The sequence below is a fragment of the Fodinicola feengrottensis genome, from assembly GCF_039530045.1.
In the GTDB taxonomy this organism is placed as follows: Bacteria; Actinomycetota; Actinomycetes; order Mycobacteriales; family HKI-0501; genus Fodinicola; species Fodinicola feengrottensis.
The window spans coordinates 12,040-65,205 of the sequence record NZ_BAAANY010000029.1 but is presented as its reverse complement, the minus strand read 5'-3'; the positions used below and the strand labels follow the sequence as shown (position 1 = coordinate 65,205).

The window sequence follows — 53,166 nt, the reverse complement described above, 5'->3', positions numbered from 1 at the left end:
GTCCCACCCAGGGTGGGAGATCACGTTGGGTGAGTGGGCCAAAGAGCGGCGCGGTGGAGTGGGCGGCAAATGGGTGCCGGCGGGTCGGCGCCCCGGGACAGCCGGTGCCAACAAGGTCGGATAGTCTTCGGTTTGCTCGTTCTACGGCGTGTAGACCACGCCGGTTGGGTGATGGCTGAGCGGGAAGGGCCTGTCGGGTGGCAAGTCAGAAGCGGGATCGGGCCGGAGTGCCGGTTCGCCGTGGTCGTGCGGTCCTGAGCCTTGCCGGGCTGGGGTTGCTGGCGCTGGCGTTGGCTGGCTGCGATCAGGGCCAGGCGATGCGGTTCGGGTGGCCGGCGGGCGTCACCGTGCAGTCGCAGTGGATGCTGCGGCTCTGGGTCGACTCGACCATCGCGGCGCTGGCCGTCGGTGTTCTCGTGTGGGGCCTGATGTTCTGGGCGATCATCGCTTACCGGCGGCGTGCTGGTGACCCAGAGATCCCCGTCCAGACCAAGCTCAACCTGCCGATCGAGATCCTCTACACGATCGCGCCGCTGCTGATCGTGGTCGTTCTCTTCTACTACACGGCGGTCGTCGAGACTGACGTGAACAAGGAAGACGCGAACCCGGACGTGACCATCTCGGTGGTGGCGTTCAAGTGGAACTGGCGGTTCGGTTACAACGACCAGCGCGGCCAGGACGGCCACGACGTGGAGACCGTCGGCTCGTCCGACCAGATCCCGGTGCTGGTGCTCCCGACCGGCAAGACGGTCAAGTTCATCGAGACCTCCGAGGATGTCATCCACTCGTTCTGGGTGCCGGACTTCCTGTTCAAGCGGGACGTGATCCCGGGCCACCCGAACTCGTTCCAGGTGACCATCACCCAGACCGGCAACTTCGTCGGCCGCTGCGCCGAGCTGTGCGGCACCTACCACTCGAACATGAACTTCGAGGTCCGGGCGGTCAGCCCGACCATGTACCAGCAATACCTGACGCTGCGCGAGCAGGGCCTGTCCAACCCGGACGCCCTGGAGAAGCTGCAGGGCAAGGCGATGCGGTACGCGGTCACCACCCACCCGTTCAACACCGACCGCCGCGACACGTCTGCCAGCTAGCCAGGCGAGTTGGTCCCTGCCCTATTCTGTGATCCACAGCAGTACCCGACAGGAGGATCGGTAGCGATGCGCACCGAGTCGAAAGTCTTCAACGGCTTGGCGCTGTTCGTGTTCGTGGCAGCAACCGTGTACGGGATCTGGACGAAGAACACCGTCGAGCACACCGAGTGGGTCGGTGTCGTCGGGCTGATCCTGACTGGCTGCCTCTGCGGCATGATCGGCCAGTACTTCTCCTTCGTGGCCCGCCGGATCGACGCTCGCCCGGAGGACCGCGAGAACGCCGACATCAGCGAGGGCGCCGGCGACCTGGGCTTCTTCTCACCCGGCAGCTACTGGCCGTTCATCCTGGCCGCCGCGGCCGCGATTGCCGGCATCGGGATCGTCTTCTGGGCCATCTGGCTGCTGGTCCTGGGCGGCGTCGCGCTGATCCTGTCCACCGGCGGACTGCTCTTCGAGTATTACGTCGGCAGCCGCGGCGAAGAGAGCTAATCCGTTCGTACGCACCGATTGTCGGCCCGTCGACGCCTGTCAGGCGTAGGCGGGCCGTTGTCGTACCAGCGAACTGCTGGCTGTCCCGACGAGGTTCCACCGGAGGTACGCGATGGCCAAGCTGCTCTACTCGGTCACCATGTCGCTCGACGGTTTCATCGCGGGCCTGGGCGGGGACATGTCCTGGCTCACCGAACACATCGCGCCCAACCCGGTCGTCAAGGACGTCGTCAGCAAGATCGGCGCGTTGTTGGTTGGCAGCCGCACGTTCGGCGGCGACGATCCGCATCGGGGGACCGCCAAGGAGGGTAAGGCGTTCGGCGGGGGCTGGGACGGCCCGCAGTTCGTCCTCACCCATCACCCACCGGCGCGGCCAGTGCCCGGGGTGACTTTCGTCGGCGATCTCGGCAGCGCGATCGAGGCGGCGAAGACCGCGGCGGGGGAGCGGTACGTCAACGTGATGGGCGCCAGTGTCGCCCGACAATGCCTCGCGGCGGGTGAACTCGACGAGCTCCTGGTGATCATCGCGCCGGTGCTGCTCGGCGACGGCGTCCGGCTCTTGGACTGGCCGGGTGGTACGAACGTGAAGCTGGAACGTGTCGGCCTGACCAGCGCCGAGCTGGCAACCAATCTGTGGATGCGAGTAGTCAAATAAAAAGCGCCCACCGAGGTCGGTGGCCCGCGGTCACAAGGGCGTATTGACCGCGAACACCGACCTCGGCGTGGCGTGATGATCGCGCCCGACGACCGTCGCCACCACCGGCTGGCCCCATTCCTCATAGCCGCAGGTGGGCAGGTCGTACGTCGGCGAGGCTCTTCATACCCCCTTACGTGAGCCGCTCGGTTCATAAATCAGCTCGCCGATGGTGCGGACGCTCCAGATCGCTCCCGCCGACCACGTCGTCGTGGACCGGGGCGGTGTGGACGAGTCAACCCGGAGGGTGTGCCGGTGCCCGCTGACTCGTCCGGTGCCGTGCCGTCACGAACATCGGGTCTTCTTCGTGCCCAGTCTCCGTAACAATTCGGAGATTACCGGACATTCCTCCGGATTCCTAGAGTTAAATGCGAAGAAATTGTCCGTTCGTATGATATGTACGCTGGCCGTACGCGTGGCAGCGCAAAAGAAAGCCGCCCCACTCCGACAGGAATGGGGCGGCTTTCTGGGTCGTACGAGGGCTGAGAAGCTCTCAGTCGTCGCTGCGGGTCAGCTCTCGCTGATCTACCGGCGCCGGCGAGACGGGAGCCTCACCGGGCTTCTCCAGCGGCACGAAGAAGCCCTTGGCAGCGTTGCCTAGGGCACCGAGCCGGTTCATCTTCTTCGGCACCGCCCAGCCGCTGTATTCCAGCTCGCTGTGGCCGTGCGAGTCCGCCGGGCCCAGCGGCTGGTGGATCTCGATGAACTCACCGTTCGGAAGCCGCCGGATGATGCCGGTCTCGACACCGTGCGCCAGCGTGATCCGGTCGCCCTGCTGGGCGCCCAGGCACAGCCGGTAGGTGATGTAGTACGCGATGGGTGGCGCCAGCAGCAGCCCGATCCGACCGATCCACGTCATCGCGTTCAGCGAGATGTCGAACTTCTCGGCGATGATGTCGTTTCCGGCGGACATCAGCAGCACGATGATGAAGGCGATCGCCATCGCGCCCAGCGCCGTCCGCGCGGGTGCGTCCCGGGGCCGCTGAAGCAGGTTGTGGTGGGCGGAGTCCTTGGTGAGTCTGGCTTCCAGGAACGGATACCCGATCAGCATCGAGAAGACGGCGCCCATCAGGAACGCGGAAGGCCAGAACATCGCCGGGATCGTGTACGGACCGATGTAGATCTCCCAGTCCGGGAAGAGTCTCAGCGCCCCGTCGCTCCAGGCCACGTACCAGTCAGGCGTGGTGCCAGCGGAGACCACCGCGGCTGTGTACGGGCCGAAGATCCACACCGGGTTGATCTGGAAGACGCCACCCAGGAAGGCGATCATGCCGAAGACGACCATGAAGAACCCGCCGGCCTTGGCCGAGAAGTTCGGCACCATCCGTACGCCGACAACGTTCTTCTCGGTCCGGCCTGGCCCGGGATACTGGGTGTGTTTCTGCTTGACCAGCAGGCCCATATGGACAGCGATCAACCCCAGGATCAGACCGGGTAACAACAGCACGTGTGCGATGTAGAGCCGCGGCAGGATCTCCGTGCCCGGATATTCGCCGCCGAACACCGAGAAGGTGAACCACGTCCCGATCACCGGCGTGGACTGCATGATCGCGCTCATCACTCGAAGGCCGGTGCCGGAGATCGCGTCGTCTGGCAGCGAGTAACCCGCGAAGCCCTCGAAGAAGCCCATGATGAACAGCAGCGCGCCGACCACCCAGTTGATCTCCCGCGGCCGCCGGAAGGCGCCGGTGAAGAAGACCCGCAGCATGTGCACGACCATCGCGGCCATGAACAGCAGCGCCGCCCAGTGGTGGATCTGCCGCATGATCAAGCCGCCGCGCACGTCGAACGACAGGTTCAGGGTCGTCTCGTACGCACGGGACATCTCGATGCCGTAAAGCGGCGTGTACGAGCCGGCGTACTTGACTTCCAGCGCCGACGGCTCGAAATACAGGGCCAGGAAGGTGCCGGACAGCAGCAGCACGATGAACGAGTAGAGCGCGATCTCACCGAGCATGAACGACCAGTGGTCCGGGAAGACCTTGTTCATCAGCTTGCGGACCGGGCTGGCCGCGGCGAACCGGTCATCGGCCCAACTGGCCGCCTGCTCGGGGATTTCGGCCGGGTTGATTTTCGGCAGCGAGATCATGATGGATGCTCCCAATACGTGGGGCGGACGGTCGTCATCTCAGACAGCGCTGTCTCGGTCTCTCTCAGGTTACTTGTCATTGTCGGGGTGCTCCCACAATGCGGGACCGATCGGCACCCGATAGTCGCTCTGTGCCACGAAATATCCCGCCGAGTCCAACTTGATCGGCAGCTGCGGCAGCCGCCGGCTCGCCGGGCCGAAGACCGGCTTGCAGGACTCCAGCAGGTCGAACTGGCTCTGGTGGCACGGGCACAGCAGCCGCTGGGTCTGCTGCTCGTACAGGCTGGCCGGGCAGCCCGCGTGCGTGCAGATCTTCGAGTACGCGAAGTAGTCGCCGTAGTGCGCTGTCTCGTACCCGGGCTGCACCTTGACCTTCGCCGCGTCCTCCGGCCGCATGTGGATCAGCAGCGTGGGGGAGTCGGCGTATTTGTTGGTGTTGCCGTCCGGGATGCCCGGGAAGACGGTCTCGATGCTGCCCGTGTGCATGTCACCAGGCTGGATCGGCGTGCCATCGTCGCGGACCAGCCGGATGCCTTCCTTCCAGGCGGTGGTGATCGGGTCCTTGCCCGGGTTCGTGATCAGCGCGCCGACCAGCGGCGCGGCGATCGCGAGACCGAGCGGCGCGGCGCCGATCGCGATGGCCGCCTTCAGCATCGGGCGGCGCTTGATGCCGGTGTCGTCGAAGGTCTGCAACAGCGTGGCGCCGGTCAGCCGGCGCTCGTCGTCCGGAGACGCACCGTCGTGCCGATCCTGGACCGCGACCTCTTCGGGCAGCAGCTTCTTCGCGAAGGTGATGACCGCGGCGCCGACGAAGAACAGCGCGAAGCCGAGCGTGATGCCCAGCATCGGCGTGTAGAGCTTCGCGATGTTGACGCCCAGCTGGTAGTCGTATGGCCACCAGATGTAGACGACCAGGAAAGCCAGCCCGAACAGGCCGGACAGGCCGAACATGAACGCGATGGTCCGCTCGACCCGCTTCTCCCGCTTGGTGCCCGGGACCGGGAAACGTGGCGCGTAATGCACCAGCTCCACGCCGTCCCGGCGGGCACCCTCGCGGACCAGGTCGAACTGGTCCGCCTCCGGGTCGTTGGCGTCGACATACGGGTCTTTGCCCGGCATCGGGTACGCCGGGGTCACCCCGTTGGCGGTGGCCGGCTCGTGGGCAGTGCTGTGGTCTTGTGTGGTCACGACTTTCCTGCAATCCAGAGCGTCACGAACAGCAGAGCGATAATGCCGATGACGAAGATCACCAGGCCCTCGGGCACCGGGCCGGACCGGCCGATCCCGAAGCCGCCCTGGTCCATGTCGGCCTTCTGGGCCTGCACGTACGACAGGATGGCCTTCTTCTCATCCGGGGTGAGCTGGTTGTTCGCGAACACCGGCATGTTCTCCGGGCCGGTCAGCATCGCCTCGTAAATCTGTTTGTCGGTCGCGTCGTTGAGGTTCGGCGCGGTCTTGCCGGACGACAGCGCGCCACCCTTGGTGCTGAAGGCGTGGCAGGCGGCGCAGTTCAGCCGGAACAGGCGGCCACCTTCGGCGATGGTGTCCTTGTCGGTGCTGGACAGCTGCCCGGTCGGCACTTCCGGTCCGCCGTACGACTGCACGTAGGCGACCAGCTGGGTGATCTGGTCGTCGGTGAACTTCGGGGGCTTGCGGGCCGCCTGCGCGGCCTGGCCGGCCAGTGGCATCCGGCCCGAGGAGACCTGGAAGTCGACCGCGGCGCCACCCACCCCGACCAGGCTCGGTCCGCGGCCGGGGACGCCCTGCAGCGTACGGCCGTGGCAGCTGATGCAGCTGTCGTTGAACAGTCGCTGACCCTGCTGCGCCGCCGCCGACGATTGGTCGTTCGGGGCCGCCGAGGTGCTCGGCGTGAACGCCGCGTAGCCAGCGCCGATCACGGCGAGCGCCGCTATCAGCAGCAGCACGCCCGACCGGCGCTTGGCCAGGTCCGCCGCCCGGCGGGAGGCCCGGCCTGCGAAGGAGGAAATCATCGCCTCACCTTGCGGTTGTCTACAGAACTAATGACGGGTTAGCTGCCGCGAACGTGACAGCGAGCTAGCGGAGCAGGTAGATCATCGCGAACAGGGCGATCCAGACCACGTCGACGAAGTGCCAGTAGTACGACACGACGATGGCCGAGGTCGCCTGCGCCGGGGTGAAGCGGCCCATCGTCGACCGGATCATCAGGAAGACGAAGGCGAGCAGGCCGCCGATCACGTGCAGGCCGTGGAAACCGGTGGTCAGGAAGAACATCGACCCGTACCCGTTGGCCGAGATGGTGATGCCGTCGTGAACCAGCTTGTAGTACTCACCGGCCTGGCCGCCGACGAAGATCGCGCCCATCACCAGGGTCAGCAGATACCAGCGACGCAGGCCGTACACGTCCCCGCGCTCGGCGCAGAAGACGCCCATCTGACAGGTCACCGAGGACAGCACGAGGATCACCGTGAACGGGGTGGAATACCAGAGCTCGAGGTTCTTCGTCATCTCCGGCCACAGGGCCGGCTGAGCGGCCCGGATGGAGAAATACATCGCGAACAGGGCCGCGAAGAACATCAGCTCGCTGGAGAGCCAGATGATCGTCCCGACGCTGACCATGTTCGGCCGGGTCAGCGAGTGAACCTGAGACTTCTCGAAAACGGCGGCGGAGGTCGTCACACAGGGCATTATGGCCCGCCGCCCCAGGCTCCCGCGCGCCGGGTACTACTGCGTGTCGAAGATGACCCTTGACCAGTGACATGACCGCTGTCGGTGGTGCCGGTGCGGGCGCCCGTACGTACGCGCGCGCGACCGTTGGCGAGATGCGATGAGTGTTCCGGGCCCAAAACCACGGGCGGACCGGCCGGTGGTTTACGCTTCGCAGCATGAGTGCAGTTCGCCGTCCTGCCGACAAGACGATCCTGGTGTTCAGCGACGACCCCGCGGTGCGTGAGCGGGTCCGGATGGCGATCGGTCGCCGTCCCGCGCCGGACGTGGGCAAGATCGTCTGGCTGGAGGCGTCCACCGGTGACGAGGTGGTGGACGCGGCGGACGCGGGCAAGGCCGACGTGCTGATCCTGGACGCGGAGGCGCAGCCAACCGGTGGGATGGGCATCAGCCGGCAGTTGCGCAACGAGCTCGACCACTGCCCGCCGGTCTGCCTGCTGCTGGCCCGGGACGCGGACCGATGGCTGGCGAAATGGTCGCAGGCCGAGGCGACCATCACGCATCCGATTGATCCGGTACGCGCCGCCGCGGTAGTCGCCGACCTGTTGCGTCGCGCGCCCGTGCCGGCGCGGAGCTGAGTCATGGCCGCGAGTGGGTCCGCAGAACGGGCCCCCGCGGTGCAGGCGTACAGCTGGCCCAAGCTCCTGACCACGCTGCTTGAGGGACAGTCGCTGTCTTCGGACGCGACCGCCTGGGCCATGCGCGAGATCATGGCCGGTGACGCCACGAACGCTCAGGTCGCCGGGTTCGCGACCGCTCTGCGGGCGAAGGGCGAGACCGCCGAAGAGGTGTCCGGCCTCGCGAAGGTGATGCTGGCCAACACCGCCAGGCTCGACCTCGGACCAGCGCCACTGGACGCCGTCGACGTGGTCGGCACCGGCGGGGATCGGGCCAACACCGTCAACATCTCCACCATGGCCGCCGTCGTGGTGGCGGCCGCGGGCGTAAGAGTGGTGAAGCACGGCAACCGCGCGGCTTCTTCCGCGTGTGGTGCGGCCGATTTGCTCGAAGCGCTCGGGGTGGCGATCGAGCTGTCGCCGGCCCAGGTCTCCCGCTGCGTGACCGACGCCGGCATCGGCTTCTGTTTCGCCGCGTACTTCCACCAGGGCCTGCGGCACACCGGCGCGACCCGGCGCGAGCTGGGCATCCCGACGGTGTTCAACTTCCTTGGCCCGCTGACCAACCCGGGCCAGCCACGGGCCGCCACCATCGGCTGCTTCTCCGAGACGATGGCGCCGGTGATGGCCGGAGTCGTCGCTGGCCGCGGCCACTCCGCCCTGGTCGTGCGGGGCGAGGACGGCCTGGACGAGGTCACCACCACAGCTCCCACCCGGTTCTGGATCGTCGAGGGCGGAACGGTCACCGAGACGCTCTTCGACGTCGCCGACTGCGGCCTGCCCCGGGCAGTGCCCGCTGACCTGCGCGGCGGCGACGCCTCGGTCAACTCCGCGGTAGCGCGCGCGGTGTTCAGTGGCGAACGCGGTCCCGTACGGGACGCTGTCCTTGTCAACGCCGCCGCCGCGCTCGCCGCGTACGACGGAGTGGGTGGGTCGTTGAAAGATTCGCTGGACGCTGGTCTGAAGCGGGTCGCGAAGGCAGTGGATTCCGGGGAAGCGGTGGCTGTGTTGGACCGCTGGGCTGCGGTTTCCCGGCTTTAGGCTGGCCGACTTCGGTGCCCTGTTGGAGTTGTTGATCTTGGTTAGTTAGCCCGTACATAACGGACATCGGTCCGGAATATCCTTTTCGTACGGGCCAACTAACCAAGATCAACAACGCAAGCTGAGCGGCAGGAGACAGTGCCCGAACGCTTACCCGGATGATCATCGGCGAGGTTGGCGTTTTCGAGCGATAATGGGCGGACTGGGGTCAAAGGATGGGGGACGGGTGTCCGACCGCACCAAGGGGACCCGCCACGCTGACCGTGACTCGGCGGCGCAGCAGGCCGCGTCCAGGTCGCAGTCGCAGTCTCGGTTGCCGGGGTGGGCTGAGTCGGTGCTGGCGCTGCAGCGGTCCGCGGGCAACGCGGCGGTGAGTGGGCTGATGGTGCAGCGACAGCATCTGGACACCAAATCCGGGCACTCGGTGGGCGACGCCACCGGGCCGATGGACAACACGCGCGAGGACGTTCTGGCGGTGCTCGCGCAGCTCAACGTGTTGCAGACGATGAGCAAGGGCGACTTCGCGGCGCAGCAGGCGTTGGCGTCGGCCGCGCCGAAGGGCACCAAGCTGTCGGCCGGGGATTTGGCGCCGACCATCGCGGCCATCGCAGCGAACGAGAAGCCGTACGTGTCGGCGAGCGTTGCGCAGAAGGTGCTGCACGCCAAGGTTTCCGCGGACGTCGGTACGGGCGGCGCCAACAAGAAGACGGATGTCACGGCCGTCGTCGAGGCGATGCACCACGCTGGGCACCTGTCCAATGACGACTACGCGACGGCTTTGCAGGAGCTGAGTGCCGCGACGGGTGCGACGGTGGCCGAGTCGTCGATGCCGACCGTGCTCAAGGGGCTCGCGCATGCCCGCTGGCAGGCGGCGATCATGACTACCCCGCAGACTCTCGATCCGATCGTCGCGACCAGCGACGCCGGTGCGGTGGGTACGGCCGGGGAGCGCGGAACGTCGACCGCCGCGGTGGGATCGGCGCCAAAGGGCAAGTCGCAGGACGCGTTCGACGCCAAGGCCCGCCAGTTGGGCGCGAAGGATTACCAGGACTACGGCCAGAACATGCTGGTGTCCGGCGGGTCGGTGGCCGGTCGTTCGGTCGACAGCAGCGCGCCGGTGCACCCCCTGTTCCTCACCAAGCTCGAGCAGGCGTCGGCGCACGCGAAAGAACTGCTCGGGGACCAGGATTTCGGGATCAAGTCGGTCGGTGGCTTCCGGCCGTACCAAGGCCCGCACGCCTGGGGACTCGCGGTCGACCTGGACGTCATCGAGAATCCGTACGTCGCCGGAGAGAGCGGCGAGAAGGCGCTCGACGCCGTCACAGGCGTTGTCTACCAGCGCATCGCCAGCACCCTGCTCGGGCGTGACTCAGTGGTCGCGAAGGGTCTCGGTGGCGCGAAATACCAGGCGATCGCCGAGGAAAGCGACGCGATGGTGGCGTATTTCAGTGTCCTGGGCGGCGGTCCGAAGCGTGACGTGATGAGCCACCACGGTGCCTTCGACCCAGCCGTGCTGGCCGGGTTGGACCGTACCCAGGTCAAGTCCGACTACGACACGCTGATCGGCGCCGGCGTGCCGGCCGGCGGGCTACGGGGCGACTTCCCGTTCCGACCGAACTCGATGGGCGGCGGCAAGATCAGTGACCCCAAGGGCGGCTTCCTGACCATCCGCGAGGAGATCGTGACGGCCTTTCGGGCGGCCGGGTTCCGCTGGGGCGGCTCCGACTTCGGCGCCGATTCCGGCGACATCCAGCACTTCGACGAGTCGACCAGAAGTGGCGCGGTCAAGCAGGAATACTTCGACTACGGCAGCCAGCACGCAAGCGGGTCCTGACCAGTCAGGTCGCGTCCGGGAAGCCGATCGAGAACGTCTCCTCGAGGTCGTGCTTGGAGTACGCGCGGAAAGCGATGTGCGTGTCCGTGTGCACGACTCCGGGGACCTTGGCGATGCCGCCGGCGATGACCTTCTCCACGTCGTCGAACGCTCGCACCCGCACCATCGCGATCAGGTCCACGATGCCGGTGGTGGAGTAGACCTCGCTGACACCGGGAAGCTCCGCGATCTGGTACGCCACCTCCGAGATCGAGTCCGAATCGCAGGAGATCATGACGATCGAGGTGATCACGGCTGGTTCCTTTCGCTCTGACGCCCCCTTCAGTATGACGCCTTCACCGTTGGCCGATGAACCGACATTCGGGTAGGAGTCGCTCACCGACGGTCAGACATCCCAGTTCGTCAGACCGCTGCGGTCAGTGTGGCGCACTGCAACACAGGGCCGCGTGCTTCACGAAGTCCTCGGTATGCCACCAAAAAGCGGCCTGTGACGGATGTGCTGGCACCGCCGTGGGGGCGGCCGCGGTGGTCGGCGGGGTGGGCGGCACGTACGAGACGAGGTCGTCGACCGAGTGAGGAACCCCACCCAGCATGATCAGCCGTACGTTCGCGGCGTCCTCGATCCGGTCCAGCGGGTTCCCGTCCAGCACGGTCAGGTCGGCGAGCGCGCCGGGCGTGATTCGGCCGAGGTCCGGTACGGCAAGGTAGTCGGCGGCCTGACTGGTCGCGGTCCGTAGTGCCTCGGCCGGGGTGAGCCCGCCGGGATGGACCATCGCGCGCAGGTTCGTGTGCAGGCTGACACCGAAGTTGTCGATGGGCGAGTCAGTGCCGGCCACGATCCGGCCGCCGCCGCGCAGGATCGCGGTCACGGTGGCGGTCCAGCCGCGCAGCGCGGCGGTCGCGCCGTCCGCGTCGGCGGTCTTGGCCAGCGCGACCGCGGCGGCGAGTTTCGCGTACTCCCAAGGGGGATAGAGCGCGCGTACGCGACGGTCGGTGAACAGCGAGCTGTCGGTGGCGTAGAGCGCGTACGAATAGAAGAGCGTCGGCGTCATTGGCATCCCGGCCGCGGTGAACAGCGAGATCACGTCCTGATAGCTGATCCCGTTGCGGGACACCGTCTGGGAGTAGCCGAGCCGGTTGGTGGCGCCGACGTGCTCCATCCCGTCCACGCCGAGCGTGATGGCGGGGTGCAGGTAGTGCGAGCTGGCCCGGATGCCGCGCCGGTGAGCCCATTCGATGGTTTGCCGCTGGGACGCGACCGGCAGTCGTACGTAGTTCTTGATGAGGTCGTAGTCGAGCAGACGGGCGCGTTCAAGCTCGCGAAGCACGCCGGCGGTGTCTCGGGTCGGGCGCATGAAGTTGTAGTAGATCCGCCGGCCGTCGATCGCCTCGCCGGTGCCGACATACCGCGGCGCGAGCCGCCGGCCGGCGGTGGTGGCCTCACGTTCCTCGACCATGTCGTAGGCGGGGTCGCCAGGAGAGCGGGTGGTGGTGACGCCCAGCGACAGCCACAGCGGGCCCTGCCGAGAGCCGAGCAGCCGGCCGCCCAGATGCCGGTGGTTGTGCATGTCGATCAGTCCGGGCGCGACCGTGGCGTTCGAGGCGTCGATCCGGCGCTGCGCCGGTCGTCCCGGCTGGTGTGGTGCGACCGCGACGATCCGGTCGCCATCCACCACGACGTCGACGTTTTCCCGTACTGAGTCGGAAAGTCCGTCCCACATCCGACCGGCGTGGATGACCGTACGCCCGGAGGGCTTGCCGGCCCGCCAGCGCAACGGTACGACGTACGACCGTCCACTGTGTCCGTCCACTGTGGTCAGTCGCAGCTCGCCGCCGACCAGGTACGAAATTGTCCTGGAGTCGCCGGCGAAACTCGGCGCGTCGGTGGGTTCATCGGTCAGCTGCCGGGCTGGTCCGGTCGGCGCGCCGGTCGCGTCGACCTGGCGTATCCAGAGCAATCCATCAACGACGAACGCGAAGAGTTTTCCGTCCGGCGACCACACCGGCCCGTCCACTCCGCGGGTAGCCAGCGATCGGTCCGGCATGATTTCCCGATAGGTGGTGGCCCCGGTGACCAGGTCGATGGTCAGCACCTGGCTGGCGCCCTCCCGGAACCGCTTCGCGTTTGGCCTGAGAGCGGCGATCGCGAGCGTACGACCGTCTTTCGAGAAAGCCGGCCGGCCCGGTGCGAACAGTGGTCCGAAGACTCTGGTGACCGCGCCCGTACGCGCGTCGGCGAGGTTGACCGTGCCGGTCTCATCGACGAAGGCCAACCGGCTGGCGTCGGGTGCCCAGGCGGGCAGGATGGCCGCGCCCGGCGCCTTGGTCAACTGCCGATGTTGCCCGTTTCCAGTGTCGTAGAGCCAAAGTTCTGGTTTTCCGGTTCGATCGCTGGCGTAGGCGATGGTTTTGCCGTCCGGCGACCAGGCCGGATCGGTGGTGAAGAAACGGTCGTTGGTGATGTTCTTGGGCTGGCCACCCCAGGGCGCGACCCAGATGTCATTGAGCGCCCGGAAAGCCACCTGTTTCCCGTTCGGCGACAGCACGGGGCCGACGATCCCCTTGACCTGACGGGGAAATCCGTCGTCGCGCAGGGGGCGCCGGGCGTGATAGCTGGGTTTGGTGGCGTAAGCGGTCGCGGTGAAAGCGATCGTGTCGACGCCTGGGCCGGACAGTTTCCGGGTTTTGATGCTCCCGTCGGCGGTGTACGCGACTCGGCCGTCCGGGAAGAATCCTGGTCGCAGCGGGAAAACATCCTCGCCTGACGCGGAGACATCGGTGGGCGTCCCGCCGGCGGTCGGGATGGACCGCAGAGTGGTTTTCCCGGGAAGTGCCGACACGTAGACCAGAGTTTTGCCGTCTGGGCTGAAAGCCGGCGCGAACAGGACTTCGCCGGTCCCGCCGGTCACCACGGTGTGCCGGCCGCTGCCGTCGGCTGACACCACGTCGATTTTGGTTGCAGCGCTGACAAAGGCGATCAGGCTGCCGTCCGGCGCGATCGTCGGGTGGTATTCGTCCTGGTCGGCGGAGTTCACCACGACGGTGACCGCGCCGGTCGCGGGGGACAGGGAATAGATGCCGTACGTGCTGCCGTCCCGGTCCGAGGCCACCACCATCCGGCCGTCCGGACCGAAAACCGGTTCTCGGTGATCGTAGCGGCCGCTGGTCAGCTGCCGCGGTTGGCCGCCGGCCACCGGCACCACCCAGATCTGGAAACCGCCGTCCGCGTACGACTGAAACGCGAGCGTACGACCGTCCGGGGCGAAGGCCGGCCAGGTCGCGTCGGCGTCCGCGGGCAGGACGCGGGTGGCCGGGCCGCCGGCCGCGCCGAGCGTCCACAGGGTGGCCAACAGGTCGACCGCGACCGTCCGGCCGTCAGGGGAGACCGCCAGCGCCATGTCGGTGCCTTGGCGAACGGTGACCGGAAAGGTCGCCGGCTGGCCAACCGCGGTTGCCGGCGCCGGCAACAGGGCCGGCGCGACCGCCGCGGTGCCGGCGGCGGCCAGGAACCCGCGCCGGTCGAGCCGGAAGCGCCCGGGGTTTTCGGTGCTCATGCCATTTCCTCCCGTGGACAGTTCTGCCTACAGCCAACTCACCCGGCGGCGGCTGGGGCAAACCTTTTGCGGTGACCTGTCCGGAAGTGGCCGATACGCGAGCGCTGGCCGATCGGACCGTAAGCGGACAGAAAGCGTGCTTTTTTGCTGGCCAGCGGCTTACTTTGTGGTCGAAACTATCTCCGCCCGGCCGTTGGAGGACCCCCGTGTCGCGCAAACTCCACCTCGTCACGCTTGGCCGGATCGCCGCGATCGGCGTTCTGCTGGTTGGCGCGGCCGTTTCCGGGTCACCGGCGGTCGCCGCTGACCGGCCGTGGCTGGACGCCCGTCAGCCGATCGAGCAGCGCGTCGACAGCCTGATGACGCAGCTGACGATCGACGAGGAGGCGACCCTGCTGCAGGGCGTCGACGCGCCGGCCGGCACGCACGCGGTCGGATATGTGAACGGCATCCCGCGCCTGGGTATCCCGCCGCAGCTGCTTTCGGACGGGCCCGCCGGCGTACGGGACGGCACACCGGCCACCTCGCTGCCGGCGCCGGTGTCGCTCGCGGCGAGTTTCGACCAGAACCTCGCCCACCAGTACGGCGCGGTGATGGGCGACGAGGCGGCCCGGCGCGGCTACGAGGCGCTCTATTCGCCGATGGTCAATATTGTCCGGATCCCGAACGGCGGGCGGAATTTCGAGACCCTGGGCGAGGATCCGGCGCTGGCCGGCAGCATCGGGACCGGCGAGGTGGCCGGCATTCAGTCCCAGCAAGTGGCCGCGCAGGTCAAGCACTTCGCGGCGAACAACCAGGAGGACGGCCGGACGACCACCTCGTCCGATGTGGACGAACGTACGTTGCACGAGATCTACCTGCCGGCTTTCGAGGACACCGTGAAAAACGGCAAGGCCTGGTCGTTGATGTGCGCGTACAACAAAGTCAACGGCACGTACGCGTGTGAGAACTACCCACTGCTGCACGACGTTCTCAAGGACGACTGGAATTTTGACGGAGTGGTGGGTTCGGACTACCCAGCGACCCACAGCACGGTCGCGAGCGCACAGGCCGGTCTTGACCAGGAATTCGGCGGATCCACTTACTATTCGCAGCTGGCCGCGGCCGTACGAGCCGGTCAGCTGGCGAAATCGGTGCTCGACGACCACGCTCGCCGGGTGGTGCGGATGATGTTCCGGGCCGGCCTTTTCGACAACACCCGGCCGACCGGCGCGCCGGACGTGAACGCGCATGCCGCCTTCGCTCGGCAAGCGGCGACCGATGGCAGTGTGTTGCTCAAAAACAACGGCGCATTACCTTTCTCGGCGGCGGCAACGAAATCCGTCGCGGTGATCGGTCCGTACGGCAACACCGTCCCGGCCGGCGGCGGCAGCTCGAGAGTGACGCCGTATCACACGGTCACCCCGGTTCAAGGCATCACGGATCGCCTCGGAGCCGGCGCGAAAGTCTCGTACACGCTGGGATCCAGCGGGTCGTCCGCCGCACCGCCCATTCCCGCATCGGCTTTCACCCACCTGTCTGGTGCCTATTTCGCCAACCAGACCTTGTCCGGCGATCCGGTGGTGACCCGCGACGATCCGCAGGTCGACTTCGACTGGGGCCAGGGCGCACCCGCCGATGGCCTGCCGGTCGACCATTTTTCGGCGCGCTGGACCGGAACCCTGACGGCGCCGAGCACTGGCGCGTACACGGTCGGCCTGACCAGCGATGACGGCAGTCGGCTGTATGTCGACGGCAAGCTGGTCATCGACAACTGGCGAGACCAGGCCGCCAACACCGAAACCGCGGTGCTGAATCTGACCGCGGGCGAAGCCCATCAGGTGAAGGTGGAGTATTACGAAAATGGCGGCGACGCCAGCGTTTCGCTCGGCTGGACGCTGCCCGGCGCGCAGGACCCGGAGATTCTCGCAGCCGTCGCGGCAGCGAAAGCCGCCGATGTGGCGGTCGTCGTGGTGGGCGAGATCTCGTCCGAGGGCAGCGACCGTACGACCCTTTCCTTGCCTGGCACGCAAGACGCGCTGGTGGACGCGGTGACCAAGGCGAACCCACGGACCGTGGTGGTGCTGAACAACGGCGGTCCGGTGCTGATGCCGTGGCTGACGTCCGCGCCCGCGGTGCTGGAAATGTGGTATCCGGGCGAGGAAGACGGCAACGCGCTGGCCGCCATGCTGTTCGGCGATCGCGAGCCAGGTGGCCGGCTGCCGGTGACTTTTCCCACCGATGCGGCACACACTCCGATCGCGGGCCCGCCGCAGTATCCGGCGCAGGATGGTCACTATGTCTACAGCGAGAAACTGAACGTCGGCTACCGCTGGTACGACGCGACCGGCACCGCGCCGTTGTTCCCGTTCGGGTTTGGGCTCGGCTACACGACTTTTGCCTACTCGGGCCTGCAAGTCAGTCCGGTGCTGCTGCCCGGCGGCTCGGCGCAGGTGAGCGTACGGGTGCGCAACACCGGGAAACGGGCCGGCACGGAGACTGTCCAGCTCTACCTCGGATCGCCGGCGGCCGCGGGTGAGCCGCCGCACGCGCTCAAGAAGTTCCAGAAGGTGACGGTGGCCGCCGGCGCCAGCCAGGTCGTACGTTTTACCTTGAAAGCCAGCGATCTGGCGGTCTGGGACACCGTCACGCATCAATCGTCCACAGTGGACGGCGTTTATCAGGTCTCGGTCGGATCGTCGTCGCGGGATATTCGGGCGACCGCGCCGCTGCGCGTACCACTGACGCTTGGCGCGCAGTCCATTGACGTGAGCGCGCCCGTGTTGGCCGCGGCCGGCACGACCGTGACCGTCACCGGAACCCTGCGCAACACCGGCGATCTGCCCTTGCTGGCCGCGACGGTCGCGCTGACCACGCCGGCTGGCTGGCCGTCGGTCGGGGCGCAGCGGGTGAATTCGGTAGCACCACACGGAACCGCGACCGTCACCTGGCACGCACGGGTGCCCGCGGGCGCGCCGGCCGGGGCGTCGCGGCTCACCGCGACGGCACGGTGGGTCGGCGGCGCCCGCCAGTCGGCGACTGGCACGGCGACCGTGGGCATTCCGTACGCCTCCTTGGCGGCGGCGTACAACGGCACCGGCATCAGCGACGACACGAATCCGGCGGCTGGCAACTTCGACGGCTCCGGCTACAGTTTTTCCGCGCAGTCGCTGGCAAGTGTCGGAGTGAGCCCGGGTGTTTCAATCGCCTATGGCGGTTTGGCGTACTCATGGCCGACCGCCGCCGCCGGTACGCCGGACATGGTCACCGCGCACGGGCAGGCGATCGCGTTGAGCGGCACCGGTACGACCCTGGGCCTGCTTGGATCTGCCAACAACGGCACCGATTCCGGGCCGGTCACCGTGACGTACACCGACGGCACCACCAACAGCGGCACGGTCACTTTCGCTGACTGGTACGCCAATGCCGCTGTGCCGGGCTGCGCTTTGGCCGTCACCACCCCGAACTGGAACCAGCCGCCGAACGGCATCGGCCCGCACGCCGTGTCGCTCTACACCAGCACGGTCGCGCTCACCCCGGGCAAAACGGTCGCCGCCGTCACCCTCCCGGACGAGAGCCGCCTGCACGTCTTCGCCGCCACCATCGGCTAGGGCGTGTCGCCTTGGCGCAGGGGGAGTGGGAGGCTGGTGGGCATGGCGCAGTTTGTGGCGGAGACCTCCAAGGCCGGCGCGTTCGTCCGGCAGCCCAACCACTTCACCGACCGGGTGACGGCGGACGGTTCGTCCGGTTATCCGGTCGAGTCCGGCTGTTACCGGCTTTTCGTCAGCCTGGCGTGCCCGTGGGCGCATCGGGCGATCATCGTGCGGCGGCTGCTCGGCCTCGACGAGCACATCTCGCTGGGCATCGTCGACCCGATCCGGGACGAGAAGGGCTGGCGGTTCACCCTCGACGAGGGCGGTCGCGATCCGGTGACTGGCGCGGCCTACCTTTCCGAGCTCTACTTGGCATCCGACCCGTCGTTCAGTGGCCGCTGGACCGTACCCACCTTCTACGACACCAAAACTCAGCGGATCGTCACCAACGACTACCCGCAGATCACGCTTGACTTCTCGACTCAGTGGCGGTCGCTGCACAAATCCGGCGCGCCGGACCTTTACCCGGCAACGCTGCGGGCCGACATCGACGCGGTCAACGCCGACGTGTACGCGGACGTCAACAACGGTGTTTACCGGTGCGGGTTCGCGGACAGCCAACAGGCGTACGAAGAGGCGTACGAACGACTTTTCCACCGCCTGGACGTGCCGTCCGAGCGGCTTTCTCATCAGCGCTATCTGGTGGGCGACCAGCTCACCGAGGCCGACATCCGGTTTTTCACCACACTTGTACGCTTCGACGCAGTCTACCACGGCCATTTCAAGGCCAATCGGCAAAAACTCGCGGAGTTTCCGGTTTTGTGGGCGTACGCGAGAGATTTGTTCCAGACACCGGGCGTCGGGGAGACAGTCGATTTCGACCAGATCAAACGGCACTACTACGCGACGCACCTGAATATCAACCCGACCGGGATCGTGCCGGTTGGCCCCGACGTATCCGGTTGGCAGACTCCTCATGGACGTGTCTGATGGATCGACTCGTACGCATCGACAGGGGAACCGTCCGCGGCGATGAGGTGGACGGTGTCGTCGCCTTCAAAAGCATCCCGTACGCGGCAGCGCCGGTCGGGGCCGGTCGTTTCGCGCTCCCGCAGCCGCCGACCTGGTCAGGGGAGTGGGACGCTCGACAGTCAGGGCCCACCGCGCCGCAAGCCAGTGGGAGACTGCCGGGCCTGAACTTGACCAGCCTGCTCGATGTGGGCTGGGTAGCCGGGCCGGACTACCTCAGTGCGAGCGTGTGGACGCCGGGTGGCGGTGGGTTGCCGGTGCTGGTTTTCGTCCACGGCGGCGCTTTCGTCGGCGGTTCTGGCACGGCTTCGGGATATGGCGGAACGGCGTTCGCACGTGACGGTGTGGTGCTGGTCAGTATCAACTATCGACTCGGCGTGCCCGGCTTCGCGGCGATTCCGGGTGCACCGAACAATCGCGGACTCTACGACCAGATAGCCGCTTTGCAATGGGTACGGGAGAACATCGCGGCTTTCGGTGGCGATCCCGACAATGTCACGATTTTCGGCGAGTCGGCCGGCGGGATCTCGGTGGCGACCCTGGTGGCAGGTGCTCCGGAAGGGCTGTTTCGGCGAGCCATCTGCGAAAGCGGCGGCGGATCGCATGCACTGACTGAGCCGCAGGCTGCCGCGGTCACCGCGGCTTTGGTCGGACATTTGGGCGTACCAGCGGAAGATTTCGCCGAAGTGTCCGATGTGGACCTGGTGGCGGCGGTGGCCTGGTTGGGCACTCAACGGCTGGACCTGCGGGTGGACGGCGTCGCCGATCCGTTGATGGGCCTCGCGAAGTTCGGGCCGGTGATCGACGGGGACCTGCTGGACGGCCAGCCGGTTGGTGCTCTCGCGCCGGGCGTCGAGGTGATGGTGGGTAACAACGCCGACGAGATAAACCTCTATGCCGTCGCGCTGCCCGCGCCGCCGCTGGACGCGGACGCGCTGCGGCTTGCGGTTTCCCGGCTGCACCCCGATCCGGACGCCGTGGTCGAGGCGTACCGATCGGCAGGGCGAGGCGGCACGCTGGCCGAGCTGCTGGCCGCGATCGGCACCGACTACGTGTTCGGCATCCCGGCCCTGCGGATGGCCGACGCGCACGCCGCGCAGCCGGCCGGCACCTGGCGATACGAGTTCACCTGGCGGTCACCGGCGTACGAGGGCCGGCTCGGCGCCTGCCATGGGCTGGAGCTGCCATTCGTGTTCGACACCGTCAGCACTGTCGACCACGGCTCGTTGGGCGTCCCGGACAACGACGAAACCCGTGCGCTGGCAACGGAAATCCACGCCGCCTGGGTGGCTTTCGCGCTTACCGGAGACCCCGGCTGGCCGCGGTACACCCCGGCCGACCCTGTCGTGCGGCGCCTCGGTCCGGACCCGGGCACCGCGGTCGACGGCCCCGAACGCTCCCTCTGGTCCGGCATCCGCTAACCCAGCGAATGTGACGGCACGGTTCGCAAAATCGAGCCGTTACATTCGATGGGGCTACGACGTGATGCCGTAGTGGCCCAGGAGGTTGGCGGTGGGGCGGCTCAGCGGCGGGAGCTGGCCGATCCGATACCAGCCGGCCTCGATCACCTCGACCGGGTCCGGATCGACCTGGACGCTGCTGGACACCGTCGCGGTGAAGACGCAGTCGACCTGCTGGGTGCGCGGGTTCACCATCGCCGACGGCACCGCCTGGGTGAGCTGGTCGGGGCGCAGCCTCACGCCGGTCTCCTCCCGGAGCTCGCGGGCCGCCGCGTCCACCGGCGTCTCCCGTTTGTTGATCAGCCCGCCGGGCAGCGACCAGCCGCGGTTCGGCGGCTGCCGGAGCATCAGCAACCGGTCGTTTTCGTCCCGGAGCAACACCACCGAGCCGACCGTGTAGTTCGGGGTCACCGCCCGAACCAGGTGTTTCTTCATTTTCTTCGGCAGCTTGCCGAAAAGTGTGTACGCGTGGTGTTTGACTCGCTGCATCAGGCTTCCCGGCACCCGTCCAGGTTATTCCGCCGGCCGGATCACCAGACAGGGCGCAGGGGCGGAACCGCGTCGCCGGCCAGCTCACGGACCAGCCTGGCCAACTCGACCCGGAGAACGGCCAGGTCCGCGTCGCCGCCGGCCAGTTGCGCCTCCAGGCGATGCAGCACCTCGCCGGCGACGGCCAGGTGTTCGCGCGCCGTGTCGGTCAGTACGACCAAGCGGCGTCGGCCGCCTTCGGGATGCGGCTGCCGGCGTACGTAACCGCGGCTCTCCAGGTCGTCGACGATCTGCCCGGCGGCCTGCTTGGTCACCCCGAGCTGCTCGGCAAGCTCGGTCGAGGTCGACCCGTTTGTCTTCAACGCCTGGAAAACCATGCCGTGGACGGGCCGCAGGTCCGGATATCCGGCGGCAGCTGTACGGCTGACAAACTCCTGCAGCACGACCTGGAAAGCCAGCCCGAGCAGGATCGTCAGCTCGGTGTGCGCCAACGGGTCATCTGTTCTCACCCGGCCATCTTGACACAGTCGAGTCAAGCGACTTTAATTCGATTCGAGTAAAGACACTTTACATAGGAGATTCGATGCGCGTGATCAGCGAGACCGAGGATCGTACGGTCACCACCCCGAACGCCGTGATGGCATCCCTGGCCGGCCCGAGCCAGGGCAGCGCGGCCCTGTCGACCTGGTCCGTACGGATGGCCGCGGGTGCCAGTGGGCCGGTGCACATCATCGACCGGGAGCAGGTGTGGATGCTGCTGTCGGGCGCGCTCGCCTTCACCGCGGACGGCGAAACCGGCACCGCGACAGCCGGGCAGGCGGTGGTCGTACCAGCCGGCGTGACCCGGCAGATCCGGGCCGGCGACACCCCGGCCGAGGCGCTGGTGTGCATGCCGGTCGGCGGCCAGGTCACCGTGCCGGGCGACGATTCGTGGCGCCCGTTGCCCTGGGGGCAATGAGGGAAATCCCGTTGGCTAGCCGAAAATCTTCCGGGTGGGGGACGGCCACGCGGTCTCGGCGGTGGCCGTCACCCGGACCCGGCCGCGGGTGTGTTCGGCGATCGCGGTCGCCGTCGCTTCGGTACGGGATGACAGGCACGGCACCAGCAGGTCCGCGCCGGCTATTTCCCGGAGCTCACGCAGGATTTTCCGCTGTTCCAAGGGAAGCGCTCGTACGTCCGCATCGGTCAGGCTGACGGTGAGCTTCAGGCACCGGAACGGCCAGCGAGTCAACGGCCCAGCTGGGCAGACGCCGAGCTGGGCGGCCTGCACGTACCCCCACGGCACCAACACGGTCGATATCGACGCGCCGACACCGATGTCCAGGCCGTACTGGCTGATGCCGGCGAGCCGCGGCATCAGACCGATGGCGTATCGAGGCGCCAGGAAGCCGAGCAGTACAGCCAGGGCCAGCAACGGCCCGGGCAAGGCCAGGTAGGTGAGCGTCCAGAGCGGCACCGCGCCGGTCCTGGCCGAGGTGTCTCCGAGCAGCACGGCCAGGAAGGTGGCCGCCAAAGCCAGCCACACGGCCATCACCCGGAGCCGCAGGGCCAGCGGGGCGATGACCGGCATCACGGCGCCGGCCTTGAACAGCACGGCCAACGGTGGCCCGGTGGTGCCGGCGGGCAAGGCGGTGACCAATCCGAGCCGACCGCCGGTGAACTGGTGCAGCGCCTGGTCAATCTGCTTCGGCCCCGCCGGTTTCATCCGCACCGAGACGTACGTGCCGCCCTCATCGGCGCCGACGCTGACGATCGGGCCACGCCGTGGCGGGGTGCTCTCCAGTCCTGCGATGCGAAAACAGACCACGTGCCGGGTGGGTTTGCGGCGGCGACCCAACCAGGCCTCGGTCACCGTGTCCCAGCCGAAAACTCGCGGCCGCTGGCCGGGCAGTCGCACCCAAAGGCCGGCTTCGGACATCCGCAGCGCGGTCGGCGCCAGCAGTACCGGGGCCGTACGGACCAGCAACAGCACCAAAAACGCCAGTGTCACGGCCGGTCCGACGGCGGTGGCCAGCACGTACGGCAGCGGCCAGCGCTGACTCGCGGTGGTGGCGAAAGGGCCCAAACACCACAACCCGTACAAGACAAGCAGGACCGGCCCGAGCAGGAAACCGATCGGCTGGTGACGCAGGGTGTACGTGTTCGTGGTGTCCTCTTTTCCGCGCTGGCCGGCTGATCCTAGTGGTCTGTCTTTGATTTGGCACGGCGGTTCCGGCGCCCAGAAGCCGGCTGGGCACACCGGTGAACCGCCCCCATACGACCAGGTATGAGGGCGATCCCCCGGCGCACCCAGACCGACTTCTGGATCACCGGACCCGCCATCCAAATCAAATACAGACCACTAGCCAGCGTTAAGCGGACGCGCGGGCGGGGCGGTGTAGCGGGCGCAGGCCGCGGCGATCGGCGAAGGGATCGGCGCTGTCGCTGGCGGAGTCGACTCGGTCCAGCAGGCCGCGCCAGCGCTCGGCGGCGTGGCTGGGCATCGCCCAGGTGCCGTCGATCGCCACCACCTTGACATCGGAAAGCAGTAACCAGGCCAAAATTCGCTCGGTCTCCTCGCCCGACGCGGACGGCGTCGGGCCGATGCCGGGCAGCACTGTCTCCGCGGTGGCGCGCAGCATGTCGACCACCGGCCAGGGCGGCGCCCCGCGGCCGGCCACCCCGGCGGCGGCCAGCCGGCCGTGTCGTACCAGCGAGATTTCCCAGCCACCGTTGCCATCCGGGCGGGCCGCCACCAGCTCCGGCACCGCCGTGATGGCCCGCAGCCGTTGGGTCCGCAGAACGGCCCTCAGGAAGGCGGCCAGCCGGTCGCGGGCCGCGGCGGCGTCCTCGTACCGAAGGGCACCGCGCAGCGTTTCGATGCGTTTTAGTAGCCGGTGCACGATAATCCCGGGATCGTCGAGCACCGCCTGCCGGAAGATGTCCGCGTGAAATGCGTACGCCTCCACGGACTCGCGGTGCTCACAGGGCGCTCCGCAGCGGCCGATTTCGGCCAGTGCGCAGGCCGACGACGGCTTGCGGACGGACAGTTTTTTCGTACATTGCCGCAACGGGACGGCATCGTGGATGGCCGTCATGGCCGACTCGACCTGTCGGCGGGACGAGAACGGGCCGAGGCAGTCGGTGTCTCGCGGACTGCGCACAATGGACAGTCGCGGATACGCCTCATCGGTCAGAACCAGCCAAAAAGTGCGCTCGGGATATTTCGACCGGCGATTGTAGGGTGGCTTGTGGGCCGCGATGATCCGCAGCTCGCGCACCTCGGCTTCCAGCGAATGCGCACATTCCAACGCTTCCACGCGGTCGGCGGCCGCGATCATCTCGGCCATCCGGCTGCGTTGCTCGCTGGACACGAAATACTGCCGGACGCGGGCCCGCATGTGTTTGCTCGTACCAACATAGAGCGCGCGGTCGTTCGCGTCGCGGAACACATAAACCCCGGGGCCGTCCGGCACCCCGTCGGCCAGGTGCCGTTTTCGTCGCTGTGCCTCGGAAACCTGCTGGGTGAAGGTCTGCAGCTCGTCGAGCGTCTGGACGCCGACGTTGCCGATCCGCTCCAGCAGCCCGTGCAACACGTCGACGGTCGCCTGCGCGTCGGCCAACGCGCGGTGGCACGGCTCCACTTTGGTACGGAAAAACCGGGAAAGTGTGGAGAGTTTGCAGTTCGGCGTCTCGTCCCTGGTCAGCACCCGGCGGGCCAGCACGGCCGTGTCGACCTTGCGAAAACCCGGCCAGCGGATGCCGTGTGCGGCGCAGGCGGCCTGCAGGAAGCCGAGGTCGAACGGTGCGTTGTGGGCCACCAGCACGCTGCCGGCGGCGAACTCCAGGAACGCCGGCAGCACCGTGTCGATGGTCGGCGCGGGCACCACCATCGCGTTGGTGATCCCGGTCAGCACGGTGATGAAGGGCGGAATCTCGTATCCAGGGTTGACCAGTGTCTGGAACTCGCCCAGCACCTCGCCGCCGCGGACTTTCACCGCGCCGATCTCGGTGATCTGACTGTCCACAGGGGACCCACCGGTGGTTTCCAGGTCGACGACCACAAAAGTGATGTCCCGCAGCGGCTCGCCGAGCGAGTCGAAGGTGTCCTGGACATATCGCGGTGCGGAACCGGCGCCAGGACGAGACATACCCAGACCGTAGGAGTCGGGTCCGACAAAACCGGTGGACCGACACGCGACAATCCGTAGCCGGATGCGACACTCGCTGGCATGTCGATGCCCACCGAGCACACCCGCTGGCGCTGCGGTCAGTGCGGAAACCTGACCCGATTCGACGTCACCAGGACGGTGCGGAGCAGGGAATACGTGCATGTCGACCTGGCCGGCGAGGGGTCCGTGCAAGAGCGCGAGGTGCTCGCCGAGACGGTCGAGCGAGTGGTCTGCCGGTGGTGCCAGGGAACGGACACGGTCGTCGTGGTGCCGCGTCCGGATGCCGAAGAGGCACCGTCTCAGTGACCGACCGGGCGCCCGTCGTCCTCCCGGAGGAGATCCGCCGCCGGGTCGTGTCGTACGCGTCGGACGCCCTCGGCCACCTGCCGCTCGACCAGATTCCCGGCCCGTTGCGGGCGATCGCCCGGTTCACCCCGAGCCGGCGGGTCCGGCATGCGGCCGCCGAGATTGTGTCGCTGCTGGCCACCGATGACGACTTCCGTGAGCGGATCGGTGAACTGATCGCGCAGGCCTCCGGCGAGCTGGGCAAGGCCGTGTCGGCCGGCGCCGTTCCGGCCGCGGCGGACCCGGTGGAAGTCGCCGCGCTGACCTACCTCGTACGCCCGGAGGGCTGGCACGACCAGCTGGAGGCGTTGCTCGCGGACGTGAGAGGGCGCCAGGGCGAGGTCGCGCACGCCGGCCAGGCCGACGAGGTGAGTCGGCTCCGCGAACAGCTGGAGACGGCCCGTACGCAGCATCGCGCCGAGGTCGAGAAGCTCCGCGAGCAGGCCAGGTCGGCTCGCAAGGAGGCCGAGGAGGCGCAGTCCCGGATCCGGGAGCTGACCCGGGCAGCTCGGGCCGCGCAGACCGAGGCGGACAAGGCGAACGCGGCCGCTTCCACCGAGCGCGGCCGGCTGGCCGCCGCCCGCAGCGAGGGGGACGCGGAGGTGCGCCGGCTGCGGGCCCGGGTGGCCGAGGTGGAGGACGCGCTCCGGTCCGCCCGGCAGGCCACTCGGGAGGAGCGGTCCGTCGACGAGGCACGTCTCTGGCTGCTGTTGGAGACCATCAACCAAGCCTCCCGTGGCCTGCAGCGCGAGCTCGCCATCAACCGCCCCGACACGATGCCGGCCGACGCGGTCGCCAGCGAACAGCAGCTGGCCAGCGGCGGCGCGGTGGGGGAGCCGGCCGTCCGTGGCCTCAACGCCGACGATCCCGCCTGGCTGGACCAGCTGCTGGCGCTGCCGACCGCGCACCTGATCGTGGACGGCTACAACGTCACCAAGACCGGCTTCGCGCAGCTCTCGCTGGAACGCCAGCGCGGCCGGCTGATTTCCGCGATGGGCGTGCTGGCGGCCCGTACCGGCGCGGAGACCACCATCGTCTTCGACGGCAACGGCGTGGCCGCTCCCACCGGTCCGCTGCCACGCCGCGTACGAGTCCTGTTCAGCCCCGCCGGCGTCACCGCCGACGAGGTGATCCGCCGACTGGCCCGAGCCGAACCCGCTGGCCGCCCAGTGATCGTCGTGTCGTCTGACCGCGAAGTCGCCGAGGGCGTACGCCGCGCCGGTGGGTACGTGGTGACGTCCGCGCTGCTCGTACGGCGAATGTCCCGCTCCTGAACAGTGTTGACGCAATCGGAATCCGATTGCGTCAACGGTGTTCAGGAGGCGGTTGGCCGAATGTGGCGGGACCTTCGCGAGGGTGACGCTCTGAGGTGACAATGTCGGCCCTGTTGCCAGTGGGGCTGGTGTGACGCCCGTCAATCAGCGTGACGATGGGGCGTACGAGAGAGAGCGGCCGGAATTGTCGTACCCCACCCCTAGCGTGGGTGTTGTCAAGGAACGACGCCAGTGCGGAGGGTGACATGCTGATCGACTGCGACACGTGCGTGGGCCGGGGGCGCAGCTGCGGAGAGTGCGTCGTGAGCATTCTGCTGGAGCAGGCGCCGATGGCTGGTCCGGGCCTGGCCCGGCGTCCGAGTGGGTTCCGCTCCGCCGAGCAGCGGCTGGACCCGGCGGCGATCGTCGAGGCGCCGGCCGGCGGGTTCGACGGGCAGATGCGGTTGGCGATCTCGGTGCTGTTGGATGCCGGCCTAGTTGCCGAAACAGTGGCTGAAAGAGAGCCGGCGCCGGTCGCGTACGAGGTGGCCCCGGTGACCCTGTTCGGCATCGAGTCGGACCGCCGGGCGAGCTGAAACGGAATTGTCATCTGCGTCACGCATGCTGTTCGGACAGTAAAAAGCCGCCCGATTTTGCCCGTTAAACCAGGGCAATAAGGGTTCGCGAGTCAGCCGGAACAGGCATTTCGGCGCACCCCTCGCCAGGTTGGCACCTGGGTTTCGTAACATTGGCGGTCGCGACACCGAAAACCCCAACGAGAAGTGTCCAATCGGGGGATCCGGCGACACGATCGAGGAGTGAGATCGCGACGGTGAGAATTCCACCGAAGAGCGTGCGTCGACCCCTTCTGACGCGATCACTGATGGTTCTGTTGGCCACGCTGGCCCTGCTGGCGAGTCTCCTCTCGCCGCTCCCGGCCGCCGCCGACCCGTCCGATGACTCCGGCGAGGCGAGTACGGCCGGACTGCAGGCCAAGCTCGACGAGGCTGGCCGGGCGTACAACGCGGCAGCCAAAGCCCTGCAGACCGCGCAGGCCCAGCAGACCGCCGGCGCCGCGCAGATCAAGACGTTGCAGGCGCAGCTCGCCACTCTCACCAAGCAGCTCGACACGATCGCCGTGAACCTTTATGTCAACGGCCGCACCGGCGGCCTCGGCGCGGTGATGAACAGTGGTTCCCCGGAGGCTTACCTCGCGCAGGCCTCCATCCTGAACCGGCTGTCGTATCAGAACGACACCGCGATCGACCGCTTCCTGAGCACCAAGGCCGCGCTGACCCGCCAGCAGAGCGCGCTCAACCAGGCCATCGCGGCCCAGCAGGCCCAGCTGGCGATCATGGCCAAGCGCAAGACCGACGCGGTGAACGCGCTGGTCGCGGCCGGTGGTGGCGCGGCCGTTGACGGGCTCTCGGCGACCGGCCTGCCGCGCGCGGCTCGGTCTGGCCCACGCGGTGACGGCTGCAGCGAGAAGGACCCGACCAACCCCAGCGGCTGCCTGACGCCGGCCGGGCTGCACATGTATCAGGAAGTGCGGGCCGCCGGCTTCAGCCACTACGCGCACTGCTTCCGGCAGGCGTCCTTCGGTGAGCATCCCAAGGGCCGGGCCTGCGACTTCGCGGCCGCGGTGAGCGACTTCGGTGGGGAAGCGACCGGTGCCGAGAAGGACTACGGCAACCGGCTCGCGGCCTGGGCGATCGCCAACGCCGGCCCGCTCGACGTGCTCTACGTCATCTGGTTCAAGCGGATTTGGATGCCCAGCACCGGCTGGCGCTCGTACAGCGGCGACGGTACGCCCAGCGGCGACCACCGCAACCACGTCCACATCTCCGTCAACTGACGTTCCGAGGCGCTGTCCGTCCACCGCATCACTCCGTGGTGGGTCGAGTTCTTCGCATGCCTTCGCCGCCGTACCAAAGGAACCCGGAGCGGCCCGAGGTGGTTCGCCGAGATCGATTTCACCGATGCGGCCGCGGCTGGTCCGGGAGTTCGACGGTTGGGCGCCGGAGCTCACCGCGCTGATCACCGACAGCGACACCGTTCCGCTCATTCGCCCCCTCTTCGCGCAGCCTCGTCACCGCCTTGATCAACGACGCGCCGACTCGGTCATCCGCGGCCCTTTTGGTTCCGGCCAGTGGGAAAGGGCCGTGTCGGCTTTGCCGCGGTTGGCCGGTTCGGGCATACTTTCAGGCGCCTTCCCCAAGAGGTGAAGAAGGAGCAACGGCGCTCATGAGTCCTCTGCGGTCCAAGGAAAAACTGTGCTTTAAGGAAAGCAGGCACGGAGCCGGTGTGCTGGCCTTCCTGGTCGGTGCGGCTGTCGTGCTGGCGGCCGCCCCGGTCCGCGCCGATCCGGCGCCCACCCTCCGGCAGGTCGAGCTGGCCATCGGGACCTTGCAGGCCCAGATGCAGACCGCCACTGAGCAGTACAACCAGGCCCGCGACGCGATGACCGCGGCGCAGAACTCCCGCCTGCGACTGACCCGGTCGATGGCCGCGCTGCAGCCGCGGCTGGCCGTCGAGACCGAGCGGGTCGGCCAGTTCGCCGCCACCGTCTACCGTGGCGCCGGGGTGGGGACCATGACGACGCTGTTGACCAGCGGTTCGCCGGACGAACTGCTGGCGGAGTTGGCCACCTTGCAGGTGCTGAACCGGCAGCGCCGGGCCGGCCTGAACCAGCTGCTGGCCGTACGCCGGACCCTGACCGCACAACAGGCCGCACTGCTGGCGGCGGTCAGCGCGCAGAATCGGGGCATGCACGCGATGGCCACGCAGCAGCAGGCGATCCAGACGGACCTGGCCCGCTGGCAGCACCTGCGCGACACGTACTACCCGGATGCCGGTCGGACCGCCGACATCTACCCGGAGGTGTACGACGGGCCAGCCACCGGCGCCGCTCGGATCGCGCTCACCTACGCGTATGCGCATATGGGAAGCCCGTATCAGTGGGCCGCGGACGGACCGGACAGCTTCGACTGCTCGGGGCTGACGCTGGCGTCCTGGCGGGCCGCGGGCGTCTCGATGCCGCACTCCGCCAGCGGGCAGTACAACGCATTCCCGCACGTGGCGCTGTCCGACCTGCGACCGGGTGACCTGGTCTACTACCCGCATCACATCGCGATCTACGCCGGCGACGGGTATGTCGTGCACGCACCGCAGGCTGGCGATGTCGTACGCCGCGTACCCATGGCGAGAGCCGGTGGCGGCGTGATCGGGGCGGTGCGCCCGTCCTGACGACTTCCCCGAAGGTGCCCTGGCGGCCACCGCGCTGGCTGCTCCAAGTGGCTTCAGTGGTGATCGCGGTCCAGCTCGCGCTTGGCATCGGATTCCTGGTCGCCCGGCTGAGCGCGCCGGTCGACGAGTCGTCCGCGAGCGTCGAGCCGTCGTATTCGGCGCAGGCGTACGCACAGATGCAGGGCATCCTGACCAGCCGCGGCGTCGCCCTGACAAGGCGCAGCAAGGCCGCGTTCCTGGCCGGCATAGATCCGGCCTCGACCGCCTTCCGGGCCACCCAGGAGCGGCTCTACGACAACCTCGGGAAGCTGCCGTTCAGCACGCTGTCGTACGTGCTGGACTCCAGTCAGCGGCTGCGGTTGCCGGCCGCCGCGGCGGCCCACTACGGGGCGGCGCACACGTACGTCGGGCTGGTCCAGTTCACGTCCGCGCTGACCGGCTTCGATCTGGTGCCCAGCGTCGAGGTGCAGTATCTGACCTTCGTGCAGCGCGGCACGCGGTGGTATCTGGCGGCCGATTCGGACCTGGACAGCACCGACCAGCGGACCACTCGTGGCCTGTGGGATCTCGCGCCGATCGACACGCTGACCTCGGAAAATGTGGCCGTGGTCTACGCGCCGGACCAGCGGGCGTTGGCCGCTCAATGCCTGGCCGCCGCGCAGCGGGCGGTCCGTCGAGTAGCCGCCGTCTGGTCGACTGGATGGACGCATGAGGTGGTGATCATCGTCCCGGAGCCGTCGATGGTCGCCCAGCTGACCAGCTCTGGTTCTGACCTGACCCAGATCGCCGCGATGACCACCGCGGAGACGACCGGCGCGGGCGGCCCGCCGACCGGCACCCGGGTGGTCATCAACCCGCCAGCTTTTCGGACGCTGAGCCGATTCGGCGCGGACGTACTGCTGACCCACGAGATCACCCACGTGGCGGCTCGGCGGACCACCAGCCAGTCGACCCCGCTGTGGCTGGCCGAGGGGTTCGCGGACTATGTCGGCTATCTGTCGACTGGGCTGTCCGCCCGGTCGGTGGCCCGCGAGCTGGCCGCTGATCTCGCTGCCGGGCGTCCCCTTGGCGACTTGCCGCTGCAGTCGGATTTCGACGGCAGCAACCCGCGGCTGGCCAGCACGTACCAGAAAGCGTGGCTGGCGTGCCGGCTGATCGCGGCCCGCGCCGGCCAAGCCGGACTGATCCGCTTCTACCGGATGGTGAGCGAGGCCGGCACCGACCCGGACACCGCGACCGCCACCGGGCTACGCGAGGTGCTCGGCATGACCACGCCGCAGTTCGTCGCCGCTTGGCAGTCGTACGTACGAGCGCAACTGACCCCACCGCGAACCTGACGTTTTCCCCCTCGTCACCGGCGAAAACGTCGAGTCCGGGGAAGGGCAGAATGGGGAGATGGCGATGTCGGTGGGGCTTGCGGCACTGGTGCTGGTGGCGTTGGTCGTGGTGATGGCGGTTTACAGCGCGCGGACGGTGCCGTGGCGGGCCGTGCCGGTGCCGGCCGGCGGCCGGTCGAAGCCGGATCCGGACCTCGACTTCACGGCCGAGGAGCGCGCGTTGTCAGGCCGCTATGTGTCGGCGATGAAGCCACTAGGCTACGTGAGCACCGCTCTTGGGCTGGCCGTGCCGATCGTGCTCGGGTTCACGCCGCTGGGCGGCTGGCTGATTCGGACGGTGGCCGATCCGTTCGGAGGCAGCCTGCTGGCCCGGCTGGTGGTCGCCGTGCCGCTGTTGACGTTGCTCATCGACCTCATCGTGATGCCCATCGGCGTACGACGGGAGATCCTGCGGCGCAGCTTCGGGCTGTCCCGGCGATCGTGGGGATTGTGGCTGTCCGACACCGTGAAGGGTTGGCTGCTCAGCATCGTGCTGGGGGAGTTGGCGTTGCTCGCCCTCTACGCCCTGATCTGGTCGCTGCCGCAGTGGTGGTGGGTGCCGGCCGGTGCGGGCGCGGCGCTGCTGCTCGCGCTGATGGCCTTCCTGCAACCCTTCGTGTTCGAGCCGCTGTTCATGCGGTTCAAGCCGCTGCAGGAGGGCCCGCTGCGGGACCGGCTGTTCGAGCTGGCGGCGCTGGACGAGGTGCCGGTGCGTACGGTCCTGGTGGCTGATGCGTCCAGGCGTACGACCGGCGTCAACGCCTATGTGTCGGGCTTTGGCGCAAGCCGCCGGATCGTTCTTTTCGACACGCTGCTGGACGATCCGGCGGCGCAGGTGCAGGCCGAGTTGGTGGTGGCGCACGAGCTCGGCCACGCGGCGAACCGGGACGTGCGTCGGGGAGTGTTGCTCGGCGTCGCCGGCGCGGCGGTGGCGGCTTGCGCGCTCTTCCTCGCGCTGCACGTGCGGTGGCTGCTGGGGATCGCTGGGGTGAGCACGGTCGCCGATCCGGCCGCGGTGGCGCTGATGCTGGCGCTGGCCGCGGTAGGTGGGGTGGTCATGCTGCCGTTTGAGACGGTCAGTTCCCGGCGGGTGGAGGCGCGGGCCGACGAGCACGCGCTGGAGCGTACCGGCGATCCGGTGAATTTCGTTGCCATGCAACGGTCTTTGGCGGTGAGGAACCTCGCCAGCCTGAGTCCGAGCCGGTGGGACGTGCTGCTTTTCGGCACTCACCCGAGCATTCCGGAGCGGATCGCGCATGCCCGCGACTGGGCCCGCCGGCACGACGTGCCGCCACCGCCCGGCCTGGCCTCGTGACGACCCTGCTCGTCACGAACGACTTTCCGCCCCAGGTAGGGGGAATCCAGACGTTCGTCCACGCGCTGGCCCGCCGGCAACCGCCCGGATCGCTGGTGGTGCTGGCGCCGCGACAGGACGGCGACCGGGATTTTGATGCCGCGCAACCCTTTCCGGTGATCCGGCGGCGATCCGTCGCGCTGCCGACAGCTGCGTTGACGCGCGACGTGATCGCTGTGGCCGGCCGGTACGAATGTGACACTGTCTGGTTTGGCGCGGCCCTTCCTTTGGCACTTATGGCACCAAAACTGCGGGCCGCAGGGATCACCTGGATCGTCGCGCAAACGCACGGCCATGAGGCCGCGTGGTCGCCGGTCGCGCGGCCGTTGTTGAAACGGATCGCGGCTGCCTGCGACGCCGTGACCTTTCTCGGCGATTTCACCTTCGGCGCCTTGGAAACAGCGATGGCGGGCAGTCGGCTCGTACGGCTGCCGCCCGGTGTTGACCCTGAGGTTTTCCAGCCGTCGGTTTCCGGGAAGTCGGTGCGGGAACTGTACGGGCTCGGGGACCGGCCGGTGATTGTCTGCGTGTCGAGACTGGTGCGGCGCAAGGGACAGGACGTGCTGATCAAGGCGTTGCCGCTCATCCGTCGCGAGGTGCCGGACGTGGCATTGCTGCTGGTTTCCGGCGGGGCCGACGAGCGGCGACTGCGACGGCTCGCCGATCGCGATGTCTTTTTCGCTGGCGCTGTCGAGGATGCGGCGCTGCCGGAGTATTTCGCCGCCGGTGACGTTTTCGCGATGCCATGCCGTACGCGCCTTGGCGGGCTCAACGTCGAAGGGCTCGGCATCGTCTATTTGGAGGCCTCCGCGTGCGGCCTCCCAGTCGTGGCCGGCCGGTCCGGCGGAGCGCCGGAAGCCGTCCAGGACGGGATCACCGGCTACGTGGTCGACGGCCGGTCGGTGGCCTCGGTCGCCGAGAAGGTGACCGCCCTGCTCACCGACCGTACGCTCGCCGCCGACCTGGGCGCGGCAGGCCGCGCGTGGGTGGAAGCCGAGTGGCGCTGGGACACCCTCGCCGCCCGGATGACCACCTTGCTCCACGGCGACTGAGCGCGCTTATCTCGCGCGCGCGTTTGCTTACGTAATGAAACCCGCCACCCACCCCCCACCCTTCTGAAAGGGCGGGGGCTCAAAATTTCACGTCGGTACGACAGTTTCGCGCCGCACCCTAGGTAGACCTGCACAATCGGAATCCGATTGTGCAGCAGCGGGAAGAGCCGCGCGGGCAGCCGGGGTGGCTGCCTACGAAGGCGGTGACCTCAGAAGCGTGGAGCGTTGGGGGCCTCCAGGAGGCCGAGGCGCAGGGCTGTCATGAGGGCTTGGGCGCGGTTGCCGGCGCCAAGTTTCTCGTACAGCTTGGAAATGTGCGTCTTGGCTGTGGACTCGCTGACGTAGAGGTGTTTGGCGATGCCGGCCACGCTCATGCCGTCCGCGAGCAGCTGCAGGACCTGCCCCTCGCGCGGCGACAGCTGCGGGCCGGTGGGGGCCAGTCGGCGCTTCATCGCCTCGGCGAGGTCGGAGGCGGTGAACGCGGTGGGCGCCGAGGCGGCGTGCCGGGCGGCCGCGACGACCTCGTCGGACGGGGCGTTCTTGGGTACGAACGCGCTCGCGCCCGCCTCCAGCGCACCGAACAGCTGCTCGTCGCCGGCGTACATGGTCAGCACCACGATGCCGACGGCCGGCATCGCCGACCGGAGCTTGCGGGTGGCGTCCAGGCCGCTTCCGTCGGGCAGCCGCAGGTCCATGATGACCACGTCAGGCCGAGTCTCATCAGCCTGCGAGAGCGCCTCGGCGACGGAGCCAGCCTCGCCGACGACCCGGAACTGGGGGTCGCGCTCGAACGCGTGCCGCAAACCCTGCCGGATCAGCTCATGGTCATCGACGAGTAGCACGGTGGTCACGGTGTTCTCATCGGTTGTCATGCTTGCCCTACGCCTCCTTCGGTGCCGAGACGCTACCGCCTCGCGGCCGGGATCCGAGCACTGCCGAGACGGTTGTCCCGGCCGGTTTGCGCGGTCCCACCTCCAACCGGGCCCGGATCCGCTGGGCCCGCTCAGCCATGATGCTCATTCCGAAGCTGTCTTCGCGGGCTTCCGCGCCGACGCCACGACCATCATCGCTTACTTGAAGCTTCACGTACGGTGGATCGATTTCACAGCTCACCCACAGGTTGCGAGCGCGCGCGTGTTTACGTGCGTTGGTGATCGCTTCCTGGGCAATACGCAGAAGTTCGCCCTCGACCGCGGCCGGCAGCCGGGCGCCGCCTTCGTCGAGGGAGAGGTGTACGCGCATCCCGCCGGCGGCCCCCATCGTTCGGGCGTATTCGGCGATCGCGGCCGCCAGCCCGCCATGCGGGTCGACGTCGCTGCGCAGCTCGAAAAGGCTCAGCCGCAGCTCGGTGATCACCCGGGTGACCTCGTCGCGCAGCGAGCTGAGCATGGTGGTCGCCTGCGTGGGTTCGTCCGGCAGCAGCGCGAGCGCGTTGTCGATGCCGTAGCCGACCATCACCAGCTCCTGTGCCACGCCGTCGTGGATTTCCCGGGCGAGGCGCTGCCGTTCCTCGGTGGTGGCCAGGCTGCGTACGTCGTCGAAGAGCAGTGCGGTTTCCAGTCGCAGCACCGAAGAAGCCGCGACGGTGGCCGCGGCGGACACCATCGACGAGTCGAAAGCCCGGGCGCGATCGGCTTCGGCGACCACCAGACCGACGGTGCGTACGCCAGTGACCAGCGGCAGCACCATCGACGTCACGGCGCCTTTGACGGGAGTACGGGTGACCGAGCTGCCGGAGGTCTGCGGCTGCTGCGACAGCCAGGCCTCGGCGATCGGGGCGTCCTTGGCGAGCGAGGTTTCCCAGTCGGCGCGCGGTGTGCCGGCCATGCCGGTCTGCGCCAAAACGACCAGTCGGCCGCCGCCGCTGCCGATCAGGACCGCGGATCGGTCGGCCGGTGCGACCGCGCGGATCTCGTCCAGCAACCGCTCGGCGATGCTGCCCGGATCCAGCGTGCCGGGGAGCTGGCGGGCCACCGTACGCAGCTGAGTGAGCAGCCGGGTCGCCTGCGCGTAGTCGGCCGACGCTTCCCGCTGCTGTCCGGGCACGCTTCCCTCGCTGGTTGGTCGCGGTGGTGATCGCTTGTTGACTGTAGACCGGCACCATATGGCATGTCGCTGAAAACGTTGTGAGCGGTCATCGTGCGTGTCGCCCGGCATAGGCGAAACGTACGGCTTCATTATGATTTTCCGCACTCTTTCGCGGCCGGCTCTGCCCCAACGGCCTGCCATTCACAGGTGAGTGGAGCTCAGGAGTAGAGCGCGGAGATGTCGGCGGCGCGGGCGGTGGCGACGATCGAGCGGCGGAGCTTGAGAGTGGGAGTCAGCTCGCCGGACTCTTCGGTGAAGTCGGCCGGCATGATCCGGAACTTGCGGATCGACTCGGCCCGCGACACCGCCTTGTTGGCGTCGTCGATCGCGGTCTGCACCTCGGCCAGCAGGTCCTGGTCGTCGAGCAGGTCGGTCACCGTGGCGTCCGCCGGCTTGCCGGCTTTTTCCTTCCAGGGGCCGAAAGCGTCCTCGTCGATGGTGACAAGCGCGGCCACGAAAGGCATTTTGTCGCCGACCACCATGCATTGGCTGATCAGCCCATGCGCGCGTACGCGATCCTCCAGCACGGCCGGTGCGACGTTCTTGCCGCCGGCGGTGACGATCAGCTCTTTCTTGCGGCCGGTGATCGACAGGTAGCCATCGGCGTCCAACGCGCCCAGGTCACCGGTGTGGAACCAGCCGTCCGAGTCGATCGCCTCCGCGGTTGCTTCTGGATTTTTCCAGTAACCGGCGAAAATCTGCTCGCCCTTGATGAGGATCTCGGTGTCTTCGGCGATCCGTACGGTAGTGCCCGGGATGGGCCGGCCGACGCTGCCGATCCGGGTCTGGCCAAGCGTGTTCACGGTGGCCACCGGTGAGGTCTCGGTCAGCCCGTACCCCTCGAAGACCGGCACCCCGATGCCGCGGAAGAAGTGCCCGAGCCGCTCGCCGAGCGGGGCGCTGCCGGACAACACGGCTCGGCAGCTGCCGCCGAGTGCTTCCCGCAGCCGGGCGTACACGAGCCGGTCGAAGAGTGCGTGCTCGGCTTTGAGAGTGACCGGGATGCGGCCGGTGTCCAGCGCTTGGCTGTACGCGATGGCGGCCCTCTCGGCGCGGTCGAAGATCCCGCCCTTGCCCTCGGTGCGGGCCTTCTGCTGCGCGCCGGTGTAGATCTTCTCGAAGACCCGGGGCACCGCGAGGATGAAGTCCGGGGAGAACTCGGCGAAGGCGGTCGGCAGGTCCGAGACGTTGGGCAGGTGGCCGAGCCGGACTCGGCTGTAGATCGATCCACATTGGATGATCCGGCCGAAAACATGGGCCAGCGGAAGGAAAAGCAGGGTGGACTGGCCGGGCGAGAAGACGTGGCTCAGGGTCGCCGCGGTGGCCAGCACGTTCGAGTAGAGGTTGCGATGGGTGAGCTGGCAGCCCTTGGGCCGGCCGGTGGTGCCGGACGTGTAGACGATGGTCGCGAGGTCGTCCGGGCCGGCGGTGTGCCGCCGCTCGTCGAGCGTGCCGTCCGGCACGTCCGCGCCAAGCTCGCCGAGCTTGTCGATCGCGCCGTCTTCCAGCTGCCACAGGTTCGCGAGCGTGGGCAGGTTGGCGCGTACGGACTCGACGGTCTTCTGCAGCGCCGCGTCCTCGACGACCACCGCGACCGCTTCGGAGTTGCCCAGCACCCACTCGACCTGTTCGGCGGAGGAGGTCTCATAGACCGGGACGGTCACCGCGCCGGCGGTCCAGATGGCGAAGTCCAGCAGCGTCCACTCGTACCTGGTGTGGCTCATCACGCCGACCCGGTCGCCGGGGCGTACGCCGGCGCCGATCAGCCCCTTCGCGGCCGCCGCGACATCCTCGCCGAACTGGGCGGCGGTCACGTCCACCCACTTGCCGTCGACCTGCCGGGAGAGCAGCACGTCGGTGGGGTACTGGGCAACGTTGTCCCAGGCCAGATCGGCGAGATTGGCGTCGGCCGGCACGGCCCCGGCGGGTGGGACGGTCACTTCGGACACGGGTCTCGTACCTCCTGAGGTGCCAGGGTTCTGCGGAGCGTTTCCGGCAGGCTACCGCCCGGTAACGCCGAACCTACCCTCGCGGCAGGCAGTGCCGCCATGAGTACGGTGTCCGGTATGCCACAGGTGGATCTGGTGGAGGAGACCTTCATCGCGGCCGCTCCGGCGCTGGTCGAGGCGCGGATCCGGCAACCCGCGTTCACCGCTCGGCTGTGGCCTGACCTGCGGTTGCAGGTGCAGGCGGACCGAGGCGTCGAGGGGCTGCGGTGGACGGCCAGCGGCGCGCTGGTGGGGTCGACGGAGATCTGGCTGCAGGCGTACCGCGACGGCGTCCTGGTGCACACGTACCTACGCTGCGACCCGACCCGGCCGAACGCGCCGACCGAGGCCGTCCAGGTGTCGCCGCGGGCGGCCGTACGGGAGCTGCAGCGACGGGCGAAATATGCCAAAAGGGTGTTGTGGGAGCTGAAGGACAGCGTCGAGGCCGGGCGCCGGCCGGGGGAGTCAGCGGTCCGCTGACCTGATCGGGTTCGCGCGTCGTAGGCTGGCGATCATGCGCGTGCACGTGGTGTCGGATGTGCACGGGAACGCTGCCGCGCTGGCCAAGGCCGGTGACGGGGCGGACGCCGTGTTCGTGCTGGGTGATCTGCTGGACGCCGTGGACTACCGGAATCCGGCCGGCGGGATCATGGGCAAGCTGTACGGCGCCGAGGGCACCGCTCGGTGGATCGAGCTGCGCACCGCCCGGCGGTTCGAGGAGGCGCGCGCCTTCAGCCGCACCCTGCTCGCCGAGGTCGCGGCCGCTCGGGACCTGGATCCGAAGGAGCTGTTGGCGGAGGCGATCCGGGCCAACTACGAGGCGGTTTTCGCCGCGATGCCGACACCGGCCTGGTGTACGTACGGCAACGTCGACGCGCCGGAGTTCTGGTCGGACTACCTGCCCGAAGGCGTGCAGGTGGTCGACGGCGGCGTCGCGGAGATCGACGGCATCCGGGTCGGGTTCGTCGGCGGCGGGATCGGCGGCGGGCGCAGCAGCTATCCGTACTTGATGCCCGAAGACGACTACACGGCCAAGGTCGAGGCGCTCGGGCCGGTGGACGTGCTCTGCAGCCACATCCCGCCGGCGGCGCCGGAGCTCTGCTACGACACGGTGGCCCGCCGCTTTGAGAAGGGCAGCGAGGCGCTGCTGGCGGCGATCCGCGAGCATCAGCCGCGGGTGGCCCTGTTCGGTCACGTCCACCAGCCGCTGCAGCAGCGGATGCGGATCGGGCGTACCGAATGCGTCAACGTCGGCCACTTCCGGGAAACCCAGCTTCCCTACGCCCTCACCTGGTAACCGGCGACGCTGAGTAGCCGAGCGGGGCGTGGGTTACGTGGGGTGGGCATGGCGGATGGAGAGCGCGGCGTTCGCGTACGCGGCCCGGTCGGATAACCTCTTTCGATATGGCAGAGTCGTCAACCCAGTCGCTGGTCGTGCAGGCACCGCCGGCGCAGGTGGCCGCGGTCGTCAGTGATTTCGAGGCCTACCCGGAATGGGTCAAGGCAACCAAGAGCGTCAAGGTGCTCTCGCGCTACGACGACGGCAGGGCGCAACAGGTCGAATTCGTGTTGGACGCGGGTGTTTTCAAGGACACCTACGTGCTCGAATACTCGTACGCGGATGACCGGGTCGACTGGCACCTGGTCCGTGGTGAGACGCAGAAAAGCCAGGTCGGCTCGTACGCTTTCGCGGCGACGGACGGTGGCACCGAGGTGACCTACAGCCTGGCTGTCGACCTGACCATCCCGATGCTCGGCATGTTCAAGCGCAAGGCCGAAAAGGTCATCATGGACACCGCTCTCAAGGAGTTGAAGAAGCGGGTCGAGGGGTGACTCCCGTTGTTGTACGAGTCATGTCGTACAACGTTCGCGGCATGCGTGACGATTACGCCGCGCTGACCGCGGTTATTCGCGAGGCGCGGCCGCACGTGGTTTTCGTCCAGGAGTCGACGCTGCTGTTCCGGTGGCGGGCCCGGGCGGCTGATCTGGCCCGCCGCAGCGGGCTCGTCTACGTGTGCGGCGGTGGACACACCGGCGGTAACGTGATCTTGTCCTCGCTGGCCGCCAAGGTGCACGAGACCCGCGAATTCCTGCTGCCGCTGCAAAAAGGCAAGCACCAACGGGGCGCGGCGATCGCGCGGTTGTCCGTACGTGAGCGGCAGTTCCTCGCGGTGGGGACGCACCTGAGCCTGTGGGACGAAGAGCGGGAAACCCAGGCCAGGTTGTTGAGCGAGCACATTCCGGCGGAGGTGCCGATGCTGCTGGGCGGCGACCTCAACGAGGTCCCCGGCGGGCCGGTGAGTCGGATTTTCGGGGCCAGGTGGCGCGATGTCGCGACTGTCGCGGAGCAAGGTGAGGCGAAGACGTACTCGACCGTCTACCCGCACCAGCGGCTCGACTACCTATGGGTGGATCCGCTGGTCACGGTGTCCGACTATCAGGTGATCGACACACCGCTGTCGCGCCGGGCCAGCGACCATCTGCCGATCCTGGCTGAGCTGGCCCTCCGGTAGACCGCGACGACTCATCGCGCACGCGATGCGACATCGCGGCCTCGGTGAGATCTAGCGGGCGAAGATGCGCCGGATCCGGCGGCCGATAGTTGCGGTGTTCGGCGTCGGGCGGGTGGTCCGCCGGCGGGTGGGGTAGTTGGCGCTGAACGTGATCGGGGGCATCATGGCTGGCTGTCCTCCCTGCTGAAGGCTGGTTCTCGCTGACAGGGACCACGATACCTGGATCGGTTCAGAAACGCATCGTGACGGCTCGCACAACGACTGCGTCACACGTACGGGTCAGTGCGCCTTCGCGGCCGGCCGGACCACCTGGACGGCGGCCAGCCAGCGCTCCAGCGGCAGCGACCGCCCCTTGCGGGCGTACATCGCGGCGTCGTTGAGCACGGAGTCGGGAGTGGAGCACAGCGCGGACATCTGCGGCCGGGCGTAGAACGCCGACCGGTCGTCCGCGTCGAACTCGGTGGAGTCGGTACGGGTGAGGGTGCACCACAGCACGAAAACCTCGGCCTCGCGGGTGTGCGGCGGGGCGGTCCTGGTGGGTGCGCTGGTCAGATCGATGGATGCCGTCATGTGAGCTTGCTTGGTACGCGGGACGAACCCGGTCGTACGCATAGCTGGTCACCTCCGCAGGAAAGCATCCTCGTACCAGACGACTCCCGCCATGCGGACAGGTAACACCTTGGCAAACGATCTGTCTCGATTGAGAAACGGTCGTCGCTCAGACCTTCGCGCCGTCGTCGAAGGGGTCCTCGTCGTCGCGGTCGCGCATCCGCCAGATGCCGATCGCGAAGCCGGTCACCACGCCGGCGAGGCCGAGCAGGACGACCAGCGTCTGGTTGATCGGCAGGATGGTGGGCCAGAAGAAGAGCACCAGGCCGACCGCGACCAGGCCGAGCGCGAGCGCGGTGTATTTGGTCAGTTTCGGCAGTGGCGGCGGGACCGGCGGCACATAGGTGTCCTCGCCGTCCGGGTCGCGGATCAGCTGGGACGGGTCGAACGCCACGTCCAGGCCGATGATCGGGGCGGGCTTGGCTGGCTTCGGCGGCTCAGGCTCCGGTTTCTCCAAGACCGGAGCCGCTTCGGGCTCGGCGGCCGCGGCCTGAGCCGACCCGGACTGCTCAGCGGTGTCGTCCCAGCCGGCCACGATCTGCGCCCACGCGGCCTCGACGTCCAGATTGCCGCCGCTGGAGCGGACCGCGCCGCCGCTGCCGGCGGCGGGCGACTGGCCGGTGGCCGGCGGGGCGGCCTCGGCCGGTAGTGGGTCCGGCACGTTGTCCAGGTCCAGCCGGCCGATCAGCGCCCGGGCCTCCTCCACGTGCCGCTCGTCGACCCAGAGCCGGTCGGTCGGTCGGGACGGCAGCGTGGTCGTACGAGTGATCGGGTGCAGGTCGGAGCTGGGCGCCAGGTAGGCGGCGATGCCGGCGAGGCCCAGAACATCCAGCAGGTGCTCGCCGACCCGCGGGTCCACGTCGGCGGCCGGGGTGAACTTCGCCGCGTCGAGCCCGTTGTCGCGACGGCCGCGGGAGCCACCGGCGCCGGCCGGGCTCACGAGGAGGCCCCGGCGAACTCAGTGCCGAGCTTGCGGGTGAACTCGGCGCTGCCGGCGAAAATCGTCTCGGCGTCGTTGTCCAGGGTCGCGACGTGATAACTGTCCTTCAGCACCACCTCGGTGACGTTCTCCGAGCGGACGCCGTCCAGCAGGAGCTGTGAATTCACGCTTTCCACGACGTGGTCGATCTGGCTGCGGTAGAGCAGCACCGGCGAGGTGACCTTGGGCAACTCGGTACGGGCCAGCCGCCACAGGTGCGAGAGCGAGTTCGCGGCTCGCAACGGAGTCCGGGCGTACGCCAGCTCCTTGACCCCGGGTTTCTTGATGTCGCTGCCGATCCCGGCCACCGAGCCGACCACCTGGGACAGCACCGGGAGGAACTTCGCGTCCTTGCGCAGCGTGGTCAGCGACGGGTTGACCAGCACGATCCCGGCCACCTCGGTGGGCCGCTGCTCGGCCAGCCGGATGGTCAGCGTGCCGCCCATCGACAGGCCCATCACCACGACCACCGCGAAGCGGTCCAGCATCGCGTCGAACGCGCGCTCCAGCTCCCCGTACCAGTCTTCCCAGCGAGTCGCGTTCAGGTCCTGCCAGCGGGTGCCGTGGCCGGGCAGCCGCGGGCAGCGGACCGGGAAACCGGCCGTCGCGAGCGCCTCGCCCCAGGGCCGCATGCTCTGCGGGCTGCCGGTGAAGCCATGGCACAACACCACCCCCGCGAGGGCGTCGCCCGGCCCGTCCGGCTCGAGCACGAAAGGCTCAGCCCCGGGCAACACCGACACCAGAACCACCCCTTTCCCAGCCGCTCGTGGGAACTATCGTGACACGTCGCCAACCGGTTCGGCGAACAGTTCCGTATCCACCGACCGGATAGGAATCCCTGCACAGAACAGGCTAATTGGTCGTAGCGGGACACTTCCGGCGGGCGTACGAGTGGATGCCGCGCGGCTGCGGGGGCTGGGACCTTGCGGGCGCCGACTGGACGGAGATGGCTGCGGGGGTGGTGGGTGGCTTGGTGAATCCTGCCCGGAGTCCGTCCCGTCGAGTCGGGCCGGCGTTGAGTGTCGGGTGCCGTTGGGTGGGGTGTCGCTCGTACTCACCGGAAGGCCGTTGACCGGCCTGGTTAGGGGCGGTGGGCGCTGGGGACCGGAATCCTCGGCTACCAGTGGCTCGGCAGGCCCGCCCCAAAAACCGGGGCGGGCCTGCCGAGCCACTACTGCCAACGATCCAGTAACTCTGTGTCTTCTGGTGCCTTCGGCGCGGCGCGCTCGACTACGGCTACGAGTGTCGACCGTCGCAGGGGCGACACATCGGCCTGGCGGCCGATGGGCGCGGGCGCGGGGCTGGGTTTGAGAGAAGTTGCCCACTTCAGTGCTGAGGTGCGGCGCGGGGCTGGGTTTGAGAGAAGTTGCCCACTTCAGTGCTGGGGTGCGGCGCGGGGTTCGGTTTGAGAGAGGTTGGCGCACTTCAGTGCTGAGGGGAGGGGCGCGGGGTTGGGTTTTTAGGGAAGCTGGGCCACTTCGGTGCTGAGGTGCGGCACGGGGTTGGGTTTGAGGGAGGTTGGCCCACTTCGGTGCGGGAAGAGCTGGCGCGGGGCTGGGTTTGAGAGAAACTGGCCACTGGCGAGGCTGGGGGGTGTACGAACAGTTATTGCGGCGGTGCGCGTTGTTCAATGGCGGTCGCGTCCGTAGGCTCTAGGCCTTCAGCGTGGCGGAAGGGCGGGACGCGAGTTGTTCTACTGGCTCTGCAAGCACATCCTGCTGGGTCCGCTGCTTCGGCTGCTGTTCCGGCCCCAGGTGGAGGGGCTGGAGAACGTGCCAGCGGACGGGTCGGCGATTCTGGCCAGCAACCACCTGTCGTTCGTGGACTCGTTGTTCCTGCCGCTGGTGGTGTCGCGGAAGGTGACTTTTCCCGCCAAAGCGGAATATTTCACCGCCCCTGGCTTCAAGGGCTTCCTGAGCAAGCTGTTCTTCACCGCGGCTGGGCAGATCCCGATCGACCGCGGGTCCGGCTCGGCCGCGAAGGCCACCCTCGAGACGCTCAAGGGGCTGCTGAAAGACGGCGACCTGGTCGGCATCTACCCGGAGGGCACCCGGTCGCCGGACGGGCGGCTCTACCGCGGCAAGACCGGGGTGGCCCGGCTGGTGCTGGAGTCGGGTGCGCCAGTGGTGCCGTGCGCGCTGCTGAACACCAACCAGATCCAGCCGCTGGGCGCCAAGATGCTCAAGATCATGCGGGTCCGGATCCGGATCGGGAAGCCGCTGGACTTCAGCCGCTACGCGGGCATGGAGCGCGACCGGCTGGTCGCGCGGTCGGTGACCGACGAGATCATGTACGAGATCATGTCGATGTCCGGTCAGCCGTATGTGGACATGTACGGCTCCAAGGCCAAGGCCCTGCTGGAGAAGGAGTCGGCGGCCGCCGCCACCGAGGAGAAAACCCCGGTGACGGCGGCGGCGTGAGCACGCTGCGGCGGATCGTTCCGTCCGGGCTCGCCGACCGCTCGGTGCATCCGCTGGGCCTGGAGCTGTCGCTGTGGCGGGCGGTCACCGTCTACCGGGTGATCACGCTGGTGCTGGCGGTCGCGATCAACACCACGCCGCTGGGCAACCGCTCCGAACCGGCCTCGCTGCCGTGGGTGATCGGCGTACTCGCCGCGATGACCGCCTGGACCGCGGTGGCCGTGGTTTTGACCTGGGGACGCCGGCCACGGTGGTGGATGCTGGCCGCGGACATGGCGATCGCGGGTGGCGCGTTGCTCCTGTCGATCCCGGCGGTCGGCTGGCAGCAGCTGCACGGCAGCGGCGCCGGCACCGTCCCGGGCATCTGGGTGGCGTCCGCGATCCTGTCGTGGGCGCTGGCCGGCGGCGTCCGGTCCGGCATCGTGGCGGCGACGGTCATCAGCGCGCTGAACATCGTGCTGCACGGCTGGGCACCAGGCGCGGTGGCCGACAACGTCGTGCTGGCATACCTGGCTGGGGTAGTGGTCGGGTACGCCGGCCGGCTGGTCCGGCGGGCCGAGCAGGCGTTGGCCGACGCGGTACGGCTGCAGGCGGCTACCGCCGAGCGTGAACGGCTCGCCCGGCACATTCACGACGGCGTGCTGCAGGTCCTCGCGCTGGTCAGCCGGCGCGGCGATCAGCTCGGCGGGGATGCCGGCCAGCTGGGTGTGCTGGCCGGCGAGCAGGAAGCGGCGTTGCGGGCGCTCATCGTGTCCGGTCCCGCCGACCTGGACACCGCGAGCGGGGAACGGGACCTGCGTGAGGCGCTCGCGGACGTGGCCTCGGCGCGTACGGTCACGCTGTCCACCCCGGCCGGAGCCGTGCCGGTGCCGGCTCGTACGGCCGCGGAGATCGCCGACGCTGTCCGGGCGGCGCTGGACAACGTACGCAAGCACGTAGGCGCCGATGCGCCCGCTTGGCTGCTGGTAGAGGACACCGGCGACGAGGTTGTGGTGACTGTCCGGGACGACGGCCCGGGCATCCCCGCCGGCCGGTTGGAGCAGGCGGTCGCCGGCGGCCGGCTCGGCGTCGAGCAGTCCATTCGTGGCCGGATCCGGGATCTGGGTGGCTCGGTGTCGGTGGTGTCCGCGCCAGGGGAGGGGACGGAGGTCGAGCTTCGTGTCCCCAAGGGCCCCTGACCGTCCACAGTGGACAACCGGCCGGCTGGTCCGGAGCGTACGACCGGCCCTGCGCTCGCGCCGGCCCGGTGAACTGGAAGCCTCGCTGTGGCGCGCGGTGGCGGCTTTTCGCGTTCTCGCGCTGATCCCGGCGGCGATCAGCGGGGCGTCGCTGGTCACCGGCGCGGTGACCGGCGGCTGGGTGCTCAGCGGATTGCTGATCATGACCGGCTGGACGGTGGTCGCGGCCGCGTTGACGAACCGGCGCGGCTCCCGGCGGACCATCGCGAGCGGCGATCTGGTGGTCGCGATAGTGGTGACGCTGATGTCCGTACCGGCGGCCGGTTGGCAGTTCCCGTACGAACATTCCCAGCCGCTCGCGGGCCTGTGGGTCGGTTGCGCGGGGCTGTCCTGGGCGTTGTCGGACGGTGCGCTCGCCGGCGTGATCGTGGTCGGCGTCAACCTGCTGCCGAACATCCTGATCCGCGGCGATCCGACGCCGGGCACGCTGGAGGCCACCGTCCTCTACCTGCTGGCGGCCGGGGTCGTCGGCTACGCGGTGGGCTTGGTCCGGGAAGCCGAGCAGGCCTTCGCCGAGGGCGTACGGCTGCAGGCGGCCACCGCCGAGCGGGAACGGCTGGCCCGCGAGGTGCACGACGGGGTCCTGCAGGTTTTGGCTTTGATGAGCCGAAAAGGCGAGCAATATGGCGGTGAGCTGGCGGACCTTGGCCGGCTCGCTGGTGAGCAGGAGAGCGCGTTGCGCAAGCTCGTACAGTCGCGGCCAGTGGCCGAACCGGCCTCCGGGACCGCGGACCTGAAGGAGCTGCTGGTCGAGCTGATGTGGTCGTCGGCGATCCACCTCGCCGCGCCGGCCGCGCCGGTGAGGTTGCCGGCCGCGGTCGCCGAACAGGTCGTCGCGGCCGTGGCGGCGGCGCTGGACAACGTCCGCGAACATGTCGGGGAGCAGGCGCCGGCATGGCTGCTGATCGAGGATCTGGGTTTCGAGGTGATCGTGACCGTACGAGATGACGGTCCCGGCATCGCTGCGGGCCGGCTCGAAAGGGCGCTCCGGGATGGCCGGCTGGGCGTCGCGCAGTCGATTCGCGGCCGGGTCACTCAGCTGGGCGGTACGGTCGAGATAGTTTCGGCGCCAGGCCAAGGGACGGAGGTCGAGCTGCGTGTCCCACGCGAGTGAGGTGGTCACCGTGATGGTGGTCGACGACCATCCACTGTGGACGGACGCGGTCGAGCGCGACCTGCAGGCCGCCGGGTTCTCGGTGGTGGCCACCGCGGCAGACGGCGATGAGGCGATCCGCCGGGCACTGGCCACCCGGCCGGACGTGGTGCTGATGGACCTGCAACTGCCCACGGTGTCCGGCGTGGAGGCCACCCGGGCGATTCGGGAAGCCTTGCCGGACACCAAAATCCTGGTGCTCTCGGCCAGCGGCGAGCAACAGGACGTGCTGGACGCGGTGAAGGCCGGCGCGCTCGGATACCTGTTGAAATCGGCCCGTGCGGAGGAGCTCTACGAAGCCGTCCGGCGGACGGCCGCCGGCCAGGCCAGCTTCACGCCGGGCCTGGCCGGCCTGCTGCTGGGCGAATACCGGCGGCTGGCGACCGAACCGGCCAAGCCGGAGCGGCCCGAGCTGACCGAGCGTGAGCTGGAGGTCCTGCGGCTGATCGCGAAGGGCATGACCGCTAAACAGGTCGCCACCCGACTCGTACTTTCCCACCGTACGGTCCAAAACCACGTTCAGAACGCGATGGGCAAGCTGCAGGTGCACAACCGCGCCGAGCTCGTTCGCTATGCCATCGAGACCGGCCTGGACACCGAGTCCTCATAGGACTTCCGCTGTCGACATCAGCGAAGACGTCGAGTTCGCGAGGGTGGGCGGGAGGAGCGACAGCGGGGTCGTTACGGTGAGTGCATGGCTGCGAGAGTTGCTCTATGAGCGGGGTTCGACGGGTCTTCTACGACACCGAGTTCCTGGATGACGGTAAGACCATCGAGTTGGTGTCGATCGGTGCGGTGGACGAGAACGGCGAGGAGTTCTACGCCGTATCGACCGAATTCAACCCCGATGACGCGATCCCGTGGGTGCGCCGGAACGTGCTGAACCAGCTGCCGTCGCCGTCCGACCCGGTGTGGCAGTCGCGGGAGCGAATTCGGGACGAATTCTGGAAATACCTGTCCGCGACCGACGGCCAGCTCGAGCTGTGGGCTTGGTACGCCGCGTACGACCATGTGGCGCTCGCGCAGCTGTGGGGCGACATGCGTTCGCTGCCGCGGCGGATCCCGCGTTTCACCAAGGATCTGCGGCAACGCTGGGACGACCTGGACAACCCCGCGCTCCCGGAGGCCGGCGGCGCCCGGCACGACGCGCTGACCGACGCCAAGCACAACCTCGCCCGGTGGCGGACGATGGAGGAGCATCGTGGCGGACGTCTCTGGATCGGTTCCGCATAGGAACGCTACGGTAAGCCTCGACGGATGCTGAACTGAATTACTCAGTACGAAGGGCCTCAGACTTATGCGCATCGGCGTACTCACCGGCGGCGGAGACTGCCCCGGCCTCAACGCGGTGATCCGGGCCGTGGTCCGCAAGGGCGTGGCGGTGTACGGGCACGAGTTCGTCGGATTCCGGGACGGCTGGCGGGGGCCGGTCGAGGGCGTCAGCGGCCCGCTCGGCATCGACCAGGTGCGGGGCATCCTGCCGCGCGGCGGCACGATCCTGGGCTCTTCTCGTACGAACCCGTACAAGATCGAGGGTGGCGTCGACGCGATCCGCAAGAACCTGGCCGCCCTCGGCGTCGACGCGCTGATCGCGATCGGCGGCGAGGACACCCTCGGGGTGGCGAAGAAGCTGACCGACGAGGGCATCCCGGTGGTCGGTGTGCCCAAGACGATCGACAACGACCTGAACGCCACCGACTACACCTTCGGTTTCGACACCGCGGTGACCATCGCCAGCGAGGCGATCGACCGGCTGCACACCACCGCCGAGTCGCACCACCGCGCGCTGGTCGTCGAGGTCATGGGTCGCCATGCCGGCTGGATCGCGCTGCATTCCGGCCTGTCCGGTGGCGCGAACGTGATCTTGGTGCCGGAGCGGCCTTTCGACATCGAGCAGGTCGTCAAGCACGTCGAACACCGCTTCGAGAGCCACTACGCACCGATCATCGTGGTCGCCGAGGGGGCGATGCCCTCCGGCGGCGCCGAGCAGCTGCGCAACGACAAGAAGGACGCCTTCGGTCACGTCCAGTTCGGCGGCATCGGCACCTGGCTCGCCGCCGAAATCGAGACCCGTACCGGCAAGGAGTCCCGCGCGGTCGTCCTCGGCCACGTCCAGCGCGGCGGCACCCCCACCGCCTTCGACCGGGTGCTGGCCACCCGGTTCGGCCTGCACGCGATCGACGCCGTCAACGACAAGGACTTCGGCAAAATGGTCGCCCTGCACGGCACCGCGATCGTCCGAGTGCCGATCGAGGAAGCAACCGCCGAACTGAAGACCGTCCCGCCGGAGCGCTACGCCGAGGCTGAAGTTTTCTTCGGCTGATTTCCGGGTTTGGACCTGGTGCGGCGCGAAACTGTCGTACGTGTCTGTTTTTCTTTCCCCCTCCCTTTGAACGGGCGGGGGGTGGGTTGAGAGGCAGACCTTATTTTTTAGTTGAACATTGGTCCTCAAACCCGCCCCCCACCCCGTCACTGGGTGGGGGTGATTTTTCGGAGAGGGTACGACAGTTTTGCGCCGCACCTGGTGTAGGGCTGCACAATCGGAATCCGATTGTGCAGCGAGGAGTGCGGTGGCTGGTGCGGGTCCGGGCTGGATTTTCGTCGAGTGCGGGACAAAACCCCACACTCGACGCCGAGTGTGGGGTTTTGTCCCGCACTCGACCATGGGCCTGTTGTCGGTGGGGCTGACGTGACTGCTGAGGTGTCGCGGTCCCGCATGTTGGGAAGGACTCCATGATCAACAGCGGCAACGATGCGGCCCGGACAGCCTCGCCGAAGGCAAGATCAACAGCGACCAAGTGTCAGCCGGTGGGACCAGGGGCGACCCGTTAATCGAAAATCGGGGGTAGCCGTATTCTGATGGCCGTGACCAGTACGCCACAGACTGTCCCGGTAGCCGACGACCTGATTTCCGCGCGAGACACCTGGCGGCGGCGGCCCGCCGCGCAGCAGCCCAGTTGGCCCGATCCGGCGGCGTTGGCGGAGGTGCATCGGACGCTCTCGACGGTGCCGCCGATCGTCGCCCCGTACGAGGTGGACGCGCTCCGGGAGAAGCTCGCGGCGGTGGCGACCGGCAAGGCATTTCTGTTGCAGGGCGGCGATTGCGCGGAGACGTTCGACGACAACACCGAGCCGCACCTGCGCTCACTGACCCGCACCCTGCTCGGGATGGCCGTGGTGCTCACGTACGGCGCCAGCGTGCCGGTGGTGAAGGTGGGTCGGGTCGCTGGCCAGTACGCCAAACCGCGCTCGACCGACCGGGACGCGCTCGGTCTGTTCAGCTACCGCGGCGACATGATCAACTCGCTGGAGGCGTCCGAGGCGGCCCGGATCCCGGACCCGAACCGGATGGTCCGGGCGTACGCGAACTCGGCCGCCGCGATGAACATGATCCGAGCGTACGCACGCGCAGGCCTCGCCGACCTGACGACCGTGCACGACTGGAACAACACGTTCGTGAAGCATTCGGCGGCCGGCGAGCGGTACGAGGCGATCGCCCGGGAGATCGACCGCGCGCTGGCTTTCATGCGAGCCTGCGGGGTCGATGACGAAGCGCTGCGGCAGGTCGATCTTTACTGCTCGCACGAGGCGCTGATCCTGGACTACGAGGACGCGCTGACCAGGCCGGAGGACGGCCAGCTGTACGACCTGTCCGCGCACATGGTGTGGGTGGGGGAGCGGACCCGGCAGCTGGACGGCGCGCACATCGACTTCGTGTCCCGGATCGCCAACCCGATCGGTGTCAAGCTCGGACCGACGACCACTCCGGAGGTCGCTGTCGAGCTGGTGGAGCGGCTCGACCCGGAGCGGATTCCGGGCCGGCTCACGTTCATCAGCCGGATGGGCAACGACAAGGTTCGGCACACCCTGCCGCCAGTGGTGGAAAAGGTCGCGGCGACCGGCCACCAGGTGGTGTGGGCGTGCGATCCCATGCACGGCAACACGTTCGAGTCGGCCAGTGGCTTCAAGACCCGGCACTTCGACCGGATCGTCGACGAGGTGCTCGGCTTCTTCGAGGTGCACCGCACGCTGGGTACGTACCCGGGAGGCATCCACGTCGAGCTGACCGGCGAGGACGTTACCGAGTGCCTCGGCGGCGCTCAGGACATCAGCGATGCGGACCTCGCCGGCCGGTACGAGACCGCCTGCGACCCGCGGCTGAACACCCAGCAGTCTCTGGAGTTGGGCTTCCTGCTAGCCGAAATGCTCCGCGGCTAGCCGAGCCGCTTGGCCATCTGTTGGGCGGTGACCTGGTATCCGAGGTCCTCGTACAGCCGGCGGGCCACCGTGTTGTGGCCGAAGACGTTGAGGCCGAGTTCGTGGATGCCACGAGCGGTGAGCACGTCCTCGGCCGCGACCATGATCGCGCGGCCGTAACCGCGACCGCGCTGAGTCTCGTCGACCAGCAACATGAAGATCCAGGCCTGCGTACGCTGCGGCGACGGCAGCGCCAGCCAGAGCGCTCCGATCGGCTGGTTGTCGGCGTACCCGGTCAGGAGCAGCATGTCCGCCGTACGGATCCCGTCCGGCAGTAGTTTTTCGGTCTCCTCGCGGGCATACCCGACCGCGGCCTCCGGATGCGCCTCGCCGGACAGCACCTTCTGCGCGGCATAGTCCTCGATGACCTGGGTCGCGAACTTCTCGTACTCCGCCGGGGTCATCGCTCGCAGTTCGACAGACATCCGGTCATTCTGCTCGAGTGCTCTACCCGAACTGCACCGACCGCTTGGACAGGCCGTACCAGAAGCCGTCGATGGTGACCGCCGGTGTGCCGCCGCCGGCGGCGCCCAGTGCCACGAAAAGCGGCGCCAGGTGTTCGGTACGCGGATGCGCGAGGGTCGGCGCGGGTGCCTTGTGGGCGAAGTCCAACAGGTTGTCGATATCGCCGCCGGCGAGCCGCTCATCGGCCCAGGCGTCGAATTCCCTCGACCACGCCGGCGGGGCGTAGTCCGGGCCTTGGTCGAAGTGCACGCAGCTCAGGTTGTGGGTGAGGAAGCCGCTGCCGACGATGAGGACGCCTTCGTCGCGCAGCGGGGCGAGCTGGCGGCCGAGGTCCATCAGCCCGGCCGGGTCCAGGGTGGGCATCGACATCTGCAGGACGGGGATGTCGGCATCCGGGTACATGACGGTCAGGGGGACGTACGCGCCGTGGTCCAGGCCGCGGTCCTCGTCCGCCTGGACGGGCGTACGGACCAGCTTCCCGACCTTCGCCGCGAGGTCCGGGGCGCCCGGGGCAGGGTAGCGAGTTTCGTAGTATCGGGCCGGAAATCCCCAGAAATCGTAGACCAGCGGCACGGTTCGGGTGGCGCTCAGGGTGACTGGCGCGTTCTCCCAGTGGGCGGACACCATCAACACCGCTTTCGGTCGCGGCAGGTCGGCGGCCCAGTCGGCCAGCTGACCGACCCACCGCTCGTTGTCGACCAGCGGCGGCGCGCCGTGACCGAGATAGAGCGCCGGCATCTTGTCCATCGTTCGCCTCCATAGTTAGTTTAACTTTCAACTAACTGGTGAGCTCGGCCTATTCCCGTACGCGGGGACGTAGGGTGGGATCTCGTGACCGTGGATCTGCGCAGCGACACCGTGACCAAGCCGAGTCAGGCCATGCGGGCCGCGATGGCGGCGGCGGACGTCGGCGACGATGTGTATGGCGAGGATCCCGAGATCAACGCGCTGGAGGCCGAGGCGGCCGCGCTGTTCGGGCACGAGGCGGCGCTGTTCGTGCCGACCGGCACGATGGGCAACCAGATCGGGGTCGCGCTGCACGCGGCGCCCGGCGACGAGGTGCTCTGCGACATTGGCGCGCATCTGCTCGCGTACGAGCGCGGCGGGTCGGCCGCGTTCTTCGGCATCACCAGCCGCACGATTGTGACGGCCGACGGCATCTGTGACCCGGCCGCGTACGAGGCGCAGGTACGCGAGGGGGACTGGCACACCGTCGGGACCCGCGTCCTGCAGGTGGAGAACACCCACAACCGGGGCGGCGGTCGTGTCCAGCCGCTGGCGGCCCTGCGCGGGCTGCGCCGGGTCGCCGACGACGCCGGCATCGCGGTGCACTGCGATGGCGCCCGGATCTGGAACGCCCATGTCGCTTCCGGGGTGCCGCTGCACGCGTACGGGCAGCTGTTCGACACGGTGTCGGTCTGCCTGTCCAAGGGGCTGGGCGCTCCGGTCGGGTCGCTGCTGATCAGTACGGCGGACCGGATGGGCCGGGCTCGGGTGCTGCGTGGCCGGATGGGCGGCGCGATGCGGCAGGCCGGCGTGTTGGCCGCGGCCGGCCGCTATGCGCTGAAGAACAATCTGGAGAGGCTGGCCCAAGACCATGCCCGGGCTCGTCGGCTGGCCGATGCCCTGGTGCCCTACGGCCTGGTCGACCCGGCCCAGGTGCAGACGAATCTGGTGATGATCAACCTGCCGGCGCCGCGGCCAGATGCCGCCACGGTGGCGCGAGCCGCCGCCGAGGCCGGCGTGCTGGTGTCCGCGATGGACGAGCGGCGGGTCCGGCTGGTCACCCACCTCGATGTCAGCGACGACGATGTCGACGTGGCTATCAAGGTGTTGACCGGCATTCTTACTTAATCGATGATGCCTTCGACGCCGTCCCGCAGCGGTTTGAGCGGCTGGAACGGTCGGCTGGCGAGCCGTTTTCTGGCCGCCACCGAGAGCCGAAGCCGTCCGTTGGTCATTCGGTCCTTTGTTCGTACAGTGTTCGGAATGTTGTCACCTTTCCTTGGGT

At 68.2% G+C, this 53,166-nt stretch carries 48 protein-coding genes; 30 read left to right on the top strand and 18 right to left on the bottom strand.

The features are described from left to right. Positions 1-197 precede the first annotated feature (197 nt). From ctaC to ABD301_RS30630, 3 genes are all read left to right on the top strand, one after another. Positions 198-1,094: an aa3-type cytochrome oxidase subunit II gene (ctaC, locus tag ABD301_RS30640; protein WP_344313763.1), complete on the top strand. Its 897-nt coding sequence runs from the start codon at positions 198-200 to the stop codon at positions 1,092-1,094. Between the two features lie 66 nt (positions 1,095-1,160). After that, positions 1,161-1,583 (top strand): cytochrome c oxidase subunit 4, encoded by a 423-nt coding sequence (locus ABD301_RS30635; RefSeq protein ID WP_163567928.1) that lies wholly within the window; start codon positions 1,161-1,163, stop codon positions 1,581-1,583. A 112-nt stretch (positions 1,584-1,695) separates the two neighbouring features. Beyond that, positions 1,696-2,238 (top strand): dihydrofolate reductase family protein, encoded by a 543-nt coding sequence (locus ABD301_RS30630; protein ID WP_344313762.1) that lies wholly within the window; start codon positions 1,696-1,698, stop codon positions 2,236-2,238. A gap of 532 nt (positions 2,239-2,770) precedes the next feature. On the opposite strand, the gene qcrB is transcribed toward ABD301_RS30630, so the two are convergent. From qcrB to ctaE, 4 genes are all read right to left on the bottom strand, one after another. Continuing rightward, entirely contained in the window at positions 2,771-4,366 is a 1,596-nt protein-coding gene (gene qcrB / locus ABD301_RS30625) for a cytochrome bc1 complex cytochrome b subunit (protein ID WP_344313761.1), read from the bottom strand. A gap of 69 nt (positions 4,367-4,435) precedes the next feature. After that, positions 4,436-5,554, bottom strand: a complete 1,119-nt coding sequence (qcrA, locus tag ABD301_RS30620; RefSeq protein ID WP_344313760.1) for a cytochrome bc1 complex Rieske iron-sulfur subunit — start codon at positions 5,552-5,554, stop codon at positions 4,436-4,438. Further along, positions 5,551-6,357: a cytochrome bc1 complex diheme cytochrome c subunit gene (qcrC, locus tag ABD301_RS30615; protein WP_344313759.1), complete on the bottom strand. Its 807-nt coding sequence runs from the start codon at positions 6,355-6,357 to the stop codon at positions 5,551-5,553. The genes qcrA and qcrC overlap by 4 nt, the downstream gene beginning before the upstream one ends. A 64-nt stretch (positions 6,358-6,421) precedes the next feature. Beyond that, positions 6,422-7,033: an aa3-type cytochrome oxidase subunit III gene (gene ctaE, locus ABD301_RS30610; protein WP_163567926.1), complete on the bottom strand. Its 612-nt coding sequence runs from the start codon at positions 7,031-7,033 to the stop codon at positions 6,422-6,424. Positions 7,034-7,230: 197 nt separating this feature from the next. On the opposite strand from ctaE, the gene ABD301_RS30605 reads away from it, so the two are divergent. From ABD301_RS30605 to ABD301_RS30595, 3 genes are all read left to right on the top strand, one after another. Beyond that, a complete protein-coding gene (locus ABD301_RS30605; RefSeq protein ID WP_163567925.1) occupies positions 7,231-7,650 on the top strand; it encodes a response regulator in 420 nt (139 codons plus the stop codon). A gap of 3 nt (positions 7,651-7,653) precedes the next feature. After that, complete coding sequence (trpD, locus tag ABD301_RS30600) at positions 7,654-8,730, top strand: anthranilate phosphoribosyltransferase (RefSeq protein ID WP_344313758.1); 1,077 nt, start codon at positions 7,654-7,656, stop codon at positions 8,728-8,730. A 226-nt stretch (positions 8,731-8,956) separates the two neighbouring features. Further along, a complete protein-coding gene (locus tag ABD301_RS30595; RefSeq protein ID WP_344313757.1) occupies positions 8,957-10,564 on the top strand; it encodes a M15 family metallopeptidase domain-containing protein in 1,608 nt (535 codons plus the stop codon). A gap of 4 nt (positions 10,565-10,568) precedes the next feature. On the opposite strand, the gene ABD301_RS30590 is transcribed toward ABD301_RS30595, so the two are convergent. After that, entirely contained in the window at positions 10,569-10,856 is a 288-nt protein-coding gene (locus tag ABD301_RS30590; RefSeq protein ID WP_163567921.1) for an Lrp/AsnC family transcriptional regulator, read from the bottom strand. Positions 10,857-10,980: 124 nt separating this feature from the next. Then, on the bottom strand, positions 10,981-14,118 hold the full coding sequence (locus ABD301_RS30585; protein ID WP_344313756.1) for an amidohydrolase family protein: 3,138 nt from the start codon (positions 14,116-14,118) through the stop codon (positions 10,981-10,983). 206 nt (positions 14,119-14,324) lie between these two features. Between ABD301_RS30585 and ABD301_RS30580 the strand changes: the two genes are divergently transcribed. Genes ABD301_RS30580 through ABD301_RS30570 form a run of 3 tightly spaced genes read left to right on the top strand, consistent with a single transcriptional unit; the run spans position 14,325 to position 20,140 of the window. Next, positions 14,325-17,708 (top strand): glycoside hydrolase family 3 C-terminal domain-containing protein, encoded by a 3,384-nt coding sequence (locus ABD301_RS30580; RefSeq protein WP_344313755.1) that lies wholly within the window; start codon positions 14,325-14,327, stop codon positions 17,706-17,708. Positions 17,709-17,750: 42 nt separating this feature from the next. Beyond that, entirely contained in the window at positions 17,751-18,680 is a 930-nt protein-coding gene (locus ABD301_RS30575) for a glutathione S-transferase family protein (RefSeq protein WP_344313754.1), read from the top strand. Beyond that, on the top strand, positions 18,680-20,140 hold the full coding sequence (locus ABD301_RS30570) for a carboxylesterase/lipase family protein (protein ID WP_344313752.1): 1,461 nt from the start codon (positions 18,680-18,682) through the stop codon (positions 20,138-20,140). The genes ABD301_RS30575 and ABD301_RS30570 overlap by 1 nt, the downstream gene beginning before the upstream one ends. Positions 20,141-20,194: 54 nt before the next feature. Here ABD301_RS30570 and ABD301_RS30565 read toward each other — a convergent pair whose 3' ends face one another. Together ABD301_RS30565 and ABD301_RS30560 are read right to left on the bottom strand one after the other, a co-directional pair. Beyond that, the gene (locus ABD301_RS30565; RefSeq protein WP_344313751.1) at positions 20,195-20,683 is read right to left on the bottom strand and encodes an NUDIX hydrolase; all 489 of its coding nucleotides are present in this window, start codon (positions 20,681-20,683) and stop codon (positions 20,195-20,197) included. 26 nt (positions 20,684-20,709) lie between these two features. After that, positions 20,710-21,177, bottom strand: a complete 468-nt coding sequence (locus ABD301_RS30560; RefSeq protein WP_344313750.1) for a MarR family winged helix-turn-helix transcriptional regulator — start codon at positions 21,175-21,177, stop codon at positions 20,710-20,712. Positions 21,178-21,251: 74 nt separating this feature from the next. On the opposite strand from ABD301_RS30560, the gene ABD301_RS30555 reads away from it, so the two are divergent. Beyond that, the gene (locus ABD301_RS30555) at positions 21,252-21,626 is read left to right on the top strand and encodes a cupin domain-containing protein (protein WP_163567909.1); all 375 of its coding nucleotides are present in this window, start codon (positions 21,252-21,254) and stop codon (positions 21,624-21,626) included. A gap of 15 nt (positions 21,627-21,641) precedes the next feature. On the opposite strand, the gene ABD301_RS30550 is transcribed toward ABD301_RS30555, so the two are convergent. Continuing rightward, positions 21,642-22,907 carry a hypothetical protein gene (locus ABD301_RS30550; protein ID WP_344313749.1) on the bottom strand — a complete coding sequence of 422 codons (1,266 nt, stop codon included), beginning with the start codon at positions 22,905-22,907 and terminating at the stop codon, positions 21,642-21,644. A 112-nt stretch (positions 22,908-23,019) separates the two neighbouring features. Then, positions 23,020-24,798 carry a DEDD exonuclease domain-containing protein gene (locus ABD301_RS30545; protein WP_344313748.1) on the bottom strand — a complete coding sequence of 593 codons (1,779 nt, stop codon included), beginning with the start codon at positions 24,796-24,798 and terminating at the stop codon, positions 23,020-23,022. Between the two features lie 81 nt (positions 24,799-24,879). On the opposite strand from ABD301_RS30545, the gene ABD301_RS30540 reads away from it, so the two are divergent. The 8 genes from ABD301_RS30540 (at position 24,880) to ABD301_RS30505 (ending at position 33,445) form a co-directional block, all read left to right on the top strand. Beyond that, on the top strand, positions 24,880-25,125 hold the full coding sequence (locus tag ABD301_RS30540) for a hypothetical protein (RefSeq protein WP_163567906.1): 246 nt from the start codon (positions 24,880-24,882) through the stop codon (positions 25,123-25,125). Beyond that, on the top strand, positions 25,122-26,438 hold the full coding sequence (locus ABD301_RS30535) for an NYN domain-containing protein (protein WP_344313747.1): 1,317 nt from the start codon (positions 25,122-25,124) through the stop codon (positions 26,436-26,438). The genes ABD301_RS30540 and ABD301_RS30535 overlap by 4 nt, the downstream gene beginning before the upstream one ends. A gap of 302 nt (positions 26,439-26,740) precedes the next feature. Next, positions 26,741-27,013, top strand: a complete 273-nt coding sequence (locus ABD301_RS30530) for a hypothetical protein (protein ID WP_344313746.1) — start codon at positions 26,741-26,743, stop codon at positions 27,011-27,013. 287 nt (positions 27,014-27,300) lie between these two features. Further along, positions 27,301-28,272: a coiled-coil domain-containing protein gene (locus ABD301_RS30525; RefSeq protein ID WP_344313745.1), complete on the top strand. Its 972-nt coding sequence runs from the start codon at positions 27,301-27,303 to the stop codon at positions 28,270-28,272. 389 nt (positions 28,273-28,661) lie between these two features. Next, complete coding sequence (locus ABD301_RS30520) at positions 28,662-29,663, top strand: C40 family peptidase (RefSeq protein WP_163572904.1); 1,002 nt, start codon at positions 28,662-28,664, stop codon at positions 29,661-29,663. A 47-nt stretch (positions 29,664-29,710) separates the two neighbouring features. Beyond that, entirely contained in the window at positions 29,711-31,000 is a 1,290-nt protein-coding gene (locus ABD301_RS30515; protein ID WP_344313744.1) for a hypothetical protein, read from the top strand. Positions 31,001-31,064: 64 nt separating this feature from the next. Continuing rightward, positions 31,065-32,354, top strand: coding sequence for a M48 family metalloprotease (locus ABD301_RS30510; protein WP_344313743.1), 1,290 nt, complete (start codon positions 31,065-31,067; stop codon positions 32,352-32,354). Continuing rightward, the gene (locus tag ABD301_RS30505; RefSeq protein WP_344313742.1) at positions 32,351-33,445 is read left to right on the top strand and encodes a glycosyltransferase family 4 protein; all 1,095 of its coding nucleotides are present in this window, start codon (positions 32,351-32,353) and stop codon (positions 33,443-33,445) included. Before ABD301_RS30510 ends, ABD301_RS30505 begins: the two co-directional genes overlap by 4 nt. A 209-nt stretch (positions 33,446-33,654) precedes the next feature. Here the strand turns inward: ABD301_RS30505 and ABD301_RS30500 are convergent, their stop codons facing one another. From ABD301_RS30500 to ABD301_RS30490, 3 genes are all read right to left on the bottom strand, one after another. Beyond that, complete coding sequence (locus ABD301_RS30500) at positions 33,655-34,317, bottom strand: response regulator (RefSeq protein WP_163572939.1); 663 nt, start codon at positions 34,315-34,317, stop codon at positions 33,655-33,657. 7 nt (positions 34,318-34,324) lie between these two features. Beyond that, complete coding sequence (locus ABD301_RS30495; RefSeq protein WP_344313741.1) at positions 34,325-35,491, bottom strand: sensor histidine kinase; 1,167 nt, start codon at positions 35,489-35,491, stop codon at positions 34,325-34,327. A gap of 200 nt (positions 35,492-35,691) precedes the next feature. Next, a complete protein-coding gene (locus ABD301_RS30490; protein ID WP_344313739.1) occupies positions 35,692-37,482 on the bottom strand; it encodes an AMP-dependent synthetase/ligase in 1,791 nt (596 codons plus the stop codon). A 117-nt stretch (positions 37,483-37,599) separates the two neighbouring features. On the opposite strand from ABD301_RS30490, the gene ABD301_RS30485 reads away from it, so the two are divergent. The 4 genes from ABD301_RS30485 (at position 37,600) to ABD301_RS30470 (ending at position 40,034) form a co-directional block, all read left to right on the top strand. Further along, the gene (locus tag ABD301_RS30485; protein WP_344313738.1) at positions 37,600-38,001 is read left to right on the top strand and encodes a polyketide cyclase / dehydrase and lipid transport; all 402 of its coding nucleotides are present in this window, start codon (positions 37,600-37,602) and stop codon (positions 37,999-38,001) included. Positions 38,002-38,035: 34 nt separating this feature from the next. Continuing rightward, positions 38,036-38,818, top strand: coding sequence for a metallophosphoesterase family protein (locus ABD301_RS30480; RefSeq protein WP_344313737.1), 783 nt, complete (start codon positions 38,036-38,038; stop codon positions 38,816-38,818). Positions 38,819-38,925: 107 nt separating this feature from the next. Then, positions 38,926-39,354, top strand: a complete 429-nt coding sequence (locus ABD301_RS30475; protein WP_344313735.1) for an SRPBCC family protein — start codon at positions 38,926-38,928, stop codon at positions 39,352-39,354. Between the two features lie 20 nt (positions 39,355-39,374). Next, complete coding sequence (locus tag ABD301_RS30470) at positions 39,375-40,034, top strand: endonuclease/exonuclease/phosphatase family protein (protein WP_344313796.1); 660 nt, start codon at positions 39,375-39,377, stop codon at positions 40,032-40,034. A gap of 279 nt (positions 40,035-40,313) precedes the next feature. Here ABD301_RS30470 and ABD301_RS30465 read toward each other — a convergent pair whose 3' ends face one another. From ABD301_RS30465 to ABD301_RS30455, 3 genes are all read right to left on the bottom strand, one after another. Beyond that, positions 40,314-40,646, bottom strand: coding sequence for a hypothetical protein (locus tag ABD301_RS30465; protein WP_344313734.1), 333 nt, complete (start codon positions 40,644-40,646; stop codon positions 40,314-40,316). Positions 40,647-40,752: 106 nt separating this feature from the next. Next, complete coding sequence (locus ABD301_RS30460) at positions 40,753-41,583, bottom strand: hypothetical protein (RefSeq protein WP_344313733.1); 831 nt, start codon at positions 41,581-41,583, stop codon at positions 40,753-40,755. Further along, a complete protein-coding gene (locus ABD301_RS30455) occupies positions 41,580-42,362 on the bottom strand; it encodes an alpha/beta hydrolase (protein ID WP_163572914.1) in 783 nt (260 codons plus the stop codon). The genes ABD301_RS30460 and ABD301_RS30455 overlap by 4 nt, the downstream gene beginning before the upstream one ends. 948 nt (positions 42,363-43,310) lie before the next feature. Between ABD301_RS30455 and ABD301_RS30450 the strand changes: the two genes are divergently transcribed. The 7 genes from ABD301_RS30450 (at position 43,311) to ABD301_RS30420 (ending at position 50,651) form a co-directional block, all read left to right on the top strand. Further along, the gene (locus ABD301_RS30450) at positions 43,311-44,042 is read left to right on the top strand and encodes a lysophospholipid acyltransferase family protein (protein WP_163572915.1); all 732 of its coding nucleotides are present in this window, start codon (positions 43,311-43,313) and stop codon (positions 44,040-44,042) included. Next, the gene (gene macS, locus ABD301_RS30445) at positions 44,039-45,220 is read left to right on the top strand and encodes a MacS family sensor histidine kinase (RefSeq protein WP_344313732.1); all 1,182 of its coding nucleotides are present in this window, start codon (positions 44,039-44,041) and stop codon (positions 45,218-45,220) included. The genes ABD301_RS30450 and macS (ABD301_RS30445) overlap by 4 nt, the downstream gene beginning before the upstream one ends. Beyond that, positions 45,201-46,394, top strand: coding sequence for a MacS family sensor histidine kinase (gene macS, locus ABD301_RS30440; RefSeq protein ID WP_344313731.1), 1,194 nt, complete (start codon positions 45,201-45,203; stop codon positions 46,392-46,394). Before macS (ABD301_RS30445) ends, macS (ABD301_RS30440) begins: the two co-directional genes overlap by 20 nt. A 13-nt stretch (positions 46,395-46,407) precedes the next feature. Beyond that, a complete protein-coding gene (locus ABD301_RS30435; RefSeq protein ID WP_163572940.1) occupies positions 46,408-47,043 on the top strand; it encodes a response regulator in 636 nt (211 codons plus the stop codon). Positions 47,044-47,147: 104 nt separating this feature from the next. Then, positions 47,148-47,666, top strand: coding sequence for a polyadenylate-specific 3'-exoribonuclease AS (locus ABD301_RS30430; RefSeq protein WP_163572919.1), 519 nt, complete (start codon positions 47,148-47,150; stop codon positions 47,664-47,666). Between the two features lie 64 nt (positions 47,667-47,730). Next, entirely contained in the window at positions 47,731-48,756 is a 1,026-nt protein-coding gene (locus ABD301_RS30425) for a 6-phosphofructokinase (protein WP_163572920.1), read from the top strand. A 542-nt stretch (positions 48,757-49,298) separates the two neighbouring features. After that, entirely contained in the window at positions 49,299-50,651 is a 1,353-nt protein-coding gene (locus tag ABD301_RS30420; RefSeq protein ID WP_344313730.1) for a class II 3-deoxy-7-phosphoheptulonate synthase, read from the top strand. Here the strand turns inward: ABD301_RS30420 and ABD301_RS30415 are convergent. Together ABD301_RS30415 and ABD301_RS30410 are read right to left on the bottom strand one after the other, a co-directional pair. Further along, entirely contained in the window at positions 50,648-51,115 is a 468-nt protein-coding gene (locus tag ABD301_RS30415; protein WP_163572921.1) for a GNAT family N-acetyltransferase, read from the bottom strand. The genes ABD301_RS30420 and ABD301_RS30415 overlap by 4 nt on opposite strands. A 22-nt stretch (positions 51,116-51,137) precedes the next feature. Next, on the bottom strand, positions 51,138-51,902 hold the full coding sequence (locus ABD301_RS30410) for a dioxygenase family protein (protein ID WP_344313729.1): 765 nt from the start codon (positions 51,900-51,902) through the stop codon (positions 51,138-51,140). A gap of 84 nt (positions 51,903-51,986) precedes the next feature. On the opposite strand from ABD301_RS30410, the gene ABD301_RS30405 reads away from it, so the two are divergent. After that, complete coding sequence (locus ABD301_RS30405) at positions 51,987-53,009, top strand: threonine aldolase family protein (protein WP_163572922.1); 1,023 nt, start codon at positions 51,987-51,989, stop codon at positions 53,007-53,009. The last annotated feature ends 157 nt before the right edge of the window (positions 53,010-53,166 follow it).

Excerpts from the sequence above, each read along its gene's own strand:
- ABD301_RS30635 (WP_163567928.1), top strand. The coding sequence starts at position 1,161 with ATGCGCACCGAGTCGAAAGTCTTCAACGGCTTGGCGCTGTTCGTGTTC.
- ABD301_RS30605 (WP_163567925.1), top strand. The coding sequence starts at position 7,231 with ATGAGTGCAGTTCGCCGTCCTGCCGACAAGACGATCCTGGTGTTCAGC.
- ABD301_RS30435 (WP_163572940.1), top strand. The coding sequence starts at position 46,408 with ATGGTGGTCGACGACCATCCACTGTGGACGGACGCGGTCGAGCGCGAC.
- ABD301_RS30485 (WP_344313738.1), top strand. The coding sequence starts at position 37,600 with ATGCCACAGGTGGATCTGGTGGAGGAGACCTTCATCGCGGCCGCTCCG.
- ABD301_RS30520 (WP_163572904.1), top strand. The coding sequence starts at position 28,662 with ATGAGTCCTCTGCGGTCCAAGGAAAAACTGTGCTTTAAGGAAAGCAGG.
- qcrB (WP_344313761.1), bottom strand. The coding sequence starts at position 4,366 with ATGATCTCGCTGCCGAAAATCAACCCGGCCGAAATCCCCGAGCAGGCG.
- ABD301_RS30575 (WP_344313754.1), top strand. The coding sequence starts at position 17,751 with ATGGCGCAGTTTGTGGCGGAGACCTCCAAGGCCGGCGCGTTCGTCCGG.
- ABD301_RS30585 (WP_344313756.1), bottom strand. The coding sequence starts at position 14,118 with ATGAGCACCGAAAACCCCGGGCGCTTCCGGCTCGACCGGCGCGGGTTC.
- ABD301_RS30470 (WP_344313796.1), top strand. The coding sequence starts at position 39,375 with ATGTCGTACAACGTTCGCGGCATGCGTGACGATTACGCCGCGCTGACC.
- ABD301_RS30425 (WP_163572920.1), top strand. The coding sequence starts at position 47,731 with ATGCGCATCGGCGTACTCACCGGCGGCGGAGACTGCCCCGGCCTCAAC.
- ABD301_RS30415 (WP_163572921.1), bottom strand. The coding sequence starts at position 51,115 with ATGTCTGTCGAACTGCGAGCGATGACCCCGGCGGAGTACGAGAAGTTC.
- ABD301_RS30545 (WP_344313748.1), bottom strand. The coding sequence starts at position 24,798 with ATGTCTCGTCCTGGCGCCGGTTCCGCACCGCGATATGTCCAGGACACC.
- ABD301_RS30480 (WP_344313737.1), top strand. The coding sequence starts at position 38,036 with ATGCGCGTGCACGTGGTGTCGGATGTGCACGGGAACGCTGCCGCGCTG.
- ABD301_RS30465 (WP_344313734.1), bottom strand. The coding sequence starts at position 40,646 with ATGCGTACGACCGGGTTCGTCCCGCGTACCAAGCAAGCTCACATGACG.
- ABD301_RS30555 (WP_163567909.1), top strand. The coding sequence starts at position 21,252 with ATGCGCGTGATCAGCGAGACCGAGGATCGTACGGTCACCACCCCGAAC.
- ABD301_RS30540 (WP_163567906.1), top strand. The coding sequence starts at position 24,880 with ATGTCGATGCCCACCGAGCACACCCGCTGGCGCTGCGGTCAGTGCGGA.
- ctaE (WP_163567926.1), bottom strand. The coding sequence starts at position 7,033 with ATGCCCTGTGTGACGACCTCCGCCGCCGTTTTCGAGAAGTCTCAGGTT.
- ABD301_RS30570 (WP_344313752.1), top strand. The coding sequence starts at position 18,680 with ATGGATCGACTCGTACGCATCGACAGGGGAACCGTCCGCGGCGATGAG.
- ABD301_RS30525 (WP_344313745.1), top strand. The coding sequence starts at position 27,301 with ATGGTTCTGTTGGCCACGCTGGCCCTGCTGGCGAGTCTCCTCTCGCCG.
- ABD301_RS30500 (WP_163572939.1), bottom strand. The coding sequence starts at position 34,317 with ATGACAACCGATGAGAACACCGTGACCACCGTGCTACTCGTCGATGAC.
- qcrC (WP_344313759.1), bottom strand. The coding sequence starts at position 6,357 with ATGATTTCCTCCTTCGCAGGCCGGGCCTCCCGCCGGGCGGCGGACCTG.
- ABD301_RS30430 (WP_163572919.1), top strand. The coding sequence starts at position 47,148 with ATGAGCGGGGTTCGACGGGTCTTCTACGACACCGAGTTCCTGGATGAC.
- ABD301_RS30630 (WP_344313762.1), top strand. The coding sequence starts at position 1,696 with ATGGCCAAGCTGCTCTACTCGGTCACCATGTCGCTCGACGGTTTCATC.
- trpD (WP_344313758.1), top strand. The coding sequence starts at position 7,654 with ATGGCCGCGAGTGGGTCCGCAGAACGGGCCCCCGCGGTGCAGGCGTAC.
- ABD301_RS30410 (WP_344313729.1), bottom strand. The coding sequence starts at position 51,902 with ATGGACAAGATGCCGGCGCTCTATCTCGGTCACGGCGCGCCGCCGCTG.
- ABD301_RS30510 (WP_344313743.1), top strand. The coding sequence starts at position 31,065 with ATGTCGGTGGGGCTTGCGGCACTGGTGCTGGTGGCGTTGGTCGTGGTG.
- ABD301_RS30475 (WP_344313735.1), top strand. The coding sequence starts at position 38,926 with ATGGCAGAGTCGTCAACCCAGTCGCTGGTCGTGCAGGCACCGCCGGCG.